Source organism: Mesorhizobium sp. ORS 3428 (genome assembly GCF_001854785.1).
Classification (GTDB): Bacteria; Pseudomonadota; Alphaproteobacteria; order Rhizobiales; family Rhizobiaceae; genus Mesorhizobium.
In genome coordinates this window covers 173,014-225,002 of sequence record NZ_MDFL01000003.1, presented here as the reverse complement: position 1 = coordinate 225,002, position 51,989 = coordinate 173,014, and the positions used below count along the sequence as shown (strand labels likewise).

Sequence of the window (51,989 nt, the reverse complement as noted above, 5' to 3'; positions counted from 1 at the left end):
GAGGACGGAAAGGCTMACGCCCGGCTTCCAGCTTGCCGACAGCAGGATCGCGCCGATCACGCCGGCAAGCAGCGGCAGGTTGGCCAGCCCGCGCAGACGCACCTTCGTGTCCGGTGTCGGATCCTTGATCTTTGGCATGCCGGCCTCGCGGCGATCCAGCATGACGTCGAGGGCCAGGAAGACAAGCAGCACCAGGCCGCCGACGAAGAGCGTGTCGGGCAGGATRTGCACTGTCGTCCAGAAGAAGTCGACGCCGCGCAGGAAGCCGACGAACAGCGGCGGGTCGCCGAGCGGCGTCAGCGAGCCGCCGATGTTCGACACCAGGAAGATGAAGAAGATCACCACATGGGCGTTGAACGGCCGGTTGTCGTTGGCACGCAGGAGCGGCCGGATCAGGATCATCGAGGCGCCGGTCGTGCCGATGACCGAGGCGAGGATCGCGCCGATCAGCAGCAGGCCGGCATTGACGAGCGGCGAGCCATGAATGTTRCCGGCAACCAGGATGCCGCCGGCAATGGTGAACAGCGCGAACAAAAGGATGATGAAGGAGAGATATTCGGTGAGCAGCGTGTGCAGCACCGCTTCACCAGCCGCCGGAATGCCGAAGGCGATCGCCAGCGGAACCACGACAAGTGCTGCCCAGGCGGCGGCGATCTTGCCGTAATGATGCTCCCACACATGCGGGAAAAGCAGCGGCCCGGTCGCGATCGAAAGCAGCAGCCCTGCAAATGGCAGTGCCCACCAGAGCGACATCGCCGCGCCGGGCAGTCCGTGAGCGTCGGCCGCGAAAGCCGATTGCGGAAAACCAACGAGGGCCGCGGCAAGCATGCCTGCCGTCAACACCTTCGCCATTCTTGTGAAGCCCCCTCTATGCCTCACCGTTCTGTCAGTCCGACGAACGGTCTTCGAGCGTCACGCCGGCCTCCCGCATGAGCGTGGTCATCGCATCGAGCGAGCCGTTGAGATCGATGCCGCGGCAGGCGTCGAGCYGCACCGTCGCCTTGAAGCCCTGCTTCACCGCATCGAGCGCCGAATAGGCGACGCAAAAATCGGTGGCGAGCCCGACCAGGGTAACGGTGTCGATGCCGCGTTCCCTGAGATAGCCGGCGAGGYCGGTCGGCGTCGTATGGTCGTTCTCGAAGAAGGCCGAATAGCTGTCGATCGCGGTGCGGAAGCCCTTGCGGATCACCAGCTCGGCCTTGGTCCAGGCAAGCCCGGAATGGAAATCCGAGCCGAGACTTCCCTGGATACAATGATCCGGCCAAAGCGTCTGCGGCCCGTAGGGCATCTCGATCGTCTCGAAGGGCTGCTTGCCGGGATGGGTGGACGCKAAGCTCGAATGGCCGGCGGGATGCCAGTCCTGCGTCAGCACGACGTGCTCGGACCGGCGGATCAGGTCGTTGACCAGCGGCACGATCTCATCGCCGCCGGCAACAGCCAGCGCGCCGCCGGGGCAGAAGTCGTTCTGCAGGTCGATGACGATAAGCGCTTCCTCGGCCATGGGCTCCCTTTCGGCTCGGCTCGGGCTCCAGTCGGATGCCGCTGACGCGACCGGAGGGGAGACCCTTGACCAGATGGCCGGCGGCGTCAACCTCCGAGAATATGTCAAAGCCTTTCCAGCCGTTTGTGACGGGCTCACCGCTCGCTCCGCTTTGACAATTGCGGCGAAGTTGATATCATTTGCATACGAATGAATTTGCCCGCGCCTGGGCGCCGGCAGGTTCCCTCGGAAAGGCCCCTTTCTGGGAAGGCAAAGCGTGATCCGTTACGCGAAACCCACCACGGTCGGCGAGGCGCTCGCTCTGCTTGGCGAGGACCRCTGGCGCATTCTTGCYGGCGGCACGGATTTCTATCCGGCGCAAGGCGCAAAACCTTTCCGCGACAATGTCCTCGACATCAACGGTCTTGCCGCGCTGCGCGGCGTTGCCGAGACGGACGAACATTGGAGGATCGGCGCCCGCACCACCTGGACCGACATCGTCCGCCAACCGCTGCCGGCGGCGTTCGATGGTCTGAAGGCCGCCGCGCGCGAGGTCGGCTCCATCCAGATCCAGAACGTCGCTACCGTTGCCGGCAACCTCTGCAACGCCYCCCCCGCTGCCGATGGCGTGCCGGCGCTGCTGGTGCTCGATGCCGATGTCGAATTGCAATCGGCGACAGCCAGCCGCCATCTGCCGCTCGGCGAATTCATCCTCGGCAATCGGCGCACGGCGCTGCGGCCGGACGAGATGGTCACCGCCATCCGCGTTCCGAAGCGTTCGGCCGCCGGCGCGTCGGCCTTCGTCAAGCTCGGCGCGCGGCGCTATCTGGTCATCTCGATCGCCATGGCGGCGGCTCGGCTGGCGGTCGAGTCTGGCGTGGTTGCCGATGCGGCAATCGCCGTCGGCGCCTGCTCGGCGGTCGCCCGCCGTCTGGCCGGCGTCGAGGCGGCGTTGCGCGGCCTCCCGGCCACGTCAGCGCTCGCCGACGTGGTGTTGTCGGCGCCGATCGATGAACTGTCGCCTATCGGCGATGTGCGCGGCAGCGCCGAGTACCGGGAGCACGCCGCACGCGAGATCGTCGCCCGCGCCGTGCGCGCCGCGATCGGCCTGGACGAAAGCAAGGTGGCGGCATGAGCATGGCGCAGTCCAGCATGGAACGAGCCGACATCGCCTTCGAGGTCAATGGCGCCGCGGTCAGCGTGTCGGTGCCGCCGGTGCGGCGGCTGTCGCAGGTTTTGCGCGACGAATTGCGGCTGACCGGCACCAAGGTCGGCTGCGATGCCGGCGATTGCGGCGCCTGCACAGTGCTGGTCGACGGCAATCCCGTCTGCGCCTGCCTCGTGCCGGCGGCCTCCGTGTCCGGCGCTTCCGTCATCACCGTCGAAGGCCTCGCTAATGGCAGGCTGTCCGCGCTGCAGGCTTCATTCCTCGAACATGGCGCCGCGCAATGCGGCATCTGCACGCCCGGCCTGCTGGTGGCCGCCACCGCGCTTCTGGAGCGCAACCACACGCCAAGCGAGGCCGAGACGCAGGATGCGCTGGGCGGCGTGCTCTGCCGCTGCACGGGGTACAGGAAGGTCATCGCCGCGGTCATGGATGCTGCACGGCTCGAGCCATCGACGGACGGCGCTGCCCCTCATCCGCCTGCCGGCACCTTCTCCCTGTATAGTGACGGGGAGAAGGAAAGCGCTCCAACGCTGGCGACCCCCTCTCCCCGTCCTTCACGGGGAGAGGGTAAGGGTGAGGGGCAGCGGCAACCTTACGGATTTGACTGCAACCTCGATCGTCGACTTCCCGAGGCCGGCCACGCCGTCGGCGCCTCGCCGGTCCGCCTCGACGGCCTCCCGAAGGTCACCGGCGGCGAAAAATTCGGCGGAGACTCTTTTCCGGCCGACGCGCTGGCTGTGCTTGTGGTCCGCTCGCCGCATTATCATGCCAACTTCAGCTTCGGTGACCTGCAGGCCTGGTCAGATTCCCACGCTGGCATTGCCGGCGTATTCACCGCCGCCGACATTCCGGGCCACAATTGCTTCGGCGTCATCGGTCCCTTCGCCGACCAGCCGGCGCTCGCCGAAGGTTTTGTCCGCTTTCGCGGCGAGGCGGTGGCGCTGGTCGCGGGCGAGCGCGAGGCGATCCTCGACCTCGATCTGACGGATTTCCCGATCGCCTGGACGGAACTGCCGCATGCGCTGCAGCCCTGCGAGGCAAAGGCGGAAGGCGCCTCGCTGATCCACCAGCATCGGCCGGCGAACCTGCTTACCTCGGGCTTCGTCGAGCGCGGCGATCCCGACGGCGCGCTCGCCGGCGCGGCGGTCGCTGTCACCGGCGCTATCGAGACCTCCTTCGTCGAGCACGCCTATATCGAGCCGGAAGCGGGCTTCGCTTACATGGACGGCGACACGCTCGTCGTCGTCGCCTGCACGCAGGCGCCCTATATGGACCGCGACGACACGGCCAAGGTGCTGGGCCTTCCCGTCGAGAAAGTGCGCATCGTACCGACCGCCACCGGCGGCGGCTTCGGCTCGAAACTCGATGTTTCGCTGCAGCCGCTGATCGGTTTGGTGGCGATGAAGACAGGCCGCCCGGCGTCCCTTGTCTACACCCGCAATGAATCGATGATGTCGACCACCAAGCGCCATCCGGCCGAGATGAAGGCCGCCATCGGCGCCGACTCCGAAGGCCGTGTCATCGGCATGACCTTCTACGGCGATTTCAACACCGGCGCTTACGCAAGCTGGGGTCCGACAGTCGCCAACCGTGTGCCGGTCCATGCGTCCGGCCCCTATGTCACGCCGAACTACCGCGCGACGGGTCGTGCCATCCACACCAACGGCCCGGTCGCCGGCGCCTTCCGCGGCTTCGGCGTGCCGCAGGCCACCATCATGCAGGAAACGCTCTACGACGAGCTTGCCGAAAAGCTCGGCATCGACCGGCTCGCTTTCCGGCTGAAGAACTGCCTCCGCGACGGCTGYGAGACGGTCACCGGCCAGCGGCTGGAGTCGGGCGTCGGCATCGGCGAATGCCTGGAGGCGCTGCGTTCGCATTGGTCGCGCGCGCTGGCGGATGCGGAAGCCTTCAATGCCGCCAACACGGCAAGCAAGCGCGGCGTCGGCGTCGCCTCCTGCTGGTATGGCTGCGGCAACACTTCGCTGCCCAATCCTTCGACCATCAAGGTCGGCATCTCGGCCTCCGGCGATGTCGTCCTGCATCAGGGCGCCGTCGACATCGGCCAGGGGTCGAACACCGTTATCGCCCAGATCTGCGCCGATGCGCTCGGCCTGYCGCTGGACAAATTCCGGCTGAAGGGCGCCGACACCGCCATCACGCCGGATGCCGGCAAGACATCCGCCTCACGGCAGACCTTCGTGACCGGCAAGGCGGCGGAGCAGGCCGGCCGCGCGCTGCGCGACACGATCCTGCGCTTCGCCAACGTCTCCGAGCATGCGACCATCGCGCTCGACGGATCGAACCTTTCCATCCGTGAAGGCGACGCGGCACGGCGCATCGATCTGTCGGCGCTGAAGGCGGATGCCGACGGTCTGGTCTTCGTCGCCGAAGAAACCTACGACCCGCCGACGCTGCCGCTCGACGCCAAGGGCCAGGGCAAGCCTTATGCCGTCTATGGCTACGGCGCGCAGATCGCCGAACTCGAGGTCGACCTCAAGCTCGGCACGGTCAAGCTGATCAAGATCACCGCCGCGCACGATGTCGGCAAGGCGATCAACCCGCTGCTGGTCGAGGRCCAGATCGAGGGCGGCATCGCGCAGGGCATCGGCATGGCGCTGATGGAGGAATACATCCCCGGCCGCACCGAGAACCTGCACGACTATCTCATCCCGACCATCGGTGACGTGCCACCGATCGAGCATATTCTGGTCGAGGTTCCGGATCCGGAAGGGCCCTTCGGCGCCAAGGGCCTGGGCGAGCATGTGCTGATCCCGACCGCGCCGGCCATCCTCAACGCCATCCGCCATGCCACCGGTGTTCTGGTCACCAAGGTACCGGCGACGCCGAGCCGCATCCTGGCGGCGATCCGTGAAAAGGAGGCGCGCCGATGAGCGAGCTTGCCGAACGTTTCGAAACTCACGATCCCGGCGAGAAGCAGGTGGCGGAGAAGATCCGCTGCGATGCCTGCCCGGTCATGTGCTACATCGCCGATGGCCGCACTGGTGCCTGCGACCGCTACGGCAATGTCGGYGGCCGCATTGTGCGCATGGACCCGCTGACCATCCTAGATCACGCTGCCGAGACCGGCGGCGCTGTCGTGCCTTTTGTCGCCGAGGGCGAGGAGTGGAGCGGCGAGCTTGTCAACACTGGACGCCGCTTCGTCTCGGCAATAGGCGCCGGCACCACCTATCCTGATTACAAGCCGGCGCCCTTCATCGTCAGCCAGGAGGTCGAAGGCGTCGATCTCGTCACCGTCGTCACCGAAGGCATCTTCTCCTACTGCGGCGTCAAGGTGAAGATCGATACCGACCGCCACATCGGCGATGAAACGGCGACCGTGCGCTCCGAAGGCGAGGCGATCGGCCATGTCACAACAGGCGAGTACGGCTCGCAGATGCTGTCGCTCGGCGGCGTGCATCATCTCACCGGCGGTTCGAAGGCGGAGGGACGCGCCACCTGCGACGCGCTGCTCAACCTCTGCAACCGCAAGCCGGTCGAACTCACCWTCGATGGCGGCGCGACCGTCATCGTCGAGGCCGGCAAGGCGCCGGTCATCGACGGCAAGGTCGAGCATCGCATGCGCGTCGGCTGCGGTTCGGCCACCATCGGCATGTTCGCCACGCAATGGCGCGGGCTGGTCGACGAGGTGGTGGTGGTCGACGACCATATCACCGGCGTGGTCTCTGAACACCAAGCCGGGAAGGTGCTGGGCTGGCAGGATACGGGGATAAAAATCATCGGCCGCCGATCGACGCCGGGCCGCTACTTCAAGGTCTCGGAGCCTGGCCTCGGCTGGGGCGGCACGACGATCTCCGATCCGCTGTCGATCCTGGGCGACTGGAACGCCAAGAAGGGCGCGCGACCCGGCCTGTCGCTGCTGATGGTTTCGACCACGGGCGAGCAGTTCGCCTATTACGAGCTCGACGACCAACTGAAGCCGGTCGAGAAGCCGTTCCCGGAGCGACTGCAGAAATCTGTCGGCCTGATAGAGGACAATTGCGAACCGGCGCTGTGCACCGTTCTCTTCATCGGCGGCGCCGGCGGCTCGCTGCGCGCCGGCGTCACCGAAAACCCGGTCAACCTCACCCGCTCAGTGCAGGGCCTGAAGACCTACGTCACGGTCGGTGGCGCGCCCGTCTATGTCTGGCCGGGCGGCGGTATCACCTTGATGGTTGACGTCACGCGCGTGCCCGAGGGCGCCTTCGGCTATGTGCCGACGCCAGCGCTGGTGGCGCCRATCGAGTTCACCATGCGCCGCGACGACTATGTCCGGCTGGGCGGCTACGAAAGCGAGATCCGCAGCGTCGAGGATATCCTCGCCAAGGGCGGCGAGTACCTCAATCCGCGCCGTGGCGCCGGCGCGCCGGCCGGCAATCCCTGGCCGCCGCTGGCGCAATTGCGCCGCGCCGGGGCCAAAGGAGCGGAGTGATGAACGGCCCGCAGGCGCATTGGCTTGCCGACGGCGAGCGGCTCCATCTCAACCATGGGCCGATCGACCTGATCGTCGAGGCTTTTGGGGAGGCGGATGAGCGCCGCACCGCTTACGCACAGGCCGTCGCGCGCTTCCAGACGATTTTGAACGAGCTAGTCGAGGAGCTTGCCGAGCTGCGCCGTCCTGCATCACTCCGGCCGCGGGCTTTCGCCGGCCCGACAGCACGGCGCATGGAGGCCGCCGTTGCGCCGCTGGCGGAAAGCTTCATCACGCCGATGGCCGCGGTTGCCGGTTCGGTAGCCGACGAAATTCTGGCCGCACTGGTCGCCGGCCGCCGGCTCGATCGCGCTTATGTCAACAATGGCGGCGACAGCGCTATTCATCTGGGCGGGCGCCAGTCGATGACGCTTGCGATCGCCGGCACGGGACATGGTCTTGCCGATCGCATCACTCTGCGCGCGGAGGACGGCGTGCGTGGCGTTGCCACCAGCGGCTGGCGCGGCCGCTCCTTTTCGTTGGGCATCGCCGACGCTGTCACCGTGCTGGCGCGTACCGGCGCCGAGGCCGATGYGGCGGCGACGCTCATTGCCAACGCCGTCGACCTGCCCGGCCATCCGGCGATCCGTCGCGTGCCCGCGAGCAAGCTTGCGCCCGACAGCGATCTCGGTGAGCGGCGGGTGACGCAGGGCGTTGGCGCGCTTGCACCCGGGGAGGTTGCACGGGCGCTRGACAATGGCCTTGCCGTCGCCGAAGATTTTCGCCGGCGCGGCCTGATTGTCGCATCGGCGCTGTTTCTGGCGGGTCAGTCCCGCGTCGGTGGTTCCGTGGCGCTGGCCGCGCCCAACAAACATAAGGTGAAGGAAACTGCCCATGCCTGAATTTCCGATCCGCAAGGTTGCGGTTCTGAGCGAAGAGATTTTCCACGATGGCGGCCCCGTGGCGAACGAACCGCGCCGCCGTGCGGCGGCTCTCGCGGTGGTCAAGAACCCATTCGCCGGCCGCTATGTCGAGGAGTTGCAGGGCGCGATGGAGGACCTGAAGCTGCTCGGGCTCTTGCTGGCCGACAAGCTGATCGCCGCGCTGGGCGGCGACGTGAAGAAGATCGATGGCTACGGCAAGGGTGCCATCGTCGGCACGGCCGGCGAGCTCGAGCACGGCGCGCTGTGGCATGTGCCGGGCGGCTACGCCATGCGCGAGCGGCTGGGCGACGCCAAGGCTATCGTGCCCTCGGCAAAGAAGGTCGGCGCTTTCGGTTCGCGGATCGACGTGCCGCTCGGCCACGTCAACGCCGCCTATGTGCGCAGCCATTTCGACGCCATGGAGGTCGGCATCAGCGACGGCCCGCGTCCCGACGAGATCCTGTTCTGTCTCGCCATGGCCTGCGGCCCGCGTGTCCACAACCGCATGGGCGGCCTCGCCGCCGAGGACATCAAGGCCTGGGACGGCTTAAGATGAGCGGCGAGGACAACCTGCTGCGGCTTGTCGAAGCCGAAGAGCCGGACGAAAACGGCTATCACCTGCAGGATCAGGTGGGGTTCATCCTGCGCAAGGCGCATCAGCGCCATGTCGCGATCTTCGCCTCGCACATCGCCGATCTGACGCCGCCGCAATTCGCCGCTTTGGCCAAGCTCTATGATATCGGCGAGACCTCACAGAACCAGCTGGGTGCCCTGATTGCGATGGACGCCRCCACCGTGAAGGGCGTCATCGACCGGCTGAAGGCGCGCGGGCTTGTCGARCTTTCCAAGCACGAGGTCGACAAGAGGCGGCTGCTGGTCAACCTGACGCCAGAAGGCCGCGAGGCAATCGAGCGCCTGATCCCGCTCGCCCGCACCATCACCGAGGAAACGCTGGCGCCGCTCACGGCCAAGGAGTCCGCGACATTCCTGCGGCTGCTGGCGAAGCTTGCGTGAAGATGCTTTCGGCAGAATGGAACTCTTGGACGCTGGAGGGACAGTACCCCCCTCTGCCCTGCCGGGCATCTCCCCCGCAAGGAGGGAGATTGGCCGTCATCGCGGGCTTCGCCAATCTCCGACGCTGAAGGGGAGATGCCAAGGCCGAAACCGCCAATCTCCCCCCTTGCGGGCGAGATGGCCGGCAGGCCAGAGGGGGGGTGGCGGGAACTCGACTTAGGCGCTTGGATTGGATCGCTACCTATCCGCTTACAGCCCCACCCCGAACATCTCCCTGGCCTGCTCGGGCGTATAGTAGCCGAGCCTGACATCCTCGCCGACCAGCCTCGGGTCTCGATCGCGCGGWTCGCCGTAGCCGCCGCCGCCGGGCGTGCCGACGCGCACGCGGTCGCCGGCCTTGAGCGCGATATCCTGCTCCTTCGAAAGATGCGGCGGCACATGCGCTTCGCCGCCCCGGAACACGGTCACGCTGTTCGGCGCGCCGTCCTTGCCGCCGAGCGCACCCTGAGGTCCGAAGCGGCCGTGATCCATAACGAAGGACGCGCGGGCTTCACCCCRCAATATCTCCACCTCATAGGCAAGCCCGAAGCCGCCGCGGTGCTTGCCCGCGCCGCCTGAGCCTTCGCGCAGCGCATAGTGCCGGTAGAGCACTGGGAACGCCTGCTCCATGATCTCGACCGGCGGCGATTTGGAAATGCCGATGGTCGAGCAGCCATTGCTCAAGCCGTCATGACCGGCATTGCCGCCATAGCCGCCGCCGGAGATCTGGTACATCACATAGTCGCGCCCGCGCGCCGGATCGTTGCCGCCGAGCGCAAAATTGCCGCTGGAGCCGGCGGGCGCCGCTGTGACCTTATCGGGCAGCGCCTGCACCATGGCCGCGAACACCGCCTCGGCGATGCGCTGCGAAACCTCTGCCGCGCAGCCCGAGACGGGGCGCGGGTATTTCGCGTCAAGGAAGGTACCCTCCGGCCGCTTGACGATCAGCGGCTCGAACGCGCCGGCGCTGATCGGCACTTCCGGAAAGATATGGCGCATGGCGAGATAGACCGACGACAAGGTCGTCGCCAGCACGCTGTTCATCGGTCCGGCGCAGGGCTTTGACGAGCCGGCGAAATCGAAAGTCAGCGTGTCGCCCTTCTTCTCGACGGCCAGATTGATGGTCAGCGGCTCGTTCACCACGCCGTCGGAATCGACGAAGGCCTGCGAGCGGTAGACGCCGTCCGGTATGACCGCGATCGAGGCGCGCATCTGGTCGGCGGCACGGCGACGCAGTTCCGCGATCGCCTCGACGACGGTTTCGTCTCCGTAACGATCCAGGATTTCATTGAGTCGGTCCTGGCCGATCAGCAGCGCCGCGRCCTGTGCACGGATGTYGCCGATGYGCTGGTCGGCGACGCGGATGTTCGAGCAGATGATGGCGTAGATCTCGGGATCGAGCCTGCCCTTCTTGAACAGTTTTACCGGCGGCAGCCGCAAACCTTCCTGCTCGACAGCAGTGGCCGAGGCCGAGAAGCCGCCCGGCACCGAGCCGCCGATATCCGGCCAGTGACCTGTGTTGGAAAGCCAGCAGAAAATCTTGCCGCCCCGGTAGACTGGCATGACGAAGCGCACATCCATCAGATGCGTGCCGCCGAGATAGGGGTCGTTGACGATGTAGATGTCGCCGGGTTCCGGTGCCAGACAACGGCCGTCGGCGATCATCTCGATCACCGTCTTGGTCGAATATTGCATGACACCGACGAACACTGGCAGGCCCTGGCTGCCTTGCGCGATCAGCGAGCCGTCGACGRCCGAATAGATGCCGTCCGAACGGTCATTGGCCTCGGCGATGACCGGCGAGAAGGCCGCTCGGGAGAACGTCAAATCCATCTCGTCGCAGACCTGCTGCAGGGCCGCCTGCAACACCGAAAGCGTGATCGTGTCGAGCTTTGCCGTAAACTCTGGCATTGTCAAGCCTCGCCGATGTCGATGATGATGTTGCCGTCGGCATCCGACCGCGCGCGGTCGCCGGGCTCCAGCACGGTGGTGGCGTCCATCTGCTCGAGGATTGCCGGCCCGTCGAAGACGGCGTCGAGCGGCAGCTTTTCGCGGGCATAGACCGGCGTGTCGTGCCAGCGCCCGCCAAACCAGACCGGCCGGATCTCGCGTCGCGCCTCCTCCAGCGTCGCGGCACGGCCTGCCGGGTCGATCAGCCGCGACAGGTCGATTTGCGGCCGCACRCCGGTGACCGACGTGTTGAGGTTGACGAGATTGGCGCGGATCTCCGGCAGCTCGACCTTGAAGCGCGCGAAATAGGCCTTTTCGAAAAGCTGCTGCAGTGTCGCCCRCGTCACCGATGAGGAGGGCAATGGCACATTGATGATATGCGTCTGGCCGACGAACTGCATGTCGGCGGAATGGCTGACACGGATCGCATCCGGCTTCACTGCTTCCTTTGCGATCAGCGCCTCGCCTTCGTTTCGGTGCCGTTCCAATACCTCGCGAAGCAAAGCTTCGTCGAGCCCACTGACCGGCTGGTTGATCGTGTTGACGAAGTCGTGCCTGAGGTCCGCAACGACACAGCCGAGCGCATTGGTGATGCCGGGCCGCGCCGGCACCAGCACACGGGGCAAGCCTAGTTCGCGGGCGAGCGCGGTCGCATGCAGCGGCCCGGCGCCGCCGAAGGCGAACAGCGCGAAATCGCGCGGATCATGGCCGCGCGACACCGAGACCATGCGGATGGCGCCCGCCATCTTCATGTTGCCGAGCCTCAACACGGCACCTGCCGCTTCGACGCCGGAGAGGCCGGTGTGCTTGCCGATCCTGTCTTCGAATATGCCTGTGACGCGCTCGACCGTGACCGGATGGTCGACCGCCAGCAGCTTCTTCGGCGCCAGCCGGCCGAGCACCAGGTTGGCGTCGGTGATGGTCGGTTCCGTGCCGCCGCGGCCGTAGCAGATCGGTCCGGGATTGGCGCCGGCGCTTTCCGGGCCGAYCTGGATCAGCCCTGCCGCGTCGACACGCGCGATCGAGCCGCCGCCGGCGCCGACGGTGTGCACCGCCACCATCGGCACATGGATCGGCATCGCATATTCGATCTCGATCTCGTTGGACACTGCGGGCTCGGCATTGCGGATCAGCGCCACGTCGGTCGAGGTGCCGCCCAWGTCGTAGGTGACKAGGTTTTCGAAGCCGGCACGTTTCCCGGTATAGGCGGCGGCAATCACGCCGGAGGCCGGACCGGACATCACGGTCTTGGCCGATTCCTGCGTGACGAAGCGGGCCGAGATCATGCCGCCATTGCCGTTCATGATCAGGAAGTCGCGCGCATAGYCCTTGGCGGCGAGTTCCTTGCGCAGCCGATCGACATAGCGCTCGAGGATCGGCTGCACCGAGGCATTGACCGCCGCGGTCACGCCGCGCTCGAACTCACGCGCCTCCGAAAGCAGCGCATGGCCGGTGGTGATGTGGCCGTTCGGCCAGAGTTCCGCCGCGATCTCCGCGGCACGGCGCTCATGCGACGGGTTGGCGTAGGAATGCAGGAAATGAATGACCAGCGACTCGCAGCCGGCATCCAGTAGACGCTTCACCGCATCGCGCATTTCCGCCTCGTCGAGCGGGACGCGAACGGCGCCGGAGGCCTCGACCCGCTCGGACACTTCGAGCCGAAGGTCGCGCGGAATGACCGGCACGAAGGTGCCTGTCATGCCGTAGGCCTGCGGCCTGGTGCGCCGGCCAAGCTCGATCACGTCGCGAAAGCCGCGCGTCGTGATCATGCCGGTTCTCGCCAGCCGGCGCTCCAGCACGGCATTGGTGGTCGTCGTCGTGCCATGCACGATGAGATCGATGCCGGCGACCGGAAACCCGGTGGCGGCAAGCGCGGCGACGACGCCAAAGGCTTGATTGTCCACCGTGGTCGGCGTCTTGGCGACATGCACCTTGCCGTCTGCCTTGCCGTCGATCARCAGCAGATCGGTGAAGGTGCCGCCGACATCGATGCCGGCAACCACGCTTCCTGCCGACGCCGAAAAATTCTCATCCATTGCCGAAACCCGAAATGCCGGGACTACGGACATGTCCCAGTTTGGAAAGGTGTTTTACGCCGTCATCTTGACCTGAATATCATTTGTATACTAATAATTTTCGGACACAAGAGCTTACCGCTTGGTAGTGTGGGAGAAGCACGTCGGGACCTGATCGTTCGGGCGCGCATGGAAAAGTTTGGTGCCAGCGCCTCGCGTTCGCGCCGGAAAGTTGAGTTTCATGAACACGACATCCGCGGTCAACATCGCCGGCGCCAGGCCGGTCCAGTTTCCGATCCCGGCCAATGTCTATGCCGAGACCGTGGTGTCGGTGAAGCACTACACCGACCGGCTGTTCTCGTTCCGCATCACCCGTCCGCAGTCGCTGCGCTTCCGCTCCGGCGAGTTCGTCATGATCGGCCTGCCCAATGCCGAGAAGCCGATCTTTCGCGCCTATTCGGTTGCCAGCCCAGCCTGGGACGACGAGCTCGAATTCTTCTCGATCAAGGTGCCGGACGGTCCGCTGACCTCCGAGCTGCAGAAGATCGAGGTCGGCGACACCGTCATCATGCGGCAGAAGGCGACCGGCACGCTGGTGCTCGACGCGCTGACTCCTGCCAAGCGCCTGTTCATGATCTCGACCGGCACCGGCATCGCGCCTTTCGCCAGCCTGCTGCGCGATCCCGACACCTATGAGAAGTTCGACCAGGTGATCCTCACCCATACCTGCCGCGACAACGCCGAGCTGACCTAYGGCCAGGAACTGGTGGCAGCGCTCGAGAACGATCCGCTGATCGGCGAACTGACCGGCGGCCGCGTCACGCTCTACAACTCGACGACCCGCGAGGAGTCGCCGCGCATGGGCCGCATCACCGCGCTGATCGGCTCGGGCAAATTCTATTCCGACCTCGGCATTGACAAGCTCAATCCCGAGACCGACCGCATCATGATTTGCGGCTCGATGCACATGCTGAAGGACGTCAAGGAACTCGCCGAAAGCCTCGGCTTCCAGGAAGGCTCGCTCAGCCACCCTGCAAGCTTCGTCGTCGAGCGCGCCTTCGTCGGCTGAGGCGCGCCGCCGGTCCGTTTTGACCGTACGGTCAAAAATCAGCTGCTTTCGCAGCCTTTTTCCGATATGACCCGCTGAGGGACTCGTGAAGGACAACTTCACGGGCTATCTTCGGCGCGAGGACGTTGATGAAAGGGCAGGAGATGAGCAGCACGATCCGCGAGGCCGGCGCAGGCGCCGGTGCGTCCAAGGTTATGYCGCTGCCGGCACGCGCTGCCGCCAACACGCCGATGCCGCTGGAGYATGGCATCGCCCGCAACCCCGGCATGAAGCTCGATCTCGGCTTCCTGGAATCGGTGCGCAGCGTCAACCGCTCGGCGCTTGAGCGCCGTGTCGCGACACTCACCAAGCGGCGCTCGATCAAGGYCGACAACCAGGCCGCCTGGTTGCTGCGGGCGATCGCCTGCATGGACCTCACCACGCTCAACTCCAATGACACCGACGAGCGCGTGCGCCGGCTCTGCGCCAAGGCGATCAATCCGCTGCGCAAGGATATCGCCGAGGGTCTCGGCATTGCCGGCGAAACCATCCGCCCAGCGGCGGTCTGCGTCTACCATCCCTTCGTCGCCACTGCGGTCGAGTCGCTGCGCGGCACCGGCATCCATGTGGCGGCCGTCTCCACCGCCTTCCCGCACGGGCTTGCGCCGCTCTCGACCCGCCTGCAGGAGATCGAGGCCTCGGTGCGCRACGGCGCCGATGAGATCGACGTCGTCATCCCGCGCGGCCTCGTTTACGGCGCCAAATGGCGCGAGCTGTTCAACGAGATCGTCGCCATGCGCGCCGCCTGCGGCGATGCGCATTTGAAGGTCATCCTCGGCACCGGCGATCTCTCCACACTGCGCAACGTCATGCTGGCCTCGATGGTGGCGATGATGGCGGGCGCCGATTTCATCAAGACCTCGACCGGCAAGGAAAGCGTCAACGCCACGCTGCCCGTCGGGCTTGCCATGGTGCGCGCCATCCGCGCCTATTTCGAGGAGACCGGCTATCTCATCGGGTTCAAGCCGGCAGGCGGCATTTCCACCGCCAAGGCGTCTCTCGACTGGCTGGTGCTGATGAAGGAAGAGCTCGGCCGGCCCTGGCTGGAGCCGGAGCTGTTCCGCTTCGGCGCCTCCAGCCTCCTCACCGACATCGAGCGCCAGCTCGAGCACCATTTGACCGGTCATTATTCGGCCAACCATCGCCACGCTATGGCCTAGCACCCACCCTCCCCCTTGTGGGGAGGGTCGCCGCGGAGCGGCGGGGTGGGGGCCAAAAAACAAACCAACCTGTCAAATGCACCAATCCGCTAGTCGTTTACCCCCACCCCGATCGGCTCTGCCGATCGACCCTCCCCACAAAGGGGAGGGTAAAGGAGGCGTCCCATGAATATCCTCGAACGCTATCACGCCATGGATTACGGCCCGGCGCCGGAAGCCCGCAACGAGGCCGATCCCTGGTTGGCTTCGCGCGATTTCTCAAAATCACTGTTCATCGATGGCGCCTGGAAGGCGGCTGCAGGCGGCAAGACCTTCGACACCAGCGAGCCGTCCTCCGGCAAGCTGCTCGCCAAGATATCGGATGCGGGCGGCGCCGATATCGACGCGGCGGTCGCAGCGGCCGCCAAGGCGCTGCCGAAATGGAGCGCCACCTCAGGCTATGCCAGGGCCAAGGTGCTCTACGCCGTCGGCCGCGCCATGCAGCGCCACCAGCGGCTGTTCGCGGTGCTGGAATCGATCGACAACGGCAAGCCGATCCGCGAGAGCCGCGACATCGACGTGCCGCTGGCGATCCGCCATTTCATCCATCACGCCGGCTGGGYGCAGACGCTGGAAAAGGATTTTCCGGATCATAAGCCGGTCGGCGTCGTCGGCCAGGTCATTCCGTGGAATTTCCCGCTGCTGATGCTGGCCTGGAAGATCGCCCCGGCGCTCGCCGCCGGCTGCACGGTGGTGCTGAAGCCGGCCGAGTTCACGCCGCTCACCGCCATCCTGTTCGCCGAGATCTGCGAGCGGGCGGGGGTGCCGAAAGGCATCGTCAACATCGTCCAGGGCGGGCCGGAGGCAGGTGCCGCGATCGTCAATCATCCAGGTGTCCAGAAGATCGCCTTCACCGGCTCTTCCGAGGTCGGCAAGATCATCCGCAAGGCGACGGCCGGGTCGGGCAAGAAGCTCTCGCTGGAACTCGGCGGCAAATCGGCCTTCATCGTCTTCGAAGATGCCGATCTCGACAGCGCCGTCGAAGGCCTGGTCGACGGTATCTGGTTCAACCAGGGCCAGGTCTGCTGCGCCGGCTCGCGCCTGCTGGTGCAGGAAGGCATCGCCGAAGCCTTCATCGCCAAGGTCAAGGTCAGGATGAGCCGGCTGCGCCTCGGCAGCCCGCTCGACAAGAACACCGATATCGGCCCGCTGGTGGACCGCACGCAGCTCGACCGCGTCAAGGGCCTGATCGCCGAAGGCGCGAAACAGGGTGCCGTCTGCTGGCAGCCGGACGCCGCCTTGCCGACCACGGGCTATTATCACCTGCCGACGCTAGCGACATCTGTTTCGCCGGCTAACATTCTGGCGCAGGAAGAGGTCTTCGGCCCGGTGCTGGCGACGATGAGCTTCCGCAACACCGAGGAAGCGATCGAGCTTGCCAACAACACGCGCTACGGCCTTGCCGCCTCGCTGTGGAGCGAGAACGTCAATCTCGCGCTCCATGTCGCGCCGCAATTGAAGGCGGGCGTCGTGTGGGTCAACGGCACCAACATGTTCGACGCTGCCTGCGGCTTCGGCGGCTACCGCGAAAGCGGCTTTGGGCGCGAAGGCGGACGCGAAGGCATGTTCGAATATCTGGCAGTGAAGCTGCCTGCCGGTCCGGTCATCAAGCCGGCCGCTGCCGGCTCCGCCCAACCGGTCGAGCAGGGCGACGGCACGGCAATCGACCGCACGGCAAAGCTGTTCATCGGCGGCAAGCAGGTGCGGCCGGACGGCAACTACTCGCTTGGTGTCGTCACCGCCAAGGGCAAGCTGGCCGGCGAGGTTGGCCTCGGCAACCACAAGGATATCCGCGACGCGGTCGCCGCCGCGCGCGCCTGCAAGGCCTGGCCGGAAGCGACAGCCTTCAACCGCAGCCAGGTGCTCTACTATTTCGCCGAGAACCTCTCCGGTCGCGCCGACGAATTCGCCGCGCGACTTGTCCAGCTTACCGGAGCCACAGCCAAGGCGGCGCGGGAAGAGGTCGAGCAGTCGATCGAGCGGCTCTTCCTCTATGCCGGCCTCACCGACAAGTTCGAGGGCCGCGTCCACCAGCCGCCGGCCCGTGTCGTGACGCTGGCGCTGCATGAGCCGGTGGGCGTCGTGGGCATCGTCGCGCCGGACAATCAGCCGTTGCTCAACTTCGTCTCGCTGGTGGCGCCGGCGCTCGCCATGGGCAATACGGTCGTGGCAATCCCGTCCGAACGGCACCCGCTGCTAGCCACGGACCTCTACCAGGTGATCGAGTATTCCGACATCCCGGCCGGCGCCATCAACATCGTCACCGGCCGCAGCGCCGAGCTTGCCGGCGTGCTGGCCAAGCACGATGACGTCGACGGGCTTTGGGTCTTCGCCGATGCCGACACCTGCGCCAAGGCTGAGGCCGACTCCATCGGCAACCTCAAGCGCGTCTGGACCGGCAACGGCCGCAGCCTCGATTGGGCCTCGAGCGAAGCCGCCGGCGAGGCCTTCCTGCGCCGCGCCATTGAGGTGAAGAACGTCTGGGTGCCTTACGGCGACTGAACCTGCGACGGAGATGATGTTCGCTTCTGCCGCTCCAGGGTAGTCGCCCGAAAGGACGATGGCTTCGAGGTTGTGGTGGGATGGCCGACAATTTCTCGCAAGTCAGCGCCGCCCCTCATCGCCCTGCCGGGCACTTCTCCCCGTATAGTGACGGGGAGAAGGGGCTGGCCGCAACGACGGCGCCCTTCTTACGAAGCTGGTAATTGGCGAAACCGGCGATGAGAGCGCCCCTCTCCCCGTCACTATACGGGGAGAGGATGCCGGCAGGCAGGTGAGGGGCAGTGCCAGCGCTCAAAAAAGGGCGGCGACAGAGCAGATTCGAAAACCCGAATCGATTGCCTCTTCCAAGCTTGACGCATYGTCACGTGTTCTTTAACCAGAAAAAACAATTGACCTGCGGCGAGCGGCCGGTCAGGCGGCGGGTCCGCCTGGCACATTGCGTCCTGTCCGGCTGCCTTTAAGAAAAGCTCGCGTGACCTGGAGGGAAGAATGGCGGATCTGGCAGGCAAGGTGGTCGTCGTCACCGCGGCGGCGCAAGGCATCGGACGGGCGAGCGCGCTGGCCTTCGCCAGGGCAGGCGCCACGGTTCACGCCACCGACATCAACGAGCCGCTCCTGGCGGAACTCGGCAACACACCAGGCATCAAGACCCRCAAGCTCGATGTCCTTGATGACGCCGCCRTCACCTCGGCGTTCGCCGAGATCGGCCGCGTCGATGTGCTGTTCAACTGCGCCGGATTCGTTCATTCGGGCTCCATCCTGGAAATGAAGGATGAGGACCTCGAATTTGCGCTCAACCTCAATGTCCGCTCGATGATCCGCACCATCCGCGCCGTGCTGCCCGGCATGCTGGAGCGCGGCGACGGTTCGATCATCAACATGGCGTCGCTGGCGAGTTCGCAGAAGGGCGTGCCGAATCGCTTCGTCTACGGCCTGACCAAGGCGGCCGTCGTCGGCCTCACCAAGGCGGTCGCCGCCGACTATGTTACCAAGGGCATCCGCTGCAACGCCATCTGCCCGGGCACCGTCGAGAGCCCGTCGCTGCAGGAGCGCATGCATGCGCAGGGCGACTACGAGGCGGCGCGCGCCGCCTTCATCGCCCGCCAGCCCATGGGAAGGCTTGGCACGCCCGAGGAGATCGCCGACCTCGCGGTCTATCTCGCCGGTGCCACCTATACGTCGGGACAGGCTTATAATATCGACGGCGGCTGGTCGATCTGAACCAATCTCACTGAGGAGTGGAATAATATGAAACTGCTGCGCTATGGCGAGGTGGGGAGCGAACGTCCCGRCCTGCTCGATCAGGATGGCACGATCCGCGACCTTTCGGCCTATGTCGCCGACATCGCCGGCACTGCGCTCCATCCGGCTTCGCTGGAGATGCTCTCGAAGCTCGATCCGAAATCGCTGCCGGCGGTTCCCAGCACGACCCGYATGGGCGCCTGCGTCGCCGGCACCGGCAAGTTCATCTGCATCGGCCTCAACTATTCCGACCACGCCGCCGAGACCGGCGCCACCGTGCCGCCGGAGCCGATCATCTTCATGAAGGCAAGCTCGGCCATCGTCGGCCCGGACGACGACGTGCTCATCCCGCGCGGCTCGGTCAAGACCGACTGGGAGGTCGAGCTCGGCGTGGTCATCGGCAAGACGGCGAAGTATGTCAGCGAGGATGACGCGCTGGATTATGTTGCCGGCTATTGCGTCGCGCACGATGTTTCYGAGCGCGCCTTCCAGGCCGAGCGCCAGGGCCAGTGGACCAAGGGCAAGTCCTGCGACACCTTCGGCCCGATCGGCCCGTGGCTGGTGACCAAGGACGAGATCCCCGACCCGCAGAACCTCAAAATGTGGYTGACCGTCAACGGCAAGACCATGCAGAACGGCTCCACCAGGACAATGATCTACGGCGTCAAATATCTGGTCTCCTATCTCAGCCAGTTCATGTCGCTGCATCCCGGCGACATCATCTCCACCGGCACTCCGCCCGGCGTCGGCCTCGGCATGAAGCCGCCGATGTTCCTGAAGCCCGGCGACGTCGTCGAGCTCGGCATCGAAGGCATGGGCCAGCAGAAGCAGACGTTCAAGGCGGATGAGTAAAGCCCTATCCTGATACGTTTGCGCCGCCCATCACCCTTACCCTCTCCCCGTGAAAAACGGGGAGGGGGGGCGCCATCGCTGGAGCATGTCCCTTCTCCCCGTTTTTCACGGGGAGAAGGTGCCGGCAGGCGGATGAGGGGCGGCGCCGACCTCTGCAGCGATCCTACCTCAACACCCGTCCATCCGCCCCGAACCGATAGGTCTTCGCCGGATCGGCCGTCGCATAAAGCGTTGCGCCCGGCTCGGCATTGTAGACGCCGAAGATGCGCACGGTGAGCATCCCTGYCTTCTCGCAATCGAGATAGAGGTTGGTGTCGGCGCCGAGGTGCTCGGCATGCACCACTGTGCCCTTCCAGGAGCCGGATTTGGCATCGACGGTCAGATGCTCCGGCCGCACGCCGACGGTCTTGGCCGTCTCGCCGAGCCGGGCGCCGTCGATGAAATTCATCTTCGGCGAGCCGATGAAGCCGGYGACGAATTCATTGGCCGGCGAATTGTAGAGCTCCATCGGACTACCGATCTRCTCGATMCGGCCCGCATTGAGCACGACGATCTTGTCGGCCAGCGTCATCGCCTCGACCTGGTCGTGGGTGACGTAGATCATCGTCGCCTTCAGCCGCCGGTGCAGCTGCGCGATTTCCAGACGGGTGTTGACGCGCAGCGCGGCGTCGAGATTCGACAGCGGCTCGTCGAAAAGAAAGAGCTTCGGCTCGCGCACCACGGCGCGGCCGATGGCGACGCGCTGGCGCTGCCCGCCCGACAGTTCCGCCGGGCGCCGCTCGAGATAGGGCTCCAGCGACAGCATGGCGGAAGCGATCTTGATGCGGCGCTCGATCTCGGCGCCCGGCGTGCCGGCCTGCTTCAGGCCGAGCGCCATATTGTTCTTCACCGTCAAATGCGGATAGAGCGCATAGGTCTGGAACACCATGGCGATGCCGCGTTTTGCGGGCGGTGTTACGGAGACGTCTTCGCCGTCGATCAGCACGCGGCCGGAGGTTGAATCCTCCAGCCCGGCAATCACGCGCAGCAGTGTCGACTTCCCGCAGCCGGACGGTCCGACGAAGACGACGAACTCGCCGTCATTGACCTCGAGGTCGATGCCCTTCAGCACCTCGACCGGCCCGAACGCCTTCTTCACATTCTCGATGTTCAGCGAGCCCACGGCTTCGTCCTTGTTCTAGAGTTTCACGGCAGCGCCGCTGCGCACGCTCTCGTCGGCGGCGAGGCAGACTGCGAGCGACTTCACCGCGTCGTCCATGTGGCGGGTCAGGTCGACGTCCTCGCGGATGGCCTTGAGCACGAAGGCCTGTTCGAGCTCGCAGAGCTCCTGGTGCCCCGGCTCGCCTTCCATCGACAGCAGCTCGTCCTCTTTGGCGAACTTGCCGTCCGGCCCGGTCACAGCGCTGTGYAGCCGGATGGTCGAGGTCTTGGTATGGGTGTCGATGTCGTCGGACTTCACGCCTTCCTTCATCACGATCGACACGCAGCCCTTGGGCGACATCACGTCCTTCACGAAGAAGGCGGTCTCCGAGATCATCGGACCCCAGCCGGCTTCATACCAGCCGACCGAGCCGTCCTCGAACAGCACCTGGAGGTGCCCGTAATTGTACATGGAAGGAGCGACTTCGTCGGTCAGCCGCACGCCCATGCCGCGCACCTCGACCGGCCTGGCTTCGGTGATCTGCAGCATCACGTCGAGATAGTGGACGCCGCAGTCGACGATCGGCGAAGTCGTCTGCATCAGCTGCTTGTGCGTCTCCCAGCTGTGGCCGGAGGACTGCTGGTTGAGGTTCATGYGGAAGACGTATGGACCGCCGAGCTTGYGCGCCTCGGCGATCAGCCGCATCCACGACGGATGGTGGCGCAGGATGTAGCCAATCACCAGCTTCCTGCCGTTGGCCTTGGCCGCGTCGACGACGCGCCGGGCATCCGCCACGGTCGTTGCCAGCGGCTTCTCGACGAAGACATGGCAGCCGGCCTCGAACGCCCTCACCGCATAGTCTGCGTGGCTGTCGGAATAGGTGGCGATCGCAGCCACGTCCGGCTTCTCCTCGCGCAGCGCGTCCTCGAAGGAGTGCCGGATGCCGTAGCCTTCGAGCCCGGCCGGCAGCGGCACGTCTGAACGGTTGACGAGCGCGGCGATCTCGAAGCCCGGATTGGTGTGATAGGCGAGCGCGTGGCTGCGGCCCATATTGCCGAGGCCGGCTACGACGACGCGAAGGGGTCTTTCTGAACTCACTTGACGGCTCCGGAGGTGATGCCGCGGATCAGTTGCCGCGAGAAAATGACGTAGAGGATCAATACCGGCAGGATCGCCAGCGAGAGCGCGGCCAGGATCGCGTTCCAGTTGGTGACGAACTGGCCGAGGAAGAGCTGCGCGCCGAGCGTTACCGTCTTGGTCTCTTCCGATGGCGCGAGGATCAGCGGGAACCAGAGGTCGTTCCAGATCGGGATCATGGTGAAGACGGCAACCGTCGCCATGGACGGGCGCACCAGCGGCAGCACCAGCCGGAAGAAGATCGTGTATTCCGACAGCCCGTCGATGCGCCCCGCGTTCTTCAAATCGTCGGAGACCTGCTTCATGAATTCCGACAGGATGAAGATGGCGAGCGGCAGCCCTTGCGCGGTGTAGACCAGGATCAGCGCCGTCAGCGTGTTGACCAGCCCGGTCGCTACCATCAGCTGCAGGATGGCGACGGTACCGAGGCGAATCGGGATCATGATGCCGAGCGCAAGGTAGAGCCCCATCAGCGTGTTGCCGCGGAAGCGGTATTCCGACAGCGCGAAGCCGGCCATCGCGCCAAACAGCAGCACGAAGAACAGCGAGGCGACGGTGACGACGAGGCTGTTCTGGAAATAGTGCAGGAAGTCGCCCTGGCCGAACACGGTTGTATAGCCGATCAGGTCGAAGGTCTTGGGCAGCGGCGGCGTCAGCGGCGCGCCGAAAATGCCCGCGCGCGACTTGAACGAGTTCATGATCACCAGGATCACCGGGAACAACGCGATTACCGTGTAGGCCAGAAGAATCGCGTGGGCGCCGATGGTGCGGGGAAGGGAGCGGGTGGCTAGGCTCATGGCGCGCCTCAGAACTGGTACCGACGCAGGCGCGTCTGGACGAGGAACAGGTAGACGCAGACGCCGGCCAGGATGATCAGGAACATCATCGTGGCGATCGTTGCGCCCATGTTCGGGTCGCCGACCTGCAGCTGGAAACCGAAGAAGGCGCGATAGAGGAAGGTGCCGAGGATGTCGGTCGAATAGTTTGGACCGGCGAGCGCACCTTGCGCCGTGTAGATCAGGTCGAAAGCGTTGAAATTGCCGACGAAGGTCAGGATCGAGATGATGCCGATCGAAGGCAGGATCWGCGGCAGCTTGATCTTCCAGAACTGCGCCATGCCGGTGACGCCGTCGCATTCGGCCGCCTCGATGACCTCATCCGGGATCGACAGCAGCGCAGCATAGATCAGCATCATCGGGATGCCGACGAACTGCCAGACCGAGACAAGGCTGAGGGCGGTCAGCGCATACTGCTCCTTGCCGAGCCACGGCGTGAACAGGCTCTTCAGCCCGACGAAATCCATAAGGTGCGGCGCCACGCCCCAGATCGGCGAAAGAATCAGCTTCCAGGCGAAGCCGACGATGACGAAGGACAGGATCGTCGGCACGAAAATCGCCGTTCGATAGAAGGCGGCGAACCTCAGCCTCGGGCTGGAGAGAAGCGCCGCCAAAAGCACGCCGATAGGGTTCTGCACCAGCATATGGATGATGAAGAACCAGACATTGTTCCTGAGCGCGTTCCAGAAGTTCACCGACCAGTTGGGATCGCCGAACAGCAAGCGGAAATTGTCCAGCCCGACGAACACCTGCGCCTGGTTGATGTTACGAAACAGGGAAAGCTGCAGCGTGCCGAACAGCGGCAGGATCATGATTGCCGTGTAGACAAGCGCCGCCGGCGCCAGGAAGACGCCGATATGCCAGCGGATCGGTTTCTTGGGTCGTGTCTGTGCGGCCATGAGTTCGTTCCCCGCCGAGTCAGGTCTGGCAAAAAGGGGTTTCGACGGCGGCACTGCCCCTCACCCTTACCTCTCTCCGTGAAAGGCGGGAGAGGGGGTCGCCAGCGCCGGAGCTTGTCCTTCTCCCCGTACTTTACGGGGAGAAGGTGCCGGCAGGCGGATGAGGGGCGGCGCCGTCGATTGCAGTCGATGCTATCGAAAAACGCAGGGCCGTCCACTGGAACAGCCCTGCCTGTTGCCCGAACCTTACTTCGCCGGCTTGTACCAGCTGTCGAGGCCGTCCTGCAGCTTCTTGGCCGCGGCTTCCGGCGTGTCGGTGCCGTTGATCACGTTGGCCGATTCAACCCAGGTCTCGTTCTCGAGGTTCGGCGTGCCGCGCGACAGGATCTGGTAGGTCGAGCGGATCGTCGACTTGCACTTGCCGCGCCAGGAGACGAATTCCTGCGCCAGCGGGTCTTCCATCTTCACCGGCGTGTTGTTCAGGCTGAAGAAGCCCGGCAGCGCGTTGGCGTAGATGGTTGCGAAGTCCGGCGAGGCGACCCAGGACAGAAACTTCTTGGCCTCCTCCGGATGCTTCGACGCTGCATTCAGGCCCATGCCGATATCGGTATGGTCGGAGATGTAGCAGGTGTCGCCGGCCTTCTGCACCGGTGGCGGGAAGGCGCCCATCTTGAACTGCGCCTGCGTGTTGAACAGGCCGATCTCCCAGGAGCCGGCCGGATAGATGGCGGCGCGGCCGAGCGTGAACAGGTTCTGGCTGTCCGGATAGGTCTGCGCCTCGAAGCCGTCGCCGAGATAGGGCTTCCACTYCGCCAGCTCCTTGTACGGCTCGACCCATTGCGGGTCGGTCAGCTTCTGCTCGCCCTTGATCAGCGCCAGGCGGCCTTCCTCGCCCTTCCAGTAGTTCGGGCCGATGTTCTGGTAGCCCATGGTGGCGGCTTCCCAGWGATCCTTGGTGCCCATCGCCATCGGAATATAGGTGCCGTCGGCCTTGATCTTGTCGAGCACGGCGTAGAACTCGTCCACCGTTGTCGGCACCTTGAGGCCCAGCTTGTCGAAGGCGTCCTTGTTGTAGATGAAGCCGTGGATGACCGAAGCCATCGGCACGCAGAAGCTCGACTTGCCATCATCGGTCTGCCACGCGGCCTTGGCGACAGGCGAGAAATTGTCCATGCCGGGCAGCGAGCTGAGGTCGGCGAGATTGCCCTTCTTGAACAGTTCCAGCGACTTGTCGAACGGCCGGCAGGTGATCAGGTCGCCCGCCGAGCCGGCGGTGAGCTTGGCGCCAAGCGCTGCGTCGTACTCGGTCGGCGCCGAGGGAGCGAACACCACCTTGATGCCGGGGTTCTTGGCCTCGAAGGCCGGGATCAGCTTGTCCTTCCAGATGGTCAGGTCGTCGCCGCRCCAGCTTTCGATGTTGAGCGTGACGTCTTCGGCGAGAGCCATCCCGGTGGTGCCGAGGATGCTCGTGCCGATGAGAAGTGCCGTCAGTAGTTTGGTCGTCATGTCCAGTCTCCCTGTTGACCTTTTTCAGGTTCGGTTCTGATGAGAACAGAGGCTAGCGCCCCTTGCTCCCCTCGATCGCTRAAAGCGCCGGCCTGAGCTTCTGGCCGGCTCCTTTCGCTATCTTCTCGGCCGCATCGGCGTTGGCAGCGCCGTCGGCGAGCAGAATGGCAGTCTTGAAAACGCGGCCGCTCTCTTCGGGCAGGCTCRCCGCGTCGTTCCCGGCCGCTGCGCAGGTGGGCCTGGCGGCCGTCCTCAATTGTCTTGCGATGATTTTCGGCGGCCCCGGCGATCGCCGGAATGGCGCCTTGCACGGACTTCTCGGCCTCGTCCTGGGCGTTGGCCAGGAACGTCAGGATGGCATCACGGGTCTGGACATCCAGCCCCTCGGCGTTCTGACGAAGCGCTTGTCTGCGCGTCTCGGCCATCCATTTTCCTCCAACCAAGCGAACAATACCAAAAAAATACCACTTGTCCAYATCCATTAATGCTTTTCACCTCCGCGAACTGGCTTGCCGGCAAATTTCGATGGTTTTTCAACAAAATACGCCCTGATCTTTTTGAAGCCGAAATTAACGCTTGGCTATTGGTATTTTATTGGTATTATCCCGATCGAGGAGAAATCGCGTGAAATTCGTGCTTGGCATCGATGGCGGCGGCACCAGCTGCAGGGCGGCCCTTGCGACGGTCGACGGCACTGTGGTCGGTCGCGCCAAAAGCGGCGCGGCCAACATCCGCACCGATCTCACCGGCGCCCGCGCCAACATCGTCGACGCGGCAAGGCAGGCTTTCATCGCTGCCGGCCAGGATCCGGAGCTGATCCCGCAGACGCCGGCCATTCTCGGCCTTGCCGGCGCCAATGTCGGCACCTACCGGCAGCAGCTGGAAGCGATCCTGCCCTTCAGCAAAAGCCGCGTCGAAACCGATGCCGAGATCGCGCTCGAAGGCGCGGTCGGCTCGGGCGACGGCGCCATGGCCATCCTCGGCACCGGCACCGCCTATATGGCGCGTAAAAAGGGCAAGTCGCGCGCCATCGGCGGCTGGGGTTTCCAGGTCGGCGATCAGGGCAGCGGCGCCCGCATCGGCCGTGACCTGCTCGAGCAGACGCTGCTCGCCTATGACGGCATCCGCCCGGGCTCGCCGCTGACGGATGCCATGCTCGCCGTCTTCCGCAACAATCCCGAGGATGTCGTCGAGTTCACCACCAATGCCAAGCCCGGCGACTTCGGCGGTTTCGCRCCAAAAGTCTTCGAGCATGCGGAAAAGGGCGATCTCGTCGCCAACTGGATCCTCGACAAGGYGGTTGCCGATGTCGAGGCCTCGCTCGGCGCGCTCGATCTCGCCGACGATGCTCCGCTCTGCCTGCTCGGCGGTCTGGCGCCGCTTTATGCGCCGCGCCTGTCCGCGCGCTACCAGGCGCTGCTGAGGCCGCCGCTCGACGACGCGCTCGGCGGAGCGGTGCAGATGGCCGTGCGCGTCTTCGCCGGCAAGTCGGGGGCTGCCGGATGAGCGCCGCCGACCAGATCTTCGCCATGCTGAAGGAGTCCTCGCAAAGCGGCGCGCCGCTCTACCTGCAGCTCAGGAAGAGCATCGAGGAAGCAGTCAATCGCGGCCTGATCGGTCCGGGCGACGCATTGCCGTCCGAGCGCGACATTGCCAGCAAGGCCGATATCTCGCGCGTCACCGTGCGCAAGGCGGTGCAGGATCTGGTCAAGGGCGGCATCCTCATCCAGCGCCACGGCTCCGGCACCTTCGTCGCGCCGCGCATGGAGCGTGTCGAGCAGTCGTTGTCCAGGCTCACCTCCTTCACCGAGGACATGGCGCGCCGCGGCATGGCCGTGCGCTCGGCCTGGYTCGATCGCGGCCTCTATGCGCCCTCGCCGGACGAGATGATGGTGCTCGGCCTGTCGTCGAATGAGCTCGTGGCGCGCGTCGCGCGCCTGCGCATCGCCAACGACACGCCGCTGGCGATCGAGCGCGCCGCGATTTCGGCGAGCGTGCTTCCCGACCCCGAGGCGGTCGGGTCCTCGCTTTATGCGGCGCTGGAACTGACCGGCAACCGCCCGGTGCGGGCAGTGCAGCGCATCTCGGCCGCCAATCTCGGCGACGGCGACGCGCGCCTGCTGGAAGTGCCGCCGGGGGTTGCCGGCCTGCACATCGAGCGTATTTCCTATCTGGCGAGCGGCAAGGTGATCGAGTTCACCCGCTCGATCTACCGAGGCGACGCCTATGACTTCGTCGCGGAACTCCGGCTGACCGGGCCGGGAGAGGAGAACCGGCCATGAGCGCAAACGCCACCCATATGCGGCGCGAGATCGACGAGATTCCCGAAGCCACTGCCCGTCTGCTCGACGGCTCGGCCAAGGTGCTCGCCGAGGCCGGGCGCGGCCTTCGCGAGCGCGATCCGAATTTCGTCATCACCGTGGCGCGCGGCTCGTCGGACCACGCTGCGACCTTCATGAAATATGCCGTGGAGCTGACCGCCGGGCTCGCCGTCGCTTCGGTCGGCCCATCGATCGCTTCCATCTACGGCGCGAAGCTGAGACTCCGCGGCTYGGCCTGTCTCGCGATCTCGCAGTCCGGCAAGAGCCCCGACATCGTCGCCATGGCTGAAACGGCGCGGGCCGGCGGTGCGCTGACCGTCGCCATCACCAACACCGCCGAGTCGCCGCTGGCGCGCGCCTCCGACTATGCCGTCGACATTCTCGCCGGACCGGAACGCAGCGTCGCGGCCACCAAGACCTTCGTCAATTCCGCCGTCGCCGCTCTGGCGCTGATGGCGCACAGCACCGGCGACCAGACGCTGCTTGCCGCACTTGCTCGCCTGCCGGAACATTTCAGCAAGGCGATCGGCAGTGACTGGATGGGGCTGGCAGCGGCGCTCGAGACGCCGCAGTCGCTGTTCATCCTCGGCCGTGGCCCGTCCTTCGCCATCGCCAGCGAGGCGGCGCTGAAGTTCAAGGAAACCTGCGCCATGCATGCCGAGGCCTATAGCGCCGCCGAGGTCATGCACGGGCCGCTGGCGCTGGTCGGGCCGGGCTTTCCGGTCCTTGCGCTCGCCGCCCGCGACGCCTCCGAGCCCTCGGTGGYCGAGGCCGCCGACGGCGTTGCGGCCAAGGGTGCTGCCGCCTTCRTCACCTCCGACAAGGCAAAGAGCGCGAGGCTRCTGCCGCATGTCGCGACCGGCCATCCGCTGACCGACCCGCTGCCGCTGATCGTGTCCTTCTACGGCTTCGTCGAGGCCTTCGCCCGCCATCGCGGTCTCGACCCAGACACGCCGCGCAACCTGCGCAAGGTCACGGAAACCGTATGAGCGACCGTTTCGCCCTCACCGGCGCCCGCATCTTCGACGGCGCCGACTGGCATGACAATGCGGCCCTCGTCGTCAGGGACGGGCTTGTCGAAGCCATTCTGCCTGATGGCGCCGTTCCGTCCGGCGTATCCCGGGTCGAGACCGGTGGCGGCCTGCTGGTCCCTGGCTTCGTCGACATCCAGGTCAATGGCGGGGGCGGCGTCATGCTCAACGACCACCCCGATGTCGCCTCGATCGAAACCATCTGCCGGGCGCACGCGCCCTTCGGCACCACGGCGCTGCTGCCGACACTGATCACCGATACGCCGGCGATCACCGCCGCGGCTGTCGCCGCCGGTGCCGAGGCCGCCCGGAAAAACGTCCCGGGTTTTCTTGGCCTGCATCTTGAAGGCCCGCATCTTTCGATCGCGCGCAAGGGCGCGCATGACCCGGCCCTCATCCGGCCGATGACGGACGCCGACCAAGCGGCGCTGATCGCGGCGCGGCAGGACCTGYCGGTGCTGCTCACCACGATTGCGCCGGAATCGGTCGAGCCGGGCCGTGTCGCGGCGCTGGCCAAGGCCGGCATCATCGTCAGCCTCGGCCATTCCGACACCGGCTATGCCACGGCAATCGCCTATGCCGAGGCCGGCGCGACGGTCGTCACCCACCTCTTCAACGCCATGAGCCAGATCGGCAATCGCGAGCCGGGGCTGGCCGGAGCGGCCGTCGACACGGGCAGCCTCTACGCCGGCCTCATCGCCGACGGCATCCATGTCCATCCCGGCACCATGACGCTTGCGCTGCGCGCCAAGAAGGGCCCAGGCAAGATCCTGCTGGTCACCGACGCCATGGCGACGATCGGCACCGACATGACCTCCTTCACGCTCAACGGCCGCACCATCTACCGCAAGGACGGGAGTCTTCGGCTTGCCGACGGCACGCTGGCCGGCGCCGATCTCGACATGATCTCCGCCGTTCRCTTCGTCCATCGCGTCGTCGGGCTCGATCTCGACGAGGCCCTGCGCATGGCCTCGCTCTATCCCGCCGAGGCGATCGGCCAGGCACACCGGCTCGGCCGCTTCGCCAACGGCACCGCCGCYGACATCCTCGGCCTGTCGCAGGATTTGACGGTCAAGAATGTGTGGATCGGCGGCGAGAATGCTTTCGCTTCGTCATCCTCGGGCTGACCCGACGATCCATTCCGTGACGTCTGTCGTGGAGCGCAACGGTGCAGAATTCTGTAACGGCTGCAACGCTCAGCGTAACGGGATGGATCCTAGGGTCTGCGCGCGTCGCTGCGCTCCTTGCTTCGCCCTAGGATGACGACGCGGCATTATTAGCCGGCTTACCGGCGTAAACATCCTTATACGCCTCGCGCAAAACGTTCTTCTGCACTTTGCCCATCGTGTTGCGCGGCAATTCGTCGACGAAGATCACCTGTTTCGGATGCTTGTATTTCRCCAGCCGCCCGGCGATCGCGCCGGCAATRTCGGCGGCGCTGATCGCCGATYCCGGCTTGCGCACCACCACCGCAGTGACGCCTTCGCCGAAATCCGGATGGGCGACGCCGATCACAGCGCTTTCGCTGATGCCGGGGAGCGCGTCGATCTCGCTCTCGATCTCCTTCGGATAGACGTTGTAGCCGCCCGTGATGATCAGGTCCTTGCCGCGGCCGACGATATGGACATAGCCGTCGGCGTCGATCAGGCCGAGATCGCCGGTGATGAAGAAGCCATCGCCGCGGAACTCGGCCTTCGTCTTCTCCGGCATCCGCCAATAGCCGGCAAACACGTTCGGTCCCTTCACCTCGATCATGCCGATCTCGCTCTGCRCCAGCGGCTTGGCGGTCTCGGGATCGGTTATGCGCAAGGACACGCCAGGCAAGGGAAAACCGACCGTGCCGGCGCGCCGCTCGCCGTCATAGGGGTTGGAGGTGTTCATGTTGGTTTCGGTCATGCCATAGCGCTCGAGGATGGCGTGGCCGGTGCGATCGCGCCATGCATTGTGCGTCTCGGCCAGCAGCGGCGCCGAGCCCGAGATGAAGAGCCGCATGTGYCTGGCCGCGTCCCTCGTCAGGCCCTCCTGCTGCAAGAGCCGCACATAGAAGGTCGGCACGCCCATCAGCGCGGTCGCGTGGGGCAAAAGCGAAATGACACGGCCCGGATCGAACTTCTGCTCGAACAACATTCTGGCGCCGGCCATCAGGATGACATTGGTGGYGACGAACAGGCCATGTGTGTGGAAGATCGGCAGCGCATGGATCAGCACGTCGTCGTGGCTGAAGCGCCAATGCTCGACCAGCACGCGCGCATTGGAGGCGAGGTTCTCGTGGCTTAGCATGGCGCCCTTGGAGCGGCYGGTCGTGCCCGAGGTGTAGAGGATCGCTGCAAGGTCATTCGGGCCGCGCGCGACATCCGCAAAATCCGCCGGCTGCGACGCGGCGCAGTCCGCGAGCGTGCCTCGTCCGTCGCGGCCTAGTGTCAGTGTCGCGGCGCCCGCCGAAGCAGCCAGCGACGTGATATCGGCGGCCTTTTCCGGATCGCACACGACCAGTCGCGGTTCCGCGTCGCGGAAGAAATAGTCGAGCTCCGGCAGCGTGTAGGCCGTATTGAGCGGCAGGAAGATGGCGCCGGCACGCAAGGTCGCGAGATAGAGGATCAAGGCTTCCGGCGTCTTCTCCACCTGCACGGCAACGCGATCGCCGGGCTGGACGCCCGCCGCGACAAGCGCCTGCGCATATTGCCCGGAGCGCGCCAGCATATCGCCATAGGAAATCGAACGCCCGTCATCCGTCTCCATCAGCACGCGGCTAGGAGCCGGCATGCGGGCGCGAAAGGCGTCGAACAGGTGATTGGTCATGGCCTTCCTCGGGCGTCGAATGCTCGCCAGCGAATATCAGAATTGCTGGCTAGGGCAATTCCTGGGAAAGCGCGTGGCGGTTTTCCCTACGAATTGCCTAAAACAAATGTTGGGGCAGCTATTTGCGGGTGCGCGAGGCCTTGCCTGAACGACCCCCCGGACCCTCGCCCTGGTTAAGGCGTGCCATGCACATCTCCGCCGTCAGCCGGTAGTGACTAAGCAAGGCTTCGACCGCGCCGTCGGCGTCGCCGTCCAGCGTTCGCTCGGCAATCGTCCGGTGCTCGCCGAGGTCGTCGCGTTCGGATCCCGATCCGCGCTGCGAGATCACCCGGTAGCGGGAAGCCTGGTCGGACAGCTGGTCGCAAAAGCCGATCAGYCAATGCGACCGGCACGCCGCAATCAGCGCACGATGAAAGGCACGGTGCAGCTTCTCCCATTCCGGATTGTTGGTTGTGGGGTCGTCGGGCCGGCGCCGCTCGGCACGCGCTAGCCGGTGCAGGGCAAGCACCAGCCGTTCTTCCCATTCGGCTGTGCGATGGGCGATGGATTCGCGCAATGCGCGTTCTTCCAGCCAGCAGCGCGTGCGGGTCAGCTCTTCGAGCTCCGCCGCGCTCACCGGCATCAGGAAGAAGCCCCGCTGGTCGTGGCGGCCGAGCAAACCCTCTGCGGCAAGGCGGTTAAGCGCCTCTCGCACCGGCGAGGCGCCCGCGCCGTAGCGGGAAACGACCCATTCGACACGCAGCTTCCCTTCGGCTTCCAGGGCTCCTCGCAGCAAATCCTCGCGGAGCTGGTGATAGACCGCACTGGCCAGCGTGCTCTTGGCACCCTTGCCTTCGCCCGAATCGGCGCGTCCGTATGTCAATTGCACTCCTGTTGCTTGCCCCTGTCTGCCAGGGTCCCTCGACCAAGCAATCGTCCGCGCATGTATCATACAGCTGGGCACTGCGGCCTCAAGCGATATTCGACTTTAAGACAAACAGGCGATCTATTATCGAGTAAGATAAATCCGCTCAGCAAAAGCTGAGGTTCAAACCGCAACTTCCGCTAGAAAATGCCGCCGCCGCGTATTAGTTGGCGGCCTCGTCGGCCGCCGAGCGGATCGCCTCGAGATTTGCCCGGTAGGCTTCGACGCTGCCGCCCTTGAAGACAGCCGCGCCCGCCACCAGCACGTCGGCGCCCGCGGCCGTCACCAGCGGTGCTGTTTCCGGCGAGACGCCACCATCGATCTCGATGCGGATCGGGCGGTTGCCGATCAGCGCCTTTACCCGTCTCACCTTGTCGACAATGGCCGGAATGAACGCCTGGCCGCCGAACCCGGGATTGACGGTCATGATGAGGATGAGGTCCAGCCGGTCGAGCACATATTCGATCGCCGTTTCCGGAGTTGCCGGGTTGAGCGAGACGCCGGCCTTCTTGCCGAGACTCCTGATGGTCTGCAGCGAACGGTCGAGATGCGGGCCGGCCTCGGCATGCACGGTCATACCGTCGCAGCCGGCCTCGGCGAAGGCTGCGAGGTAGGGATCCACCGGCGCGATCATCAGATGGCAGTCGAAGAAGGCCTTGGTGYGGTTGCGGATCGCCTTGATAACCGGGGGGCCGAAGGTGATGTTGGGGACGAAATGACCATCCATCACGTCGAGATGGATCCAGTCGGCGCCGGCCGCCGCGACCGCCTCGACCTCGTCGCCGAGCTTCGAGAAATCCGACGCCAGCACCGATGGCGCGATCAGGGTCTTCTTGCTCATGATGCTGCCTTTCCGTGCCTTGCTTTCCAGACTCTACATCAGGATCGACTGACTAAAGCATGTCGCCCAAAGCGCGCAGCGTTCTGGGAGAAGGACATRCATAGAGTTAAAGCGCGTCGCCTGAATCCGTTTCAGCGCGACGCGCTTTAAAGCATTTCGCAGCCAAATGGAATCATTTGACTTCGGTGCAAATTCCGCAAGAAGACGGCCGCCGACAAGGCTGGAGACGGCCAGGACCCGCCGGATCGTTCCGGCGGGTCCTGGTCTTCACCAGTCCGGATTACGGCTTGAAGTTCTGGATGTTGGCGCCTGACGGGTCCTGTAGCATTCGCCGCGGCTGGCGTTGCGGCACCAGCTGCTGCAGCACATCCGGATTGAGCAGCAGGCCGGGGTTGATCTGGATGCCAGGCTGCTGGCGGATCGGCATGCAGTCCGGGAACTGTCCGGTGGTTCCGACCGGGCAGCGCCGCCTGAGGAAGACCGGCTGGCAATGTCCATTGATGTACTCCGCGCCCGGTGCGCATTCGGCCTGCGCMCGGCGGCAGGCGCCGTTGCGGACTTCGGTGCCACGCGGGCAGACGCAGTCGCCCCGCTTGTTGTGGACCTGGCCGCGAATGGTGCACGCCTCCTGCGTCTGCTTCGGCGGCCGGCAGGCCTTGCCGCGCACCTCCAGGCCCTCCGGGCAGGTGCAGTTGCCGTTGGCGTCGCGCAGCTGGCCGCGGATCGGGCACTGCTTGCTCCGGATTGGCCGGCAGGCGTTGCCCCGCACCTCCATGCCGCTCGGGCAGACGCAATCTCCTTCGCTATTGCGGATCTGGCCGCGGATGCGGCACTGGCTCGGCGGTTGCCTGTCGGGCACGCAGGCCTTGGCCACCCGGTCGAGATGCGTGCCGTCCGGGCAGGCGCAGCCATTGCCGTCCGGTGTCGGTACCGACCCACGGATGGTGCATGTCGGCAGCGGCTGGAGGTTGGGCACGCACCGGCCGTTTTCCAGCTCGGTGCCGCGCGGGCAGACGCAGCGGCCGTCCTCGGTCCGGACCTGGCCCTTGAGCAGGACGCAGCGTGGCACCGGAAGYGGCAAGAGCTTGGTGCCGCCGCCGGGCGAGCACTGGCCATTGCGGAAGGTGGTGCCGTCCGGGCAGGCRCAGCGGCCGGCCGAGTTGAGCACCATGCCGCCCGAGCACTGGTTCTTCACCTCACGCCTGATGGTGAAGGGATGGCACGCATAGGCCTTGCCGCGGTCGCCCTGAGCATTGGTCGGAGCGCGCGACAGCATATCGCCGCCTCCCTGCACCGGGGTGTTCGGTGAGAGCACGCCGACGCAGTTCTGTCCGCTGGCTGTGYCCTGCAGACTGGCAAGCCGCCCATTGTTGGGGAGGGTGACGGTGACATGGTGCGTGTGGCTTTCGCCGGCGCCCAGCGTCAAGTTGGCGATGYAGGATGCCGGCAGCGTCGTCGGCTCAGGCGAGCAGCCGAAGGGCGGATGGACCGAGGTGATCTGAACGCCTTCCACCCTGCCGATGCCGTCGATGCCGATCGCATCGCCGATGCGGACCGGGCCGGAGAAGGCGTTCGGGCCGTCATTCGCGATAGTGATCTCGAACGAGCAGGGCTGGCCCGGCTGGCATTCGGCATCGCCGGTTTTCTCGACGCGGAGGGTGGAAGTGCTGCCGCCCTTCGCGCAAGCCTGGCCGATCGGATAGACAATGTCGTCTCCCGGCGCCGGGCCGTAAGAGCCGCGCGCGCAGTTCTCGAATGCGCCATTGGCGCTCACCGTCACATCGAAGTGCCGGCTCGTTCCGGGCGTCATCGCGGCGCCAGGGATCTGGCACGACAGCGTGCTGGCAGGCACTGGCCCGCAGCTCCAGTCGGCGCCGTCGGGCGTCACAGTCTGGATCGCAACCGGCGCGCCGCCCGACATCAGTGAGGCGGCGTCATTGACCCGCACCGAACCAGTGGGAGYGGCAGTGCCGGCGTTGGTGACGGTGATGCGRCAGGACACGAAAGCCGCGCCGGCCAGCGAGCCCTCGCATGCCTTGCTGATGCTGAGGCCGGGCTGGCCGCCAGGATGGCGGAAGCGTTCAGTCGCGCAGGCCCTGTTGTTGGCGAGGTCGACCTCACCGGGGATGGCCCTCACCTCGGCGCAGTTCTCCACCATGTCCGGCCGGTAATTCGCCGGCATCTCCGCCTTGACCACGATCGGCGTCGACGCGCCCGCAGGCAACGAGATGCCGRCATTGTCGCAGCGGAACTGGCCGGGGCCGCTCGGGCCGCAGGTCCAGGGCGGGCTCGGTCCGAAGGTCGAGGAGGTCGGCGCGCCGCCCGGATAGCTGTCGATCACCGTCAGCGGCCCATGATAGGTGTCCGTGCCGTTGTTGATGATGTCGATCACGAAAGTACAGATGCCGTCCGGGGTGCAGACCGGGACGCGGGCGCGCTTCTTCAGGATCAGGTCGACCTTCTTCTCGATCGGGGGCTGGCACTGCGGGTCGCGATCGCCGCGACGGCAGATCGGGATCGAGGCGCAGCCGCGATCATTCTGCTGGCTGCCGAACAGCGGCTTGCCGCTCGCCTGATAGTCATAGGCGGCGCAGTTGCGCAGCACACCGCCCTGCCAGCCGCCGGCCGGCTTGAAGCCGAGCTTGAGGTCGATCGAAGCGCCAGGGTTGAGGGTCGTCACCGGGTAGGTGCAGGTCATCGGCGTCGTCCCGGGCGCGCAGACCCAGGGCGGGTTCGGCCCCGAGGACAACGCCGAGCCGGAAGGCAGCGTCACCTCGTCGAGCACGATCTTGCCGTTGTAGGGCGCGTCGCCGACATTGCCGACGGTRATGGTGAAGTCGCARCCGCCGGCCATCGTGCAGCGCGGCACGGCGGCATGCTTCTCCACCTTGAGGTCCGGTTCCTTTTCCTTGGGCGGGCACTTCAAGTCGCGCGGAATGACGATGTCGATCGTCTGCGTGCAGCACAGTCCCCAGCCCTCCTTCGGTCCGGCATAGGTGTCGATGCCGGTGACGACGAGGTGAATGGTCTCGCCGGGCGAGGCACCGATGATCTTCCAGTTGAGCACACCRCCGCCGGCAGGCACCTGCTGCGTGTCGGGAGCGATGGTGATGCCGGGCGTCGTGGTCGACAGCTGCACCCATTTGCCRCCCATCTCCGGGCCGACCGGCATGTGGTAGATGAAGGCGCCGCCGCCGGGCACGCAGTCGACCGTGCCGCGCTCGACCTTGAAGCACTCCTTGCTGGGAGGCGGCGGCGGGTTGCACTTGCTCGGGTCGATCTTGATCGAGGTCTTCACGCCGGTCAGGAAATCGCCGTCGTCGGGCTTGTCCGGATCCTGCGAGGGGATCGTGATTGCGGCACCGCCCCTGAAGGCCACCTTCATCCCGCCCTGGTTGTCGACCGTCGCCGGTGTCGGAAAGGCCGCGTGGTCTATCTTGGCGGTGATCCGGAAGGTGACGACGCGTTCGTTCGCGGCGCCGGCGCCGTCGAGATTGGACGCGCTGATCCGGAAATTGGCGATGCTGGCCGTATCGTTCGGACCGGCTAATGTGCTGATCGAAGCAGTGGGCAGCGCCCCGCCGGAGGCGCTCGTGCCGTCGCCGGCGACATCGACGCTAACGATCTGCAAGCCATGCGGCAGCTGGTCCTTGAAGTCGAGCCTTGTTGCTTTCAGCAGTGCGGCCACGCTTGGCCTGTCGAAGTCATTCGGGTCGCCGCGGACGCCGAAGCTCAGGACATATTCGACGGAGTCGCAGCTCTTCTGGCCGCCACTTTTGGTGAAAAAGKGCACGATCCGTTCGAGTTCCGGGTTGATGCCGCGCGGTTTGTCGAGTTCGGGAGTGGATTCCGGCTCGGTGGCCTGGGCGATCGTGGCAGGCGCCGTGTCTTCGGCGCGCGCCGGCAATGCCGGCATCATGGCGACCGCGATACCGGCCGCCATCAGCCAGCGCGCACCGCGCCTGGTGCATGACAAGGGTTTCAGGATCGTCTTCATCACGGCGGTGCTCGAAGCGAAGCGGAGAAGGGCGAGACTGTTCATCTGCCCCTCCTCAGCGCTCGCACTCGACGGCTGGCGTTCTGAGCGGCAGCGTCATCTTGCAGCAAGGGTAATAGCCGCCCTTGTCCTGATCGGATTTGCGGTAGAAGCAGAGCCCGACATTGACGGTCTCGCCCGGATTATGGCCGGTGATGTCGATCCTGTAGGGCTTGCCCGCCGCATGCGACATGGGTGAGGTCACCTCGACGCCAGGCGTCTTGGACTGAGCCTTGATCGAATCGCCGCCGAAGCCGGCATGGTCATTGAGATAAAGATCGGCCTGAAGTCCGCGGGGCGTGCAGAAATACTGGACGTGCTCGACGTCGAGGCAGGGAGGCAGGTTGCCCGGAGGCGGGAAGTCCGGCGGATAGAAGGGAGGCAGGTAGCCGCCGCCGGGGATTTCCTCATAGTAGCCGGCGCGGCCCTCGCAGGGGCGCCAGACCCTGACATCGCCGACATGGCCTTGGACATCCGGATCCTCGAAATAGCCGTCGAAATCGACGAACCAGGAGCCGAAGGGCGGCACGTTGGCGGGCTCGACCAGCGCTCTCGGCGTCAGCTGCACGCCATGCACGGCGAGCGGTCCGCCGGCGGCGAGCCGCTCGCCAAGCCCGGGATTGTCGCGCAACTTGTCACCGGTGTTGACGACCGTGCCGGTGCACACGCCTGTGTCGAGATTGCCTTCGGCACCGTAGCCATATTGCAGGTCGACGCCGCCGGCCGACTGGCGATTGCCCTGCGGGAAGCCGACTGCGTATTCCTGCGGCACCTCCACCCAAACCGATTCCGTTGCCGGATCGTCCGGTTCCTCGCGCCGGTAGCGGATCAGCTCGCCTTCGCCGGAATCGGCGAAGCGGCTGTAATCGTAGCGGTTCTCAACCGGGCCGCGCTGGGCGAGATACATGAAGCCCTTGTTGTCGAAGGCGATGTCGGTGACGGCGTAGTCCTTGTCGGCCTGGACCGTCAGCTCCCAACGAGGATCGCCGGCAAAGCTTCCGTCGCTCGCAATGCCGACCGACCAGATATCGGCCTTCTCGCCGACGGAATAGTAGAGCCGCCCGCCATGATAGGCGACAGCCCAGACGCGCCGCTCGTCCTGCGTGTAGCCCCAGGTCTTGGGGTCTTCGCTGTCGAAGGCAGCACCCTGGATGTCCATGACGGCGCCGTCATCGGCGATCGGCGCGAGCCCATGCGCCGGGCGCCCGGCGACGCCATGGTCGAAGCTGTCGATCAGATTGCCCTCGATATCGATGCGGTGAATCAGCCCGGTGTCGAGATCCGAAGCGAAGAACTCGCGATGGTTCGGATCGAAGGCGAGGTTGCCGATGCCCGGGCCGCTGTTGCTGTCGATGTCGGCAAATTTYGAGACGGCGCCCGTGATGCCGTCGATCTTCCAGATCGTGCCCGGACCACCGCCATTCTCAGTGCCGAACTGCCYGTCCATGAAGACAGCGCCCGCGGTGCCGTGGCGCTGCCGCTCCGGGCGTCCGTCATTGTCGGCGTCCGGCGTGACGATCTCGATGCCGTGCAGCGAGGTCGCGGCCGCGTAAAGGTTGGGAATCCCCGAGGGCACCCCGTCGCGCACGCCGTCGTCATAGGTGAGACCGAACACCTCGCCGATCTGGCCGGCCGTCACCTCGAAGGGCGGCCGCGTGTAGACGAGCTGCCCGGACGCCGGGCCGCCAAGGTGCGAAACGTCGAAAATGCGCAACGAGGCGCGCGACGTGTCGATGAAGGTTTTGTCGACCGGGTCGACGCCTGGCGGCAGGCCCCCTTTGGAATCGGGAGAGTCGAAATCGGGGATAGTCGTACCGGGGAAGCCGGTCACCGCCATCGAGCCGGGATGGATTATCTGCGTTTCCTGGGCCTTTGCCACGCCGCCCAGCCAGAGGCCGGCGGACAGCGCCAGGGCAACAATTCCGCTGATCGTCTTCAATGTGCGGCGCAGACACCCGGCGCGAGAGGCCACGAACGAGCCGCGGTCGCAAGACATTGAACTCCCCCCGAGGCCGCCGCAAGGATCATCCGTTTTCKCCGCGCAAACCAGGGCAAGGCGCAGCGCTCCGGCTCGTTCGTCCCTGATCGAATTGTCCGTTTTCCGCGCGGCGACGATACGCCGGCTCCTGGGCAGGGTCAACGGAATCAGCCGGAAGCCCAGCGCATCGACCCGCTCCCGAAAGCGGTGGCCGCACCGAGCCGTCTCTGGGTTTCCGATCATCGAGGTTTCCTTTCCTGCCCGCACCACGCGGTGCTTAGCTGTCAGTCGCGGACAGACGAGGAAAGGTTCAATGCGAGGAATTGGGCAAGCCGGGAGAGACGCCTTTTCCGACTGCGGGGATCACCAGATCCACTCGCCCCGGCCGAGCACGGACACCGCCTCGACGATGCGGGTGAAGCTGGCGCGCGCCCGGCCGACCATATGCCGGGCCCTGAGATAGCTGTGCACCAGCCCCGGCTCCTCGAACCAGTAGGCGTGCCCACCTGCCGCGACGACGCGGTCACGATAGGCCTCGCCGTCGGAGGATAGCGGATCGCATTGCGCTGTGATCAGCACCGTGGGCGGCAGGTAGGCGAAATTGGCGTCGGCGAGCGGCGACAGCGTGATGTCGCCGGTTCGATCCACGCCGCCGGTGCGGATGTTCAGGTAGAACTCGGTATCGCGCAGCGTGAGCATCGGCGCCTCGGCATGCGTCACATAGGAGCCGCGCGCGCGGTCGCCGCCGAGGCTGGGATAGATCAGCACCTGGCCGATCGGCTTCTTGATGTGGCCTCGCGTGGCATGGGCAACGGCGGCGCAGAGATTGCCGCCGGCGCTGTCGCCGCAGAGCACGACAGGGCAGTCGTAGGTCGAGGCCGCCCATTCGAAGGCGGTCATGGCGTCGTCGAAGGCGGCCGGGTGCAGATGCTCCGGTGCCAGCCGATAGTCGACCGAGACCACCTCGTAGCCGGTGCGCCCGCAAATCTCGGCGCAGACGTCGTCATGGCTGTCCAGTCCGCCAAGGATGAAGCCGCCGCCATGGACGTAGAGCACCATCGCCGGCTTGTTTGCCGTCGCGTTGCGATAGATGCGGATCGGGATGCTGTTGGTCGGGGTGGCAATTGCCGTCGTTTCGGCCGTGACGCCTTCCGGGTAGCCGGCAAAGAACTCCCGGCACATCCGGTCGTAGATCGCGCGCTGCTCGGCGATCGTGTAGTCGATCGTGTCAGGCGGATAGTAGGAATTGGTCTTCTCGATGAAGGCCCAGGTCTCAGCGTCGATGAGGGTTTTATAGTTGGTCATAGGCACTCCTTACCTCCCCCTGGATGGGGGAGGTCGCCGCGAAGCGGCGGGAGGGGGTGGCGGCGCTTCACCCCACCCCGGACCTTCGGTCTTACCCTCCCCATCGAGGGGAGGGTAAGACGGCCTACTTTCCCTTCCACACCGGATCGCGCTTTTCGGCGAAGGCGCGAAAACCTTCCATATTGTCCTCCGAGCCGTAGAGGATATCGACGGTCGGCAGCTGGCGGCGCGTCACCTTGTTCATCGCCTCCTGGAAGGTCAGCGCTTCCGCCACGCGCGCCGTTTCCTTGATCGCTGCGAAGACYAGCGGCGGGCCGCTGGCCAAAAGCCGCGCGATCTCCCAGACGCGGWCCTCGAGCTTCTCCTTGGGCAGCACCTCGTTGACCAGGCCCCAGCGATGCGCTTCCGCGACATCCATCCAGCGGCCTGTGAGCAGCAGGTCCATGGCGATGTGGTAGGGGATGCGCTTCGGTAGCTTGATGGTGGCGGCATCGGCCAGCGTGCCGGCACGGATCTCGGGCAGCGCGAAGGAGGAATGGTCCGAGGCGTAGATGAGGTCGCAGGACAGCGCCAGCTCGAAGCCACCGCCCACCGCCATGCCGTTGACACAGGCAATCATCGGCTTGTTCAAGTCGCGCAGTTCCTGCAGTCCGGCAAAGCCGCCGACGCCATAGTCGCCGTCGACCGCGTCGCCGGCGGCCGCCGCTTTCAGATCCCAGCCGGCGCTGAAGAACTTGTCGCCGGCCGTCTTGACGATGGCGACGCGCAGGTCCGGATCGTCGCGGAACGCCTTGAAGGTCTCGCCCATCAGCCGCGACGTCTTCAGGTCGATCACATTGGCCTTCGGCCGGTCGAGCGTGACTTCGAGGATTGTGCCTTCGCGACGGGTGGTGATGACGTCAGCCATTCTTCTTTTCTCCAAGCACCAGCAGGGTGTCCGCGATCCAGGCGCCCTTGCCTTCGGCGCAGACGATCAGCGGATTGATGTCGAGTTCTTCGATCTCGCCGGCATTCTTCTGCACGAAGTCGGCTATGCCGGCGATGGCGTCGATGGCGRCCGCGACGTCGGCCTTCGGCTGGCCGCGATAGCCCTCGAGCAGCGGGTAAAGCTTCAATCCACGCAATGYCGCCTCGATGTCGTCGCGCGTCGCCGGCAGCATCAGGGTCACGCTGTCACGCAAGAGCTCGACCAGCACGCCGCCGGTGCCGAGCGTCATCACCGCGCCGAACATTGGGTCGCGCGTGAAGCCGACGATCAGCTCGGCGACGCCGTCGCGCACCATGCGCTCGGCATAGAGCCCGGTGCCGAGCGGTAGCAGGTCATGYGCGGCATTGCTGACGGATTCGGCATCCTTGAGGTTCAGCCGCACGGCGCCGACTTCGGACTTGTGCGTCACGCCGAGCGCCTTCAGCGCCACCGGGAAACCGAGCGCCATGGATGATATCACCGCCTCGACGGCGTTGCTCGCGCGCTCGCCCTTCGGCACCGGCAGCCCGGCCTCGAGCAGACGCGCCTTGGCCTCGGCCTCGTCGGGGGTGGTGTGGCTGCCGTCGGTCGCGCCGGCGGCCGACGTGTCGACGGGCTGCGCCTGCGGCTCGCGCCAGGCCCAGCCGATGAAGGCCGCCGCCTGGGCGGCATCCATCGCTTCCGAAATGCCGAAAAGCGGCACCATGCCGCGCGCCATCAGGCCGGCGGTGTATTCCTCCGGCAGGTTTTCGGGCAGCGAGGAGACGATCGCGCCCTGCGCCCTGTTGGTCTTCAACGCCGCCTCGAAGGCGCGCAGGGTCGCCCACCAGTCGGTGTCGGAGCAGCGGTCGGGGCGCGGGAAGTCGAGCACCAGCATATTGAGGTCGAAGTCCCCCGACACCATGGCGGTGAAGGTGGCCGTCATCGCCGGCTCGTTGTTCCAGATGAAGGTGTGGTAGTCGAGCGGATTGGCGACCGCGACAAGCGGCCCGAGCGTCGATTTGACATGGGCGCGGTGCTCGGCCGTCAGCGTCGGAAAATGCACCCAGCGCCCTTCGGCGCTGTCTGCCATCACGGAAGCCTCGCCGCCCGAGCAACTCATCGACGACAATCTGTAGCCGGGCAGCGGTCCGGTGATATGCAGCAGCTTCAGCGCCTCGATGAAGGCGGGGATCGAATCGACGCGCGCGATGCCGAGCCGCTTCAGGAAGGCGCCGGAAGCGGCGTCTGAGCCGGCAAGCGAAGCGGTGTGCGACACCGTCGCTTGCCTCGCCTGCTCGGAGCGGCCGACTTTCATGGCGATGATCGGCTTCTTCAACTCGCGCGCTCTGGCCGCCAGACGCTCGAAGCCGGCGACGGAGTCGAAAGCCTCGATATGCAGGCCGAGCGACGTGACGCGCTCGTCCTCGATCAGGCCGAGCGCCATTTCCGAAAGGCCGGTCTGCGCCTGGTTGCCGGCCGTCATCAGGAAGGCGATCGGCAGGCCGCGCTTCTGCATCGTCATGTTGATGGCGATGTTGGACGACTGGGTGATGATGGCAACGCCCTTGCCGCCGTCGGCCAGCCGGATGCCGCCATGCTGGTCGGGCCACAAAAGCGCGCCGTCGGCATAGTTGATCAGGCCGTAGCAGTTCGGGCCGATGATCGGCATCTGGCCAGCGGCGGCGACCAGTTCGGCCTGCAGCCGCTCACCGTCCTCGTCATAAGCCTCGGTCTCGAGGAAGCCTGCGGCAAAGCAGACGGCGCCGCCGGCGCCGCGCTCGGCCAGCGCCCTGATGACCTCGATGGTGAGATGCCGGTTGACGCCGACGAAGGCGGCGTCCGGCGCTCCGGGCAGATCGGCGACGGAGCGGTATGCCTTGCGGCCGGCGACCTCGTCCTTTGTCGGATGCACCGGCCAGATCTCGCCGGCAAAGCCCATCTTGATCGATTGCGCGACGACTGCCGCGGCCTGCGCGCCGCCGAACACGGCGATCGATTTCGGGCGCAGGAGACGTTCGAGTTTATGCATGGTCATCTTTTCGTTTGAGCACGATCTTTCCCAAAACCGGGTCCCGGTTTTGGGCGATCATGCTCTAAGCCCCGAACGGACGCAGCAGCGCCCGCGAAATAATATGTCGCTGAATCTCCGAAGTGCCTTCCCAGATGCGCTCGACGCGCGCGTCGCGCCAGATGYGCTCCAGCGGCAGGTCGTCCATCAGTCCCATGCCGCCATGGATCTGGATCGCTTCGTCGGCAACGAAAGCCAGCATCTCGGTGGCTTTCAGCTTGGCCATTGCCATATCCTGATCGGTGACGGTGCCCTGATCGTACTTCCAGCCGGCTTCGAACACCATCAGGTCGGCGGCCTTCAATTCCGTCGCCATGTCGGCGAGCTTGAAGGACACACCCTGGAACTTGCCGATCTGCTGGCCGAATTGCTGGCGCTGCGCGGCATATTCGATGGCATGGGAAAGCGCGCGCTCGGCGCGGCCGAGGCAAGTGGCGCCGACCTGCAGGCGCGTGGCACCGAGCCAGGAATTGGCAACCTCGAAGCCCTTGTGCACCTCACCGAGAACCTGGCTCGCCGGCAGCCGGCAGTCGTCGAATTCGAGGATCGAATTGGTGTAGCCGCGATGCGAGACATTGCGGTACCCGTCGCGCACCGAAAATCCCTTGGTGCCCTTGTCGACGAAGAAGGCGGTGATCTTCTTGCGTTTGCCACGCGGCGAATCCTCCTCACCGGAGGCCATGAAGACGATGGCAAAGTCGGCGATGTCGGCATGGCTGATGAAATGCTTGGTGCCGTTGAGCACCCAGTCCGAGCCGTCCTGCACGGCCGTCGCCTTCATGCCGCGCAGGTCGGAACCGGCGCCGGGCTCGGTCATTGCCAGGCAGTCCCATTTCTCGCCGCGGATGCAGGGGAAGAGATATTTCTCGCGCTGCTCTGGCGTGCCGGCGAGCAAGATGTTGGACGGACGCGCCACGCAGGTCCAGTGAAGCGCGTAATTGGCGCGGCCGAGCTCCTTCTCATAGAGCAGCCAGCTCACCGTATCGAGGCCCGCGCCGCCGACATCGGCAGGCATGTTGGCGGCGTAAAGCCCGGCCGCGATCGCCTTGGCCTTCAGCTCGTCGATCAGCTCGCGGCGCAGCACGCCGGTGCGCTCGACTTCCTGCTCATGCGGGTAAAGCTCATTCTCGACGAAGGCGCGCGTCGTCTCGACGATGAGTTTTTGCTCTTCCGAAAGCCCGAAATGCATCGCCCTAGCCCTTCTTGCTTTTCTTCTTAGGCTTCTCGACCTTGGTCGGCTTTTCAGCCTTTGCCGGCTTTGCAGCCTTCTTCGCCGGCTTGGCGGTTTTTGCCTTGTCGGCCGACTTGCCGGCCGGCTTCCCCGCCAGCTTGGCAAGCTGCCTGGTGTAGTCCTTGTGCAGCGCGCCGGCGCCCCAGCCCTTGCCCTTGTTCTGCTTCGACAGCGCGTCCATGATGGCGACCAGATTGTCGTCGCGGATGCGCTCAAGCTCGCGGATCGACAGGCCATGYGCCTGCTCGTCTGACTGCGTGGCGATCAGGTCGACCAGCTCGTCATTGAACTCCGGCACGTCCATCAGCTTGGTCCATGGCCATTTCAGGCAAGGCCCGAACTGCGCCATGAAGTGGCRCATGCCGGCCTCGCCGCCGGCGACGCGGTAGACCTGGAACATGCCCATCTGTGCCCAGCGCAGGCCGAACGAATAGCGCATGATGTCGTCGAGTTCCTCGACGGTGCATATGCCGTCCTTGATCAGCCACAGYGCTTCGCGCCAGGCGGCCTCGARCAGACGGTCGCCGACAAAGGCCTCGATCTCCTTGCGGATCACCACCGGCTTCATGCCGATCGAGGCGTAGAGCTCCTTGGCGACCTCGATCGCCTCCGGGAAAGTCTGCGCGCCGCCGACGATCTCGACCAGCGGCAAAAGATAGACCGGATTGAACGGATGGCCGACAACCAGCCGTTCCGGATGCTTCTTCATCGCCACCTGCATGTCGCTCGGCTTGATGCCCGAAGTCGAGGAGCCGACGATGGCGTTGGCCGGCGCGTGCTGGTCGATCTCGGCCAGCACCTTGTGCTTGAGATCGAGCCGCTCCGGCACGCTCTCCTGGATGAAGTCGGCGTACGCCACCGCCTCGGCGATCGTCTTGGCGAAGGTAAGCTTGCCTTCCTTGGGCAGGCCGCCGGGCAGCATCTGCTTGTAGGCGCGGCGTGCGCCCTTCATCACCTCGCCCACCTTACGCGACGCTTCGGGATCGGGATCGAAGATCGACACGTCGATGCCGTTCAAGAGCAGCCGCGCCACCCAGCCGGCGCCGATGACGCCGCCGCCGATGGCAGCCGCCTTGTTGATGATGCTCATGGTCGGGCTCCGGTTCTTGTCTTGGCTGTTTCGGGATCGGTAAGCGGCACGCGCTCGCCGGCGCGGATCACCGTCGGGTCGTAGGCCTTGCGCGCGAAGACTTCGAGCACGAAGGGCCGGAAGAATTCGATCGGCAACGTCTCGTGGTCGGGGTCGAAGCTCGACTGGTCCCAGCGCTCGCAGAACTGGTCGCAGTCGTTGAAATAGAGGTGGCCGGCGAAGCGGTCGCGCGCATGCCGGTTGCCGCCGAGATGATGCGCGWAGTAGAGGCGCTGGAAGTCGCCGTGCTTCTCCACCACCCAGGTGCATTGCTCGCGTACGAAGGGTTTCAGGATCGCCGCGGCGTATTCGTCGTGATTGTAGGGCGCGTAGATGTCGCCGATGTCATGCAGCAGCGCCGAGACGATCCAGTCGGTGTCGGCGCCGTCGCGCCAGGCGCGCGTCGCCGCCTGCAGCGAATGGCCGAGCCGGGTGATCTTGTACCCGGAAAGGCCCTCGTCGAGCTGCACGAGAGCATCGAGCAGCCGATCGCCGGTCTTGGCGGCATAGTCGATCTCATGGGCGGTCAGGAATTCATAGTCTTCCTTGTCGCCATCCTTCATCGCGGTGAATTTGACGGTAGCCATCTCAACCCCCGGTATTGCTTGAGCATGATCTTTTCGGGATCATGCTCCCGCCGCGATCGGCGCCCGCTTGGTGAGGTTGAGCTTCTTGCGCACCTCCTCCGGCCCGAGTACCCGTGCGCCGAGATTGGTGACGATGCTGAYGGCCCGCTCGACGAGCTGTGCATTGGTGGCGAGCACGCCCTTGTCCAGCCACAGATTGTCTTCGAGGCCGACACGGACATTGCCGCCGGCCAGYACCGCCGCCGCGACATAGGCCATCTGGTTGCGGCCGATCGAGAAGGCCGACCAGTTCCAGGTCGACGGCACGTTGTTGACCATCGCCATGAAGGTGTTGAGGTCGTCCGGCGCGCCCCACGGCACGCCCATGCAGAGCTGCACCAGCGCATCCGGATTGAGGACCTTCTCCTCGACAAGCTGCTTGGCGAACCACAGATGGCCGGTGTCGAAGGCCTCGATCTCGGGCTTGACRCCGAGTGCCGTCATCATGCCGCCCATGGCGCGCAGCATGCCGGGCGTGTTGGTCATCACGTAGTCGGCCTCGGCGAAGTTCATCGTGCCGCAATCCAGCGTGCAGATCTCCGGCAGGCACTGGCGCACATGCTCCATGCGGTTCGAGGCACCGCCCATGTCGGTGCCCTTCTCATTGAGCGGGAGCGGCGCCTCGGGCGAGCCGAACACCATGTCGCCGCCCATGCCGGCTGTGAGGTTCAGCACTACGTCGACTTCTGCTGCGCGGATGCGCTCGGTCACTTCGCGGTAGAGATGCACGTCGCGCCTGGGCTTGCCGGTCTCGGGGTCGCGCACATGGCAATGGACGATCGCGGCGCCCGCCTTGGCGGCCTCGATCGCCGAATCGGCGATCTGCTTGGGTGAGCGCGRCACATTCGGGCTGCGGTCCTGCGTGCCGCCGGAGCCGGTCACGGCACAGGTAATGAAGACCTCACGGTTCATCGCGAGTGGCATCGTCGTTCCTCCCAAAATCGATCAGCCATCCATGTCGACCAAAAAATCGGAAACCGGCTTTGGTATGACGACAGGCGCCGAAGCTGGCCAAGAATGACCGACTTGCCGAAAACTGTTTTGCGTTTTACGAAGTTCTCATGATCAAAAGCGAAAAGCCGACGATCTTTCGCTCCGAGCGCGAGACGCTCAAGGTGACGTTCCTGGTGTTCTCGGGCTCGTCCATCATGTGCGTGGCCTCGGCGGTCGACCCGCTGCGCGCAGCCAACCGCATCTCCGGCGAGACATTGTTCGATTTCAAGCTGGTCTCGATCACCGGCGAGGCGCCGGTCACCACCTGCGGCCTGCCTGTCGCGGTCAGCGGCCGCTTCGATGCCGGCGAACCGACCGACATGCTGGTCGTAGTCGCCGGCTTCGGCACGCAGAACTACGCCACCGCCGCGCTGCTTGCGGGTTTGCGGAGGGCAGCGCGTGCGGCGCGCGCCTGCGGCGGCGTCGAGGCCGGCACCTGGCTGGTGGCGCGCGCCGGCCTGCTCGAGGGCCGCAGCGCCACCACGCATTGGGAAGACATGGAGGATTTTTCCGCCGCTTTTCCCGGTGTCGACGTGCGGCCGGACCGTTATGTCATCGACGGGCCGGTCTTCACTTCCGGCGGCGCCTCGCCGACCTTCGACCTGATGCTGCATCTCGTCCGCACAAGGCTCGGCATGGCGGCGGCGCTCGATGTGGCGAGCGTGTTCATCTACGACCAGGCCCGCGCCGCGACCGATGCGCAGCCGCTGGTCTCGCTCGGCCGGCTCGACGGCTATGATCCGCGGCTTGCCCAGGCAATCCGGCTGATGGAAGCGCATGTCGACCAGCCGCTGACCATCGACGCGGTGGCGAAGCGCGCCGGCGTAACGGCAAGAACGCTGGAAGGCATTTTCCGCAAGTCGATCGGCGAGACGCCCGGCGCCTATTATCTGAGGCTGCGCCTCAGCGCCGCCCGCCGCCTGGTGGTCGACACGCGCATCGCCATGGCGGATATTGCCGAGCGCACCGGCTTTTCCTCTGCCGCGGCTTTTTCCAGGGCGTTTTCGAGAGCTTTCGGCGAAGCGCCGGTCAGGCTGCGGCGCGGCTAGCGCATGTCGCCCAAAAGTGCGCAGCGGTTTTGGGAAAACGACATGCGAAATACAAAAAACTTAAGGCGCGTCGCCTGAATCCGTTTCAGCGCGGCGCGCCTTAAGTATCCACTCGGTCGCGGCGGCGAGGTCGTCGACAACCGCAGTTGGAGCGGGATCGAAGCGTGTTTCGTCATCCGGGCGGCACTTTCCCGTCCGCACCAGCAGCGCCGCGCCAAGACCGGCGCTGAGCGCGCCTGCGACATCGCTTTCGGCATCGTCACCGACCATCACCGCATCGGTTGCATCGCAATTCAAATCCGCGAGCGCCGAGAGGAAGAAATCCGGYGACGGCTTGCCGAGCACGATCGGGCTTCGGCCGCTCGCGAATTCAAGGGCCGCCACGAAGGCGCCGGCGTCGAGGCTGAGCTGGCCGTCGGCATCCTTGAAGCTGCGGTTGGTGGCCAAAGCCAGAAAATCGCCGCCGGCAATCAGCTCGCGAAACGCCAGGTTGAGACTGGCATAGTCGAAGGCCTCGCCGGCATCGCCGACGACGACGGCGTGGCCATTGCCGCCTCTCAGGCCTGAGAACTCGGCTTCGAGGTCGGGATGGACGAGCAGATGCGGCTGGCGCTCATGCCTGCGCAGCCATTCGACCGCGGCGAGTGCCGGCGTCAGCAATTCTTCATCCGCAACCTCGACGCCAAGCGCGGCAAGCTGCGCAATGATTCGGTGGCGCGGCGAACGTGTCGTGTTGCTGACAAAGCGGAGCGGCAGGCCGGCCTCGCGCAAACGCTCGACCGCGGCCACAGCGCCTGCGATCGGGGTGTCGCCGTCATAGACGACACCCGCAAGGTCGAGCAGCACCGCGCGTATCATCGGTGCAGGTTGGAGAATCAGTCTCCGTTCGTCAAACCATGGAAAACAGGGCCACGGAGAATGGGCCCCGCAAGATCAGGCGGCGCTACGACCCTCGCGAACGATGCGCGAGCGCATGGTCTTGGCAAGCGCCGTTTCGAGCCGCGCGGCGACCGCACGGTCCCATTCATTCGCATTACGGGCGCCATCCTTCGGATGCGGTAGCGCCATCAGGCGGTCGATGATCGATCCGGCCTCGCTGGGAGAGAGCAGGGCGTCGATTTCGCGTTCGTGCTGCATACGTTTCGCCTCCTTCTTTCCATTCCGCCACATAACCACAATATACGAAGTCYGTGACGGCTGTTTGAAGGCGAGAGCGCGGCGATTGAAAGGCGGCGCGAGGCAAAACCTTGTCGCGCAGATTCACCTGCGCGGAATGCGATTCCAGGCTCGGCGGCACCCGATCGGGTGYCGCGAGAAGGTCGGCCCGGCTTACACGTAGCGGTTGACGATATTCTCGAGCAGCTCCTGCCGGCCGGAGCGCGGCTGCGGCTCGATCTTCTTCTTCACCACGCGCTCGGCGATTTCTTCCAGCGTGCGCTTGCCCGAAAGCATCGCCTTGCCTTCGGCCGTGTTCCAGCCGGCATAGCGCTCGGCGAGCGGAGCCGACAGCGCCTTGTCCTCTATCATTTTCGCCRCCGCCTTAAGGCCGCGCGCGCAGGCGTCCATGCCGCCGATATGGCCGATCAGCAGGTCCTCCGGGTCGAGCGACTGGCGCCGCAGCTTGGCGTCGAAATTGGTGCCGCCGGTCTTGAAGCCGCCGCCCTGCAGGATCTGGTAGTAGGCCAGGGCCATTTCCGGCACGTTGTYCGGGAACTGGTCGGTGTCCCAGCCGGACTGGTAGTCGTTGCGGTTCATGTCGATCGAGCCGAAGATGCCCAGCGCATTGGCCAAAGCCAGCTCGTGCTCGAAGGAATGRCCGGCGAGGATCGCGTGGCCCTGCTCGATGTTGAGCTTGACCTCCTTCTCCARCCCGAATCGCTTGAGGAAGCCGTAGACGGTGGCGACATCGTAGTCGTACTGGTGCTTGGTCGGCTCCTGYGGCTTTGGCTCGATCAGGATCGTGCCCTTGAACCCGATCTTGTGCTTGTAGTCGATGACGAGGTTGAGGAAGCGGCCGGCCTGCTCCTGTTCGCGGGCAAGGTCGGTATTGAGCAGCGTCTCATAGCCTTCGCGCCCGCCCCACAGCACATAGTTCTCGCCCTTCAGCTTCTTGGTGACGTCGATGCACTTCTTCACCGTCGCCGCCGCATAGGCGAACACGTCCGGATCGGGATTGGTGGCCGCGCCGGCCATGAAGCGGCGGTGCGAGAACAGGTTTGCCGTGCCCCACAGCAGCTTGACGCCGGTTTCCTTCATCTTGCCGGCGAAATAATCGGCGATCTCGTCGAGGCGCGCCGCGCTTTCGGAGAAATCCTTGCCTTCCGGGCGGACGTCGGCGTCGTGGAAGCAGAAATACGGAACGCCGAGCAGCGAGAACATCTCGAAGGCGACGTCGGCCTTGAGCTTGGCCAACTCCATCGTGTCGATGCCGCCGGGCTTGGCGAACCAGGGACGATCGAAGGTCTGGCCGCCGAACGGGTCGCCGCCCTGCCAGGCGAAGGAGTGCCAGTAGGCGACGGCGAAGCGCAGATGGTCTTCGAGCCGCTTGCCGGCCACCACCTCGTCCGCGTTGTAGAACCGGTAGGCCAGCGGATTGGTCGAATCCGGCCCCTCATATTTGATCTTCTTGATGTCGCCGAAAAATCCGCTGCCCATGGTTTCCTTCCTCTCCGAATGGTTCCGCCCGATTACCTCAGGCGTAATTGGTTTCGCTGCTTCGTCGGGCGAAAAGCGTCATGTCGAAACGATCCAACGAAGGATGAAGACAATGACCGACCTCAACACGATCACCCGGAACTACATCACCGCCTGGAACGAGAGCGATGCGACGCGCCGCAAGGCCCTGCTTGAGGCTGCTTTCACCAAGGATGTCAGCTATCGCGACCCGGTCATGCAGGGCGACGGCCACGAAGGCATCGCCGCCTTGATCGACGGTGTCCAGCAGCGCTTTGCCGRCTTCCGCTTCTCGCTGAAAGGCCAGCCGGACGGTTTCGCCGACCGCATCCGTTTCTCGTGGAACCTCGGACCCGAGGGCGCAGAATCCGTCATCGAAGGCACCGACATCGGCGTCATTGAGAACGGCCGCCTGAAGAGCATCACCGGCTTCCTCGACAAGCTGCCGGCRCAGTGAGGCTGACCGGGTAAGGCAGGCGCGAGGCACCCCCCTCTGGCCTGCCGRCCATCTCCCCCTCAAGGGGGGAGATCGGGTGTCACGCCGGCTTTCGCCAATCTCCAGAGTCGCAGGAATGGCCGGGGCGTCCAAACTGCCAATCTCCCCCCTTGAGGGGGAGATGCCCGGCAGGGCAGAGGG

The 51,989-nt window shown here is 65.4% G+C and carries 42 protein-coding genes; 18 read left to right on the top strand and 24 right to left on the bottom strand.

All coding sequences use genetic code 11. From position 1 onward, the window contains the following. A partial coding sequence (locus tag ORS3428_RS03435) for a sodium:proton antiporter (protein ID WP_172833637.1) occupies positions 1-852 on the bottom strand: 852 nt, incomplete at its 3' end. A gap of 34 nt (positions 853-886) precedes the next feature. Continuing rightward, on the bottom strand, positions 887-1,501 hold the full coding sequence (gene pncA, locus ORS3428_RS03430) for a bifunctional nicotinamidase/pyrazinamidase (protein ID WP_071094536.1): 615 nt from the start codon (positions 1,499-1,501) through the stop codon (positions 887-889). A 256-nt stretch (positions 1,502-1,757) separates the two neighbouring features. Between pncA and ORS3428_RS03420 the strand changes: the two genes are divergently transcribed. Genes ORS3428_RS03420 through ORS3428_RS03395 form a run of 6 tightly spaced genes read left to right on the top strand, consistent with a single transcriptional unit; the run spans position 1,758 to position 8,993 of the window. Next, positions 1,758-2,615 (top strand): FAD binding domain-containing protein, encoded by an 858-nt coding sequence (locus ORS3428_RS03420; RefSeq protein WP_071094532.1) that lies wholly within the window; start codon positions 1,758-1,760, stop codon positions 2,613-2,615. Further along, the gene (locus ORS3428_RS03415) at positions 2,612-5,539 is read left to right on the top strand and encodes a molybdopterin-dependent oxidoreductase (protein ID WP_071094530.1); all 2,928 of its coding nucleotides are present in this window, start codon (positions 2,612-2,614) and stop codon (positions 5,537-5,539) included. The genes ORS3428_RS03420 and ORS3428_RS03415 overlap by 4 nt, the downstream gene beginning before the upstream one ends. After that, positions 5,536-7,077, top strand: a complete 1,542-nt coding sequence (locus ORS3428_RS03410) for a 6-hydroxynicotinate reductase (RefSeq protein ID WP_071094527.1) — start codon at positions 5,536-5,538, stop codon at positions 7,075-7,077. The genes ORS3428_RS03415 and ORS3428_RS03410 overlap by 4 nt, the downstream gene beginning before the upstream one ends. Then, entirely contained in the window at positions 7,077-7,958 is an 882-nt protein-coding gene (locus tag ORS3428_RS03405) for a UPF0280 family protein (protein ID WP_071094525.1), read from the top strand. Before ORS3428_RS03410 ends, ORS3428_RS03405 begins: the two co-directional genes overlap by 1 nt. Beyond that, positions 7,951-8,535 carry an amino acid synthesis family protein gene (locus ORS3428_RS03400; protein WP_071094523.1) on the top strand — a complete coding sequence of 195 codons (585 nt, stop codon included), beginning with the start codon at positions 7,951-7,953 and terminating at the stop codon, positions 8,533-8,535. The genes ORS3428_RS03405 and ORS3428_RS03400 overlap by 8 nt, the downstream gene beginning before the upstream one ends. Beyond that, complete coding sequence (locus tag ORS3428_RS03395) at positions 8,532-8,993, top strand: MarR family winged helix-turn-helix transcriptional regulator (RefSeq protein WP_071094521.1); 462 nt, start codon at positions 8,532-8,534, stop codon at positions 8,991-8,993. Before ORS3428_RS03400 ends, ORS3428_RS03395 begins: the two co-directional genes overlap by 4 nt. A 249-nt stretch (positions 8,994-9,242) precedes the next feature. Here the strand turns inward: ORS3428_RS03395 and ORS3428_RS03390 are convergent, their stop codons facing one another. Together ORS3428_RS03390 and ORS3428_RS03385 are read right to left on the bottom strand one after the other, a co-directional pair. After that, complete coding sequence (locus ORS3428_RS03390; RefSeq protein ID WP_071094519.1) at positions 9,243-10,943, bottom strand: hydantoinase B/oxoprolinase family protein; 1,701 nt, start codon at positions 10,941-10,943, stop codon at positions 9,243-9,245. A 2-nt stretch (positions 10,944-10,945) separates the two neighbouring features. Beyond that, on the bottom strand, positions 10,946-13,018 hold the full coding sequence (locus tag ORS3428_RS03385) for a hydantoinase/oxoprolinase family protein (protein WP_071094517.1): 2,073 nt from the start codon (positions 13,016-13,018) through the stop codon (positions 10,946-10,948). A gap of 220 nt (positions 13,019-13,238) precedes the next feature. Here ORS3428_RS03385 and ORS3428_RS03380 point away from each other — a divergent pair, with 220 nt between their 5' ends. The 5 genes from ORS3428_RS03380 to ORS3428_RS03360 all read left to right on the top strand — a co-directional run bounded on the left by ORS3428_RS03380 (position 13,239) and on the right by ORS3428_RS03360 (position 19,900). Next, positions 13,239-14,066, top strand: coding sequence for a ferredoxin--NADP reductase (locus tag ORS3428_RS03380; protein WP_071094515.1), 828 nt, complete (start codon positions 13,239-13,241; stop codon positions 14,064-14,066). A gap of 143 nt (positions 14,067-14,209) precedes the next feature. Then, complete coding sequence (gene deoC / locus ORS3428_RS03375) at positions 14,210-15,265, top strand: deoxyribose-phosphate aldolase (RefSeq protein ID WP_071094584.1); 1,056 nt, start codon at positions 14,210-14,212, stop codon at positions 15,263-15,265. Between the two features lie 165 nt (positions 15,266-15,430). Beyond that, entirely contained in the window at positions 15,431-17,806 is a 2,376-nt protein-coding gene (locus ORS3428_RS03370; RefSeq protein ID WP_071094513.1) for an aldehyde dehydrogenase family protein, read from the top strand. 489 nt (positions 17,807-18,295) lie between these two features. Further along, positions 18,296-19,027, top strand: coding sequence for an SDR family oxidoreductase (locus ORS3428_RS03365; protein WP_071094512.1), 732 nt, complete (start codon positions 18,296-18,298; stop codon positions 19,025-19,027). Positions 19,028-19,054: 27 nt separating this feature from the next. Next, a complete protein-coding gene (locus ORS3428_RS03360) occupies positions 19,055-19,900 on the top strand; it encodes a fumarylacetoacetate hydrolase family protein (RefSeq protein WP_071094510.1) in 846 nt (281 codons plus the stop codon). Between the two features lie 163 nt (positions 19,901-20,063). On the opposite strand, the gene ORS3428_RS03355 is transcribed toward ORS3428_RS03360, so the two are convergent. From ORS3428_RS03355 to ORS3428_RS03335, 5 genes are all read right to left on the bottom strand, one after another. Beyond that, positions 20,064-21,062, bottom strand: a complete 999-nt coding sequence (locus tag ORS3428_RS03355; RefSeq protein ID WP_071094508.1) for an ABC transporter ATP-binding protein — start codon at positions 21,060-21,062, stop codon at positions 20,064-20,066. Positions 21,063-21,077: 15 nt separating this feature from the next. Then, positions 21,078-22,139, bottom strand: coding sequence for a Gfo/Idh/MocA family protein (locus ORS3428_RS03350; protein WP_071094506.1), 1,062 nt, complete (start codon positions 22,137-22,139; stop codon positions 21,078-21,080). After that, complete coding sequence (locus tag ORS3428_RS03345; RefSeq protein ID WP_071094503.1) at positions 22,136-22,975, bottom strand: carbohydrate ABC transporter permease; 840 nt, start codon at positions 22,973-22,975, stop codon at positions 22,136-22,138. Before ORS3428_RS03345 ends, ORS3428_RS03350 begins: the two co-directional genes overlap by 4 nt. 8 nt (positions 22,976-22,983) lie before the next feature. Then, on the bottom strand, positions 22,984-23,913 hold the full coding sequence (locus tag ORS3428_RS03340; protein ID WP_071094501.1) for a carbohydrate ABC transporter permease: 930 nt from the start codon (positions 23,911-23,913) through the stop codon (positions 22,984-22,986). Between the two features lie 246 nt (positions 23,914-24,159). Then, positions 24,160-25,419: an ABC transporter substrate-binding protein gene (locus ORS3428_RS03335; protein WP_071094499.1), complete on the bottom strand. Its 1,260-nt coding sequence runs from the start codon at positions 25,417-25,419 to the stop codon at positions 24,160-24,162. Between the two features lie 164 nt (positions 25,420-25,583). On the opposite strand from ORS3428_RS03335, the gene ORS3428_RS33180 reads away from it, so the two are divergent. The 5 genes from ORS3428_RS33180 (at position 25,584) to nagA (ending at position 29,898) form a co-directional block, all read left to right on the top strand. Continuing rightward, positions 25,584-25,904 (top strand): hypothetical protein, encoded by a 321-nt coding sequence (locus tag ORS3428_RS33180; RefSeq protein ID WP_157895912.1) that lies wholly within the window; start codon positions 25,584-25,586, stop codon positions 25,902-25,904. Positions 25,905-26,043: 139 nt separating this feature from the next. Beyond that, positions 26,044-26,925, top strand: coding sequence for an N-acetylglucosamine kinase (locus ORS3428_RS03320; RefSeq protein ID WP_071094493.1), 882 nt, complete (start codon positions 26,044-26,046; stop codon positions 26,923-26,925). Beyond that, positions 26,922-27,701, top strand: coding sequence for a GntR family transcriptional regulator (locus ORS3428_RS03315; protein WP_071094491.1), 780 nt, complete (start codon positions 26,922-26,924; stop codon positions 27,699-27,701). Before ORS3428_RS03320 ends, ORS3428_RS03315 begins: the two co-directional genes overlap by 4 nt. Continuing rightward, positions 27,698-28,729 (top strand): SIS domain-containing protein, encoded by a 1,032-nt coding sequence (locus tag ORS3428_RS03310; RefSeq protein ID WP_071094489.1) that lies wholly within the window; start codon positions 27,698-27,700, stop codon positions 28,727-28,729. Before ORS3428_RS03315 ends, ORS3428_RS03310 begins: the two co-directional genes overlap by 4 nt. Beyond that, the gene (gene nagA / locus ORS3428_RS03305; protein ID WP_071094487.1) at positions 28,726-29,898 is read left to right on the top strand and encodes an N-acetylglucosamine-6-phosphate deacetylase; all 1,173 of its coding nucleotides are present in this window, start codon (positions 28,726-28,728) and stop codon (positions 29,896-29,898) included. Before ORS3428_RS03310 ends, nagA begins: the two co-directional genes overlap by 4 nt. A 127-nt stretch (positions 29,899-30,025) precedes the next feature. Here the strand turns inward: nagA and ORS3428_RS03300 are convergent, their stop codons facing one another. From ORS3428_RS03300 to ORS3428_RS03245, 12 genes are all read right to left on the bottom strand, one after another. Continuing rightward, entirely contained in the window at positions 30,026-31,570 is a 1,545-nt protein-coding gene (locus ORS3428_RS03300) for a malonate--CoA ligase (RefSeq protein ID WP_071094485.1), read from the bottom strand. Between the two features lie 118 nt (positions 31,571-31,688). After that, positions 31,689-32,432: a GntR family transcriptional regulator gene (locus ORS3428_RS03295; RefSeq protein WP_071094582.1), complete on the bottom strand. Its 744-nt coding sequence runs from the start codon at positions 32,430-32,432 to the stop codon at positions 31,689-31,691. 205 nt (positions 32,433-32,637) lie between these two features. Continuing rightward, positions 32,638-33,315 carry a ribulose-phosphate 3-epimerase gene (gene rpe, locus ORS3428_RS03290; protein ID WP_071094483.1) on the bottom strand — a complete coding sequence of 226 codons (678 nt, stop codon included), beginning with the start codon at positions 33,313-33,315 and terminating at the stop codon, positions 32,638-32,640. A 280-nt stretch (positions 33,316-33,595) separates the two neighbouring features. Beyond that, entirely contained in the window at positions 33,596-37,357 is a 3,762-nt protein-coding gene (locus tag ORS3428_RS03285; protein WP_071094481.1) for a DUF7929 domain-containing protein, read from the bottom strand. A gap of 10 nt (positions 37,358-37,367) precedes the next feature. After that, positions 37,368-39,347, bottom strand: coding sequence for a hypothetical protein (locus tag ORS3428_RS03280; protein WP_108722958.1), 1,980 nt, complete (start codon positions 39,345-39,347; stop codon positions 37,368-37,370). A gap of 345 nt (positions 39,348-39,692) precedes the next feature. After that, positions 39,693-40,634 carry an alpha/beta hydrolase gene (locus ORS3428_RS03275; RefSeq protein WP_071094476.1) on the bottom strand — a complete coding sequence of 314 codons (942 nt, stop codon included), beginning with the start codon at positions 40,632-40,634 and terminating at the stop codon, positions 39,693-39,695. 124 nt (positions 40,635-40,758) lie between these two features. Next, positions 40,759-41,541, bottom strand: coding sequence for a carnitinyl-CoA dehydratase (locus tag ORS3428_RS03270; protein ID WP_071094474.1), 783 nt, complete (start codon positions 41,539-41,541; stop codon positions 40,759-40,761). Beyond that, positions 41,534-43,612, bottom strand: coding sequence for an acetate--CoA ligase family protein (locus ORS3428_RS03265; RefSeq protein ID WP_071094579.1), 2,079 nt, complete (start codon positions 43,610-43,612; stop codon positions 41,534-41,536). Before ORS3428_RS03265 ends, ORS3428_RS03270 begins: the two co-directional genes overlap by 8 nt. A gap of 64 nt (positions 43,613-43,676) precedes the next feature. After that, positions 43,677-44,840 (bottom strand): acyl-CoA dehydrogenase family protein, encoded by a 1,164-nt coding sequence (locus ORS3428_RS03260; protein WP_071094470.1) that lies wholly within the window; start codon positions 44,838-44,840, stop codon positions 43,677-43,679. A 4-nt stretch (positions 44,841-44,844) separates the two neighbouring features. Next, complete coding sequence (locus ORS3428_RS03255; protein ID WP_071094468.1) at positions 44,845-45,972, bottom strand: 3-hydroxyacyl-CoA dehydrogenase NAD-binding domain-containing protein; 1,128 nt, start codon at positions 45,970-45,972, stop codon at positions 44,845-44,847. Next, a complete protein-coding gene (locus tag ORS3428_RS03250) occupies positions 45,969-46,598 on the bottom strand; it encodes an HD domain-containing protein (protein ID WP_071094466.1) in 630 nt (209 codons plus the stop codon). The genes ORS3428_RS03255 and ORS3428_RS03250 overlap by 4 nt, the downstream gene beginning before the upstream one ends. A gap of 39 nt (positions 46,599-46,637) precedes the next feature. Beyond that, positions 46,638-47,561: a 3-keto-5-aminohexanoate cleavage protein gene (locus tag ORS3428_RS03245; RefSeq protein WP_071094464.1), complete on the bottom strand. Its 924-nt coding sequence runs from the start codon at positions 47,559-47,561 to the stop codon at positions 46,638-46,640. A 137-nt stretch (positions 47,562-47,698) separates the two neighbouring features. On the opposite strand from ORS3428_RS03245, the gene ORS3428_RS03240 reads away from it, so the two are divergent. After that, complete coding sequence (locus ORS3428_RS03240) at positions 47,699-48,679, top strand: GlxA family transcriptional regulator (RefSeq protein ID WP_071094462.1); 981 nt, start codon at positions 47,699-47,701, stop codon at positions 48,677-48,679. Positions 48,680-48,739: 60 nt separating this feature from the next. Here the strand turns inward: ORS3428_RS03240 and ORS3428_RS03235 are convergent, their stop codons facing one another. From ORS3428_RS03235 to xylA, 3 genes are all read right to left on the bottom strand, one after another. Continuing rightward, positions 48,740-49,525: a TIGR01458 family HAD-type hydrolase gene (locus ORS3428_RS03235; RefSeq protein ID WP_338011907.1), complete on the bottom strand. Its 786-nt coding sequence runs from the start codon at positions 49,523-49,525 to the stop codon at positions 48,740-48,742. 87 nt (positions 49,526-49,612) lie between these two features. Next, on the bottom strand, positions 49,613-49,816 hold the full coding sequence (locus ORS3428_RS03230; protein WP_071094577.1) for a hypothetical protein: 204 nt from the start codon (positions 49,814-49,816) through the stop codon (positions 49,613-49,615). A 192-nt stretch (positions 49,817-50,008) separates the two neighbouring features. Beyond that, the gene (gene xylA, locus ORS3428_RS03225) at positions 50,009-51,334 is read right to left on the bottom strand and encodes a xylose isomerase (protein WP_071094458.1); all 1,326 of its coding nucleotides are present in this window, start codon (positions 51,332-51,334) and stop codon (positions 50,009-50,011) included. A gap of 112 nt (positions 51,335-51,446) precedes the next feature. Between xylA and ORS3428_RS03220 the strand changes: the two genes are divergently transcribed. Further along, the gene (locus tag ORS3428_RS03220; protein WP_071094575.1) at positions 51,447-51,809 is read left to right on the top strand and encodes a nuclear transport factor 2 family protein; all 363 of its coding nucleotides are present in this window, start codon (positions 51,447-51,449) and stop codon (positions 51,807-51,809) included. The last annotated feature ends 180 nt before the right edge of the window (positions 51,810-51,989 follow it).

Coding starts and splice junctions, on each gene's coding strand:
- ORS3428_RS03400 (WP_071094523.1), top strand. CDS start 7,951: ATGCCTGAATTTCCGATCCGCAAGGTTGCGGTTCTGAGCGAAGAGATT.
- ORS3428_RS03345 (WP_071094503.1), bottom strand. CDS start 22,975: ATGAGCCTAGCCACCCGCTCCCTTCCCCGCACCATCGGCGCCCACGCG.
- ORS3428_RS03275 (WP_071094476.1), bottom strand. CDS start 40,634: ATGACCAACTATAAAACCCTCATCGACGCTGAGACCTGGGCCTTCATC.
- ORS3428_RS03240 (WP_071094462.1), top strand. CDS start 47,699: ATGATCAAAAGCGAAAAGCCGACGATCTTTCGCTCCGAGCGCGAGACG.
- ORS3428_RS03230 (WP_071094577.1), bottom strand. CDS start 49,816: ATGCAGCACGAACGCGAAATCGACGCCCTGCTCTCTCCCAGCGAGGCC.